Raw genomic sequence first — 57,671 nt, forward strand, 5'->3', positions numbered from 1 at the left:
AAACAAAGACTAAAAACTCTAAAGCAATGTGCCACAAAGGAGCATTCCTATAACTGTCTAGAAAAAAATCAATCATGATTCACATTGTTTTTGGGTTATTTACGATTCAAAAAAATGACTGTCATTTTCAAAAGCAGTTCCAATAACTACTAAATCTGCTCCTGCATTGTATGCTTTTTGAATTGCGTGCAAATCTACAATTCCTCCTCCAACAATTATAGGAATTTCGATATTTTGCGCAATTAACTCTATCATTTTCAACGGAACCGCATTTTTTGCTCCACTACCCGCCTCTAGATATATTAATTTATTCCCCAACATCTCTCCGGCCTGAGCAGTTGCCAATGCCAAATCAAAATTTTCACGATTTAATGGTTTTGTTTTACTGACACGTGCCACTGCAGTTTCATTACCACTTTCAATCAAGATATAACCTGTAGAAATAACCTCTACCTTTGTTTTTTTTAAAATCGGAGCAGCCTGAACCTGGTACTCTATTAAATAATCCGGATTTCGTCCAGACAACAAAGACAAAAACAAAATAGCATCTGCCTGAGGTGAAATTTGAGACGGATCTCCCGGAAATAAAACAACTGGTAAATTTGTACTTTGTTTTAGTTCTGCAATTAAATCTTCTAAAATAGTAGTCTGAACAATACTTCCTCCAACAAAAATGTGAGTTGCAGGAGACTGATTTATTTTAACTAATAAATCACCTAACTTCTCCATCGCAATTTTGTCAGGATCTAAAAGTATGGCCAATAATTTTTGACCTTTACTTTTTGCTTCCAAAATCTGCTGATGTATATTAATTTGTTTTTGCTGCATAGTGGGCGTAAAAGTAAAAAGATTTTTAACGCTGATGAACTATTTGGAATGAATTATATTTGTATCCTCTCTGCTTACAATCAAAGTAAAAATATGATCACTTCTGAATTATTAAAAAAGTATGGTGCTGTACAAAAGTCTTTCGCTAAAAACGAAATTATTTTTGAAGAAGGGAGTCTGCCAATTCATTATCACCAAATTATTTCAGGAGAAATTAAAATGAGTAATTACAATGATGATGGCCGAGAATTTATTCAGGGAATATTTTATAAAAATCAATCCTTTGGTGAACCTCCATTATTCTTAAATCAGAAATATCCAGCAAATGCGATTGCAGTAGAAAACAGCCAGATACTTTTTCTGCCCAAGCTTACTTTCATGAAACTACTGGAAGAAAATCCATCAATTAGCATCAAAATAATCGAAAACCTGGCACAACGTCTGTATTATAAATCTGTTATGGCAGCAGAAATTTCTACACATGAACCGGAACACCGAGTTTTAAAACTAATTGATCACGGAATTGCTTATTTTGATTTCAAAAAAGATTCAAACGGATATCTTATCAATTTCACAAGACAACAAATAGGAGATTTAACAGGTCTTAGGGTTGAAACCGTTATCAGAACCATTAAGGCTCTTGAGAAAAAGGGAGAACTGAAAATAATTAACCGAAAAGTATACCGATAAAATAGATTTCGTTTTATGATTTTAATCATAAAACGCAGCTGTAAAGTGCATGTACCTTTGTTACTATAAAAACAGAATATCATGACACTATATCAAACAACATTCGAAAATTTCAATAAAAGTTACATGGGTTCAGCTGCAATGGCTGTAATTGGCCAAAGCTGTTTAGGCGGCGCAGCAGCAATGTATGTCCTGGCAAACGGAACCTCTATTGGACAAATGATACAACTTGCTATAATTGTACTGGCTTGTGTCTTTGCAAATACATCAATATTAGCACAAATGAAACACAAAGTGGTTTTTAACCTTATTATTTTAAGCACATTTTTAAGTTTGCTTTTTATATTTTTGAATAGCTTTATACTGTGAAAAAACAAATAGAAAATAGAGAAGACATTGGTTTTTTAGTAAATCAATTCTATGATAAAATAAGAGCCGATGAAGAAATCGGCTTTTATTTTAACGAAATAATAACTGACTGGAATTCACATCTTGAAAAACTAACTGATTTTTGGGAAATGAATTTGTTTGGTATAAAGAAATATAACGGTAACCCTATTGCAGTTCATAATGAAGTTGACGCTCATTTTAATGGCAAAATTACTTCAAATGAATTTGGAATCTGGCTAAATCATTGGTTTCAGACTTTAGACGAACATTTTGAAGGCGAAAATGTCGAAATACTAAAAAGACGTGCCCGAAAAATGAGCACTTTTTTATACATGAATATGTTTGAAAATCGGAAAAAAGAAAATAACGATTAAAACCCCTATCAACTTTTTCAAACAACAATGGCTTTTATAACACCAATATATCTAGAAGTCAAAATAAAAGCTGTTACTTTAATTTGCCATTTTATTTCTCAAAAGCATAAACCAAAGTAAAATTCCCTTCAAAATTATCCGACTTTACTTCCTGATAATTTACATCAAAATCTTTTACCAAATTATCAAAATGAAGACTGGCCTGAGTTTTACTTCCGTCTAAAGAGAAATCATTAACATTTATATGATCCTTAAAACTGATGCCTTTCTCATTTCTGATTTTAAAAATAGCTTCTTTAGCTCCCCAGATTACAGTAAGTTTTTTAATGTATTCTTTTGTAGAATTCGGTTCTAAATAACCCATTTCATAATCGGTAAATTTATCGGCAATTCTCTGAATTTTTTCACGTTGCAATTCCATATCGATTCCAACGGTTTCATGGCTAACTATTATAGCCGCAAAATGATATGAATGTGTAATTGAAATGTAATTATGACAATCAAAATAAGGTTTACCAAATTCATCATAATGCAAATCTTTATCTTCAAAACCTAATTCCTGAATCAACATACGAACGCTCAAAAAAGCACGCTGATGCATTTGAGATTTCATTCCGTCAAGTCTCAATTGCGTCTTTTCCTTCAAAATAACCTTACTCGATAGCTCCTCAAAAGATTCGGTTATTTCCCAAATTAAAATTTTTGTGGTTTCGTTAAACTGTATGGTCTGAAATAAAGGCATTTTTAAATTATAAATTATGAGTTGTGAATTATGAGTTTTTAAACCATATAAGTTATTTAAGAAAATATAACTATGGGTTTAGAAAATGTATTAGTAAATATAAGTAATTCGCGACAAAGGTAATAGTTTCAGAATCTTTTTTTAATGAACTTATATCACTTACGGTTGGTAAATTTTAAATATATAAGTGATTTAAGAAAACATAACTGTTGGCTTTAAAAAGCATTACTAAATATTAAGCAATTCACGACAAAGGTAATAGTTTCAGAATCTTTTTAAATGAGCTTATATCACTTATATGGTTTCAAAAAACATAATATAAGAATTCTTTTTTAAATGAACTTATATCACTTATATGGTTTAAAACGATTCTTAAACTAACATTCTAGAGATTAAGAAATTAAAGATTTCACAAATCTTAGAGAAAATAGTAAAAATAAAAACCTATTACGTAAATTTGCAAAAATTTTACAATTATACAAATATACTATAAATGAGTACTACAACTACGCCTTTTGTGGCTTTCAAAGTAAAAGACATTTCTCTTGCGGCTTGGGGAAGAAAAGAAATTGAACTAGCTGAAGCTGAGATGCCAGGTTTAATGGCGCTTCGTGCTGAATATAAAGACGAACAACCTCTTAAAGGTGCTCGTATCGCTGGATGTTTACACATGACGATTCAAACTGCAGTTTTGATCGAAACTTTAATTGCTCTTGGTGCAGAGGTTACTTGGTCTTCTTGTAACATTTTCTCTACTCAGGATCAGGCTGCTGCTGCTATTGCTGCTGCAGGAATTCAGGTTTATGCTTGGAAAGGTCTTGACGAAGAATCATTTGACTGGTGTATTGAGCAAACTTTATTCTTTGGTGAAGATAGAAAACCATTGAACATGATTCTTGATGATGGTGGAGATTTAACTAACATGGTTATTGATCGTTACCCAGAATTAGTTCCTGGAATTAAAGGATTATCTGAAGAAACTACAACTGGAGTTCACAGACTTTACGAAAGAGTAAAAGCCGGAACTTTACCAATGCCAGCAATCAACATTAACGACTCTGTTACTAAATCTAAATTTGATAACAAATACGGATGTAAAGAATCTGCTGTAGATGCTGTACGTCGTGCAACTGACTTAATGTTAGCTGGAAAAAGAGTAATCGTTTGTGGATATGGTGATGTTGGAAAAGGAACTGCAGCTTCTTTCAGAGGTGCTGGATCTATTGTAACTGTTACTGAAATTGACCCAATTTGTGCTTTACAAGCTGCAATGGACGGTTACGAAGTTAAAAAATTAAACACTGTAATTGCTAATGCTGATATCATCATTACAACTACTGGAAACAAAGATATCGTTCTTGGAGAGCACTTCGAGCAAATGAAAGACAAAACTGTTGTTTGTAACATTGGTCACTTCGATAACGAAATTGATATGGCTTGGTTAAACAAAAACCATGGTGCATCTAAAATCGAAATCAAACCACAAGTTGACAAATACAACATTGCTGGAAAAGATATCATTATCTTGGCAGAAGGTCGTTTAGTAAACCTTGGTTGTGCTACAGGTCACCCAAGTTTTGTAATGAGTAACTCATTTACGAACCAAACTTTGGCACAAATCGAATTATGGAATAACAGTGCAGCTTATAAAAATGATGTTTATATGTTACCAAAACATTTAGATGAAAAAGTTGCTGCTTTACACTTAGCTAAATTAGGAGTTGAACTTGAAGTTTTAAGAGAAGATCAGGCTGCTTATATTGGTGTTGAGGTTCAAGGTCCATTTAAACCAGAGTACTACAGATACTAATCTATTTTAGATTTACGATTGTAGATCTTAGATTTTTAATTCATATTCAAACCCGACAGGTTTTAAAAACCTGTCGGGTTTTCTCTTTTTAATAGATTTTTTTATAAATTGAAATTCTTTTTCCGGGGCCAAAAAAACATTTCTCTGAAAAAATTGCACGTTTATAAATATCTACTTACTTTTAATAATCATAATAAGAATCTATTTCTCAAATACTTAAACAGTGTAAAATTGAAAAAAACATCTTATTTACTCGTTTTCTTATTTTTATTGTGTCTCCCACACATTATTCTTTCTCAGGAAAAGAAACCCAAAGTCGTTTTAGTCCTGAGCGGCGGTGGAGCTAAAGGGATTGCGCATATTCCACTTTTACAAAAACTGGATTCTCTACACATCGTTCCCGATCTTATTGTTGGAAACAGTATGGGAAGCATCATTGGCGGTTTATACGCCATGGGATACTCTGGTGATAGTATCGAAAAAATTACCAAAAACATTTATTGGGATAAACTCCTTGGCGGAGGCCAATCGTTGCGATCTGTAAGCGCAGAAGAAAAAAGAGAATTTCAAAGATATTTAGTCGGAATAGGTGTTAAAGACGGGAAACTCAATAGTGTTGGTTCCCTTTTAAACGATCAAAATCTAAGAGAATACCTTTCTGAATTAACTTATCCTGTATATAATGTCAAAGATTTTGACAGTCTCCCAATCCCTTTTAGAGCCATGGCTACCGACTTGGTTGAAGGCAAAGAAGTTATTTTAAGCAAAGGCAATCTGGCTTATGCAATGAGAGCCAGTATGTCGCTGCCCGCTATCTTCAAACCAATGCCTTATGGGAAAAGTGTATTAGTAGACGGTGGTGTATTGAATAATTTCCCTACAGATATTGCCAAACAAATGGGCGCTGATATTATTATTGGTAGTGATGTCGGAGGAGGAATGGAACCAATTGATAAGCTGAACAATATTATGACGGTTTTAATGCAGACCAGTATGTTCCCTAGTAATATTAAAAATCCGGCAAACCGTGATCTTTGTACAATATTAGTCGATCACTTGCCCAACCTGCGTTTCTCTACCGCCGATTTTGCTGATAGTAACGAAATCTACAAAGACGGTAAAATAGCAACAAATCAAAATCTTCCTGCTTTAATTGCTTTATCAGAAAAGCTCAGGGGATTTCCGCAACGAACTCACGGATTACCCGATATGCCCAAAGAATTTGTGCTTGATACTATAATTTACAAAAAAATAAGTCCCGAAAATCTTCCGTTAGTCGTTGGAAGAGCCAATCTTAAAACTCATGTAAAATATACCACCAAAGATTTAATTGCAGGTATTAACAGAGCAATGGGGACTAATCTTTTTGATGAAATTACGTACAACTATTTTATCAAAGACGAAGACAAACTAGGAATTACATTATTTGGATTTGAGCGTGCTAAAAATCAGCTAAACACATCTGTACATTATGACACTTACAGAGGTGTTGGAATCATTTTTAATTATACCGCCAGAAACGTTCTTGCAGATGCATCACGCCTTTTGATAACTGCTGATATTGCAGAACAGCCAAAAGCGAGAATCAATTATCAGAAAAATTTTGGAGGACACAGAGAATGGTGGTGGGCTTCTGAAGCATATGGTGCTTTCTTAAGACAAGAAATTTACATCAATGGTAAGGCCTCTGATAACATCTTGTATAATGCTTTTGAATTCAACAATGAGATAAACAGGAATTTAAATTCTCTTAAAAGCTATTTTGGTTTTGGACTGAGTTATCATTACACCAATTTAAAACCAAAATACGACCGGGAATACAATCCCAACTCCATCAATATTACCAATTACAGCTTTAACAATATCGAAATGAACATGCATTATTCTTATAATGATATGGATAAAGTTTTTTTTGCAACAAACGGCACAATCATAAAAGCAAATGTGTCGCGATCATTTCTTACCGATCTCGACACCTCATTTTCTGACCCCAATTTAATGCCAATTTCTGGCAAAACAAATGGTTACACAAAATTTGGTTTTGGTATTGAGAAAAGATTGCTCTTAAAAAAGAAAATCACAGGAATCATAGGGTTCGATTCTTATTTTATTTTTCAGGATAAACTTAAAGAGGATCAAATTCCGTTTTCAGGATTTGGTTATGCCGCAAAATATTTCTTAGGAGGAATTATTCCGAGCTCCGGCAGTAATCGTTTTTCGTTTGCAGGTTTACATGAAGACGAACTTAATGTTACTCAATATATGGGACTTAAACTGGGTTCTCAAATAAATATTATCGGAAAAATTTATCTGACACCTCATTTTAATATTGCCACCGTTGGTTTTGATACTTTTGACGATTACCTTGATCACGCATTCAATCCAAAAGGAAATTGGGACGAAAATCTCGAACCTAGTCTTGTAATATCAGGCGGAGCTGCAATTTCCTATCAGTCCATTCTAGGTCCAATCCATTTTGACACCTCCTGGATAAACAATATAGACAAAGTAAGATTATTTTTTAGCGTTGGATTATCACTAAACCCCTAAGAGAATTAATCCCCATATTTTAAATCTAAAATCTGATATCAGAAATCTAAAATAAATTAGGACGCACCAATACACGCAGATCAAGAACCCAAAATAGTCCGATATTATTTATGCCCCCTGAAATTTTAAGTTTAAATTTGAAACTCCAGAATTCATCAAAAAATAAAGGAGGAAAAAATTATGATCGAAAAAGTTTTATGTGAAGTACACGGTTCAAAAGAAATGTCTTTTGGCTGTATTCACATTGCGATGGCACTAAATTCAGAAGAAAAAACAGGCTTTTTCTATTCAGAAGCCGAAGAAGATCTTCCTAAAATTGCCTGGTGCGGAGAATGTGAGCAATGGCTTCTTGACAATGGTGAAGAGTGGACCGACGTTTTTCAAGCCCGAGCCGACTTTAAAATGTTATGTTCCGATTGTTTTGAAGAAGCAAAAAACAAGGAATCAGAAATTCATATACGCTAAGTAAGTCTCATGAAAAAGATTATTGTTTTTTCTGTTTTTCTCTTTTTAAATTTAACCGCATTTGCTCAAAAGAATGATATCTGGACTTCATTTCCGGATAAAGATTCCACTCACATTGGATTTAAAGATAAAAATGGGGTAATCAAAATTGAACCCAAATTTATGGGAATGACAATCGCCCATAAATTCGAAAATATTATTGCTGTCAATGAAGAAAAAAATCAAAAATGGGAAAGCTATTATTTGACCAAAACCGGAAAAATTGTTGGTCGCGATAGTTTATATATTTTTGACAATGGACCAGATTGTGAAAATGAAGGTTTTATAAGATTTACTGATCATAAAACTGATAAAATGGGAATGTTTAACCCTGAGGGCAAAATTGCAATCCCAGCGATATACAGCAATTTGACCAAAGTCAGAAACGGAATGATTCTGGTTCTTAAAGATGCTGAAAAAAAACAAGACGGAGAACATTTCTTCTGGACTGGAGGAACAGAACTTCTAATCGACACTAAAAACAACGTTTTAATTGAAGATTTTACATACAATGATAATCTTAATTTTTACTCACTGGAAAAATCAGCAACTGCAAGTAAAGACCCTATAAGAGAAAGTTTCCCTGGTGTTGACGGACAATACTATTCGTTTATAAATTTTGAAAAAGAGTTTAACGAATGGCTTAAAAAAAGCGTCCTTAAAGATTTATCAAAAGCCAATTTAGAAAAACATTCTTTTGACAAAATCACCTATTGGAAAGAACCAAACGGCTGGATAAGTAAATCTAAAAGCAAATTTATTGATCAGAATTACAATCTTCTAAAATTAAAACTACAGCAATTAAATTCTCCGAAAACAGATTATTTTGTTTCTACTGATGGATTAAATCAGTTTATTTTTGAATCTGCTGAATATGCCGTGTATTTCAACAACTGCAATGAATCTAAAGAATGGTTGTATCCAACAATGGATGTTGTAATCAATCCAAAAAACAAAACTGATTTCGGACAAGATCATTTTGAATTTTTACGAACTGAAAATGGATATAAATTAATCAGCATTTCTCTTAAAAAAGATAATCTCAAATAATTCAGCTTCATTCTGTACAAAGCTTAACTTTGCAAAAAACGCGAGCCATGAAGAATTTTTTATTTTTATTCGTTGCCATAATTTTCGAAATCATTGCTACTTCTGCATTAAAAAAATCCGAAGAATTCACCAAATTACTTCCAAGCATAATTACCATTATAGGATATTGTGGCGCTTTTTATTGTTTAAGCTTTGCTATTAGAACCATTCCGGTTGGTTTTGCTTACGCTATCTGGTCTGGAGTTGGAATTGTTTTAATAACGATTATCGGAGCGGTTTTCTTCAAAGAAATTCCGGATTTACCAGCTATTATCGGACTTGCATTAATTATACTTGGCGTTGTTGTAATTAATGTTTTTTCTAAAACTACGGCACATTAGATCAAAAAACATTACTTTTGATAGTATCAAATGATACTATCATGAAGCCTCCGTATGACATTACTCCAACAATATTAATGTTGGTAAGCGCTATATCTGAAAAGATTGGAGCAGTACACGCTATCTATCTTGATAAACAATCTCCTCAATTAAGAAAACTAAATCGAATTAAAACAATTCATTCCTCTTTACAAATTGAAGGCAATACTTTAACCGAAGAACAGATAACTGCTTTAATAGAAAATAAGAGAATTATTGGTCCGCAAAAGGATGTTTTGGAAGTCCTAAATGCTATTAAAGTTTATGAAAAATTAGATCAATATGATTCTACTTCTTCAAAGAGCTTTTTAGAAGCACATGAACTATTAATGAAAGATTTAATAGCTGACCCCGGTAAATACAGAAAACAAGGTGTTGGAATAGTTAAAGGATCAAAAGTTGCTCACATTGCTCCTTCCCACGAAAATGTCCCTTTTTTAATGAATGACTTGTTTAAATATTTAAATGATAAAAACGAATTAACCTTAATTAAGAGTTGTGTTTTTCATTATGAAATGGAATTTATTCATCCTTTTATTGATGGAAATGGAAGAATGGGAAGATTATGGCAAACTGTAATTTTAATGCAAGAATATCCTGTTTTTGAATTTCTACCTTTTGAAAGTTTAATTAGCCAAACGCAAGATAATTATTACAAGTCACTTGCGCTAAGCGATAACACAGGAAAATCCACTCATTTTATTGAATATATGCTCAATGTAATTAATAAGTCTTTAGATGGTTTATTGAATTATAATAATAGAACACTAAGAGACATTGATCGATTAGAATATTTTTGTTCTTTAGGAATTAAAGTTTTTACCCGAAAAGATTACATGAACATATTTAAAGATATTTCTTCAGCGACTGCCAGCAGAGATTTAAAAAAAGGTGTCGAACTGAAAATATTAAATATTACAGGAAATCAAAGTACTACAAAATACAGTATTGCATAATTCAAAAAAAAAAAATGATTTTCAAAAAAGCTACCATTTCAGATTTAAAAGAAATGCAACAACTGTATATCGAAACCATTCAATCCGTTTGTAAAAACGATTATAATCCGGAACAAATCGAAGCCTGGATTTATGGTGTAAAAAATACAGATCGCTGGGTTGAGGTTATCGAAACGCAATTTGTTTTATTAGCTATTATTGAAAACCAAATCGCCGGATTCGGCACTTTGAAAGGCGGGAATTATATTGATTTTTTCTATATTCATAAAGATTTCCAGAGACAAGGAATTGCAGCTAAACTTTTGATCGAATTAGAACTTGAAGCTAAGAATCAGCATTCAAAAATCATAACTTCGGATATCAGCATCACTGCAAAACCATTCTTTGAAAAGAAAGGCTTTATTACAAAAGCTGAACAAAAAAATATTCGTCTCAATGCAACACTTATCAATTACAAGATGGAGAAAGAATTTAAATAATAGTTTCAAGTTATATTAGAATGTGAAACTTGAAACAAAAAAACAAAAATCTATTTCCGCAAGTTTCAGATTTTCTACCTGCAAAAACCAATCGATCTTTGTATTATAAAATAGAATGAAGATGAACACACAGGAAACCATCAATTATAATCGCATAGCTGAAGCTATAGATTATATCAAAGCCAATTTTAAAGATCAGCCCAATCTTGATGAGGTTGCAGAGAAAGTGCATTTGAGTCCATTTCACTTTCAGCGGCTTTTTAGCGATTGGGCAGGAACGAGTCCGAAGAAGTTTTTGCAATATACCAGTCTTGAACATGCTAAAAAACTACTCAAAGAAAATCAGGCAACCATTTCTGAAACTGCATACGAAACCGGGCTTTCAGGCACAAGTCGTCTGCATGATTTATTTGTAAATATAGAAGGAATGACTCCTGCGGAATATAAAAATGGTGGAAAAAATCTGGAAATAAATTACAGCTTTGCCGAGAGTCCTTTTGGAGATATTATTGTAGCTTCAACACAGAAAGGCGTTTGTTTTATGGCTTTCGCCGAAGATGAAACAACTGGTTTTATTGCGTTGAAAGATAAATTCCCTAATGCTCAATTTTCTAAAAAGCTAGATTTAGCACAACAAAATGCACTTTTCATTTTCCAAAATGACTGGAGTAAATTATCTGAAATAAAACTACACTTAAAAGGAACCGATTTTCAGTTAAAAGTTTGGGAAACGCTACTGAAAATCCCTATGGGACAACTTTCTACCTATGGCACAATTGCAAACCAAATTGATAAACCAAACGCATCTCGAGCAGTTGGAACAGCTATTGGAAGTAATCCTGTTGCATTCTTAATTCCTTGTCATCGCGTGATTCAATCTTCAGGAATTTTCGGCGGTTACATGTGGGGAAATACGAGAAAAACAGCTATTATTGGCTGGGAAGGTGCGCAAACAAATCTATAGTTTTCTGCCGAATTCACGAATTTTCTTTTTAAAATCTTTGCGATTATTTATTCGAATTAATTCGAATAATATTAGATAAAGTATTAAAAAAAATAATTCGTGAATTCGTGGCAAAAAAAAATCTCAATCTAAAAATTATTATGCAAAATATACAATCAAAAATTGCTTCTCAAAACTGGGAAAGCATCACCGAATCTATGCACGAAAATGGATTTGAAATCCTTCCAAAAGTGCTAAATAACGAACAATGCGAAGATTTAAAATTCGATTATGACAATCCGAATTTATACCGAAAAACAGTTGTAATGGAACGTTATCGCTTTGGTTTAGGTGAATACAAATATTTCAATTATCCGTTGCCTGATTTAATCCAGGATATTCGATCTGCAGTTTATCCCAGACTGGCTCCAATTGCCAATGCGTGGATGAAAGCTTTAAATATCAATACTTTTTTTCCTCAATCTCATGAAGAATTATTAAAGCAATGTCATGAAAATAATCAGCTGAAAGCAACAGTTTTAATTTTAAAATATGGTAAAAGCGGATTCAATACTTTGCATCAGGATTTATATGGAGACATTTATTTTCCAATTCAGATTGTTCTTTTTCTAAACGAACCTGAAGTAGATTTTACTGGAGGAGAATTTGTCTTAACACAACAAACTCCAAGAGCTCAATCTAAAGCTATTGTTCTGAAACCCAAAAAAGGAGATATTCTCATTTTTACCACCAATTTCAGACCTCTAAAAGGCACAAAAGGATATTATAGAGTAAACATGAAACATGGCGTAAGTGAAGTTCATTCTGGCGAACGTTTTACGCTGGGAATTATTTTTCATGATGCGTTAAATTAAGGTGCATAGTTACAAAGGTTCTGAGGTTTTGAGGTTTCGAACCAACGCATATTTGTAGAGACGCACTGCAGTGCGTCTAACATCATGTTTTCTGCCACAAATTCACAAATCAAATAAATTCTATCCGCATAGATTTTAAAAATAATTCGTGAATTACTTTGTCCATTCGCTATCGCTCGGGTCGTGGCGGAAAAACTGCAAACTTTAGACGCACTGCAGTGCGTCTCTACAGAATAAAAAAATGATAAAACCATGATTAAGCACAATAAAATTTCAGATTCAGATCTTCGAAATAAAATTAAAAAAAGCGAAATTTGTTTCGGTGGAAACCAAAAACTAAAAATATACGGAACACTGAAATGTACTTCAGGCAAAAGGATGAAACGGGAAAATCGGGTTTTCTTTTCTTCTGAAAGCGAAGCGAAACAAAACGGTTACAGGCCCTGTGGACATTGCATGAAATCCGAATACATAAAATGGAAAAATGGACTTATTTAACCCTCCTATAGACGAAAATACCAACTTGCTTCCGAAAGACGGAACAGTAAATTATTACGGAAAATTATTTTCACGAGATGAAGCCGATTTTTATCGGGATGCTTTACTAAATTCGATTGAGTGGAAAAATGATGAAGCAATTATCTTTGGAAAACTCATTTTAACCAAAAGAAAAGTGGCCTGGTATGGTGATAAGGAATTTGAATATACGTATTCTAATACCACAAAAAAGGCACTCCCATGGACCAGCGAACTTTTAGCATTAAAGAAAATCATTGAAGAAAAAACAGGAGAAACTTTCAATTCCTGCTTGCTGAATTTATACCATTCAGGCGAAGAAGGAATGGCGTGGCACAGTGATGCCGAAAAAGATTTAAAGAAAAATGGCGCAATTGGTTCTGTAAGTTTTGGTGCCGAACGTAAATTTGCTTTCAAACATAAAGAATCTAAAGCAATCGTTTCTTTAATTCTGGAACATGGAAGTTTACTGGTCATGAAAAACGAAACACAAACCTATTGGCTTCATCGTCTGCCTCCAACAAAAACAACACAGAAACCCAGAGTTAATTTGACTTTTAGGACTATCATTTAATAGAAATGTTATTTCTTTTTTGTAACAACATTTTCATACGAGCGTATTAAAGCATCTTCAAACATTTCTAATCTTACTTTTGAAAGTTCGGCTATTGTCCAGCCTTGTTTTCCCCATTTGTTTGGAACTGGATAAAAAATCATTTCGCTTGAAGCACAAAAAACAGATTGATCGATTTCATTTAATTTCAAAACGGCTCGATTATTTTTCTCATCATAAGTGGCAAAAATCTTTTTATTGATGCGGAAGGATGTTTTCTCAAAATGCGGTTCTTCTGTTGCATTTGGAAATGATAAAGCTAATTTTCTAAATGTTTCAATTGAGACCATAATCGCAAATTTTTAATTATTATCCTCTTACCAGCCTTGATTTAATCCATTTTTCAAGACTTCATCATATTTTTCTTTATCAAAAGAATATAAGTTTGGTGCTTTATGTGCAACATTACTTTTCTTCTCGTCGAGTTTAATCAGAATTCCAATATTGGTTATTTTTCTAAGAAAATTTCTGCGATCCAGTTTTTTATCCAAAATTGTTTCATACAGTTTTTGCAATTCCGGAATTGTAAATTTCTCCGGAAGCAAATTATATCCTACTGGCATTAAATTTAGTTCAATTCTTAAAGTATCAAGTGCTTTATCCAGAATTTCCCGATGGTCTAAAATAAGATCCGGCACTTCTTTATGATCAATCCACTCCACAATATCGTGCTGATTTACAGAATTTGGAATTATTTTTAGAAAATCGACCAGTGCATAATAGCCTATGGTAACAAAACGCTGGGTAAACCATTTGCCTTTTTCCTGATCTATATTTAAATGATCCAAAACATCTTTCCCAAAATGATTATCATTTCGTTTAATCTTTCCAAATGTTGCAAACTGCCTTAAAAAAACACCCTCAACTCCTGTTCTTTGGTTTAAAATTGTTACCGCTGCAGTATCAATATCCTCTTCAATAGGAACAAATCCACCAGGTAAAGACCATTTTTCATTATGGTTTACCTTAATCAACAAAACTTTTAACTGATTATCATGAAAACCAAAAATTACACAATCTATGGAAAGTCCAGGTTGATAATTGTGGCTGTTTTCTATAATATCTTTCAACATCTACTCTTTATTAGGGTAACAATTCTTACTGTTACAATAAGGCAATTTACTCCATTTTTACTTAACTATCACATTTTAAGAAACACAGATTGGTAATTTTGTTAAATAAATAATCTGAACGTTATTTAGAGTTTGTTTTTTTAACTAAAATTTAAAATCAAATCTAAAAAAAATAATTACATTGCGTCACAATAACACAATAAAAAACGTGCTTATTTACACTCTGAAAAAGAAAGAAAAATCCTGATGTTTGTTCTGTATTTGCATCTCTTCTTTTTTAGAAAATCAGAACATCAATGCAAGAGATATGAATGCCAATCCATTAAAAAACATAAACAGTAAAATTAGAAACAAAATCTGGACTTCGTTCGGGTTTGTTTCAAAAACGTATCTTCTTGAAGCTTCATTAAAATATAGTGAAGAGCAGGAAAAGATTTTTAATCAAATGATTACAGAAACGGAAGCAAAAGATAAAAAAGCAAAACGCGAAGCTTTTGACAAAGCTTTATTTGCTTCTTACAAAGGAATTGGTGTTATGGATTTTATAAACACTGTTCTTAAATAGTTCCTTTTTAAAGATCAGAATATATACACAACCTCACTTTTCGTGAGGTTTTTTTATTATTTCGTTAATTTATAAAATAACGAAACAAATTATGCCATTAATATTACATATTTTTGTTCTAAGTAAGATTATACACCAATAAAAATTGTAAAGTTATAAGCATGGAAAACACTGTAGAATTAGAAAGTTATAAAATCCAAAAACCAGAAAATTGGGCTTCTACTATTGATGATACCCAACTTGTTCAATATATAAAAGAATCTGATTTCTCCAACAAGCAAGTTGAAGAAGGACGGGATTTCTGTTATTTTTTAGATAAAATTTATTATACCAGCGACAATGAAAACGGCGAATATGCCTGTGTTGCTTATACGCTCAATGAACCTGGAAATCTGGAAAGTGCTTCTGCAAAAGATGTTGTGGTAGAAGAAAATGAAACTTACATTATACACCGAATAAGTGTTCTGAGAGAAGGTGTTTTAATTGACAAAATTCCTGACACAAAAATAAAAGTACTGGATAGCGAGAATCAAAGCGAAGGTGGTGTTTTGAGCAGTAATAAAAAAGTAAACATTACAATCAAAGATTTACGCCTTTATGATGTCTTGATACTTGAAGATTCACGAATTAAAGTATTTTCTGAACGTGATTTTATGCGTAAGGAATTTTTAAAATATGTTTATGTGAGTCCAAGTACTTACTGGGCTTATGGAAATTATAAATTCACTTTTATAAATGACCGCAAAGAACCAATTGCCTACAAAAAAACATTTTTTAGAGATGAGGAAGGAAATGTACTGGAACCTGAAATTAATCGTTTAAAAAAAGGAGAACGTTTCATATTTGAAAAAGAAAACTACATCAATTTTTTTGATACAAACAGAGAAATTGCTTCGTATATTGATTTTGCGACGGAGAGCAACTGGATAAATTTGTCTAATTATATTTATCCTTTATATGATGAGATTTACAATAAATCTTCGTTAAAGGAATTTGCTCCAAATCTTGTTGAAAAATTAGATGCTATTACCGACAAAGACGAACAACTGCAATTTGCAATAGATTATGTGCAGAATCACGTTTATTATACCTATAATGCTGATGAAATGAATGGTCACAAACCGCAGGAGCCAGCTGTTACGTATGAAAACAAACAAGGTGATTGTAAAGCAAAATCGGTTCTATTGAAGGTTGTTTTAGATTATATCAATGTTGATTCAAATGTTATTCTGGTTAATTTTAGTACAGATCATTACATTAAATACTACTTACCTTCATTGCTTAGTTTTAATCATGTTGTTGTAAAAATCAATTACAAAGGAGAAACTTATTTTGTTGATGCGACTTCAAGAGACGAGTTCGGTTTAATCGAAAATCGTGGCTATATTTATTTTATGCATTATCTTGAGGTGAAACCCAATCAGGAATTACAGATTAAGCAACCTCAAAAATTCTCTTATTATGGTATAAATGAAAAAGTAGATTTTAGCGCTCAAAATAATATTGGTCAATTAAAACTGGTATCGACATATAAAGGAAATCGTGCCAATTACATGCGTAAATATTTTAAAAATACCAATAAAAGAGAAATCGTTGACAGCTGGAATAATTTCTTGTTTTATACTTTAAATTATTCAAATGACAGAAATGGAACAGACATCAGAACCATTTTTAAAGATGCTGTTATCGAAATTGTTAGTGATGATAAAAAGCTCAACGAGTTTACCATTCAGTACACCACTACAATCGAAGAACCTTATTATACAGATCCGGAGAAAAATCGTTTCTTAATGTATTTTGATCGTAATGTAGTTAAAAATGGTGCAAGAGATTTTCTGCATAACGATATTAATTTCTGGCATAATTTTGATAATGAAAAATATGAAATCAACTTAACGACAGATCAGAAAATAGACACTCAGGAAAAATATACTATTCAGGAAAGTACCATCAATAATCCGTATTTTGATTATACAAGCCGTAAAAAAGTGACTAAAAACGGGGCTTCAATATATGTTGATTTTAAACCGTTGGTGAATTTAGAAATTCCCAACGCAGATTTTGAAGAATTCAGAAATGATCACCACACTATTGCAGACAGTAATTACGGAGTGGGAATTGATATTATAGAACAAGGATTATTAAACAGACTGAAATATAGTTTCAAGAAAAGTCTTAAATAATTGAGCTAAAAAAACGGGGCTTTTATGCCCCGTTTTTTGTTAGTTTACCAATTCAAAATCAGATTTTAATTTAATATCTGCTGATGAAGCTCCGATCATCACTTCAAAATCTCCTGGCTCAGTTGTCCATTCTAATTTATTATTGTAGAAAGACAGCTTTTCTTTATCAATCGTAAATTCGATTGTTTTAGATTCTCCCGCATTTAATTTTACTTTTTGGAAATCTTTTAATTCCAGAACTGGTCTTACAACAGATCCAAATTTATCTTTTAGATATAATTGCACTACTTCTTCTCCAGCTACTTTTCCGACATTTGATAATTGAAAAGAAACCTTAATTGTTTCATTACTTTTTATTTTGGCTGAAGATAATTTTAGGCCTGAATAATCAAACTTTGTATAACTCAATCCGTAGCCAAAAGGAAATTTAGGAGAGTTTTTTAAATCGATATACGCTGAAACGTAATTTGCATCATTCTCATTTTTAGCTGGTCTTCCTGTACTAAAATGATTGTAGTAAATTGGCACCTGTCCTACTTCTCTAGGGAAAGTCATTGGTAATTTTCCAGAAGGATTATAGTCTCCAAATAAAACATTTGCAATCGCATTTCCGGCTTCAGTTCCTAACCACCAGGTATAAACAATTGCAGGAACATTATCGGCTGTCCAGTTAAAAACTAACGGTCTACCTGCATTTATTAAAACTACAACCGGTTTTCCTGTTGCCTGAATCGCTTTTACTAAATCTTCCTGAACACCTGGTAAATGCAAATCGCTTCTGCTTTTTGCTTCACCACTCATATCGCGACGCTCACCAATACTTAAAATCACAACATCGGCTTCTTTGGCTGTTGCTACAGCTTCGGCAAAACCATCTTTATTATCGCCATCAACTTCGCAGCCTTTTGCATACAATAATTTAGTGTCTTTACCCACTTTATTTTGTAAACCATCCCACTGCGAAACAATCCATTTGTCATAATTTACCTCCGGAAGCTCCACAGACCAAAAGCCCATATTGGCTTTATACTCTTTTACCATTGGTCCTATAAAGGCTATTGTTTTTACATTTTTTGAAATTGGTAAAGTTTGATTTTCATTTTTCAGCAAAACAATACTTTTTTCTGCCATTTCAAGAGCTGCTTTTCTATTTTCAGGATTGTTTAACGCTTTCTCTGCTCTTTTTTCATCTGAATATTTATAAGGATCATCAAATAAACCCAATTCGAATTTTTTACGTAAAATACGTCTTACTGCATCATCAACTAAATCAACAGAAACACGGCCTTCTTTTACTAACTCGACCAAATGATGTGAGTAAGCAGTGCTTTCCATATCCATGTCACTGCCCGCAGTTATTGCTGAATAGGCTGCTTCTTTAAGATCTTTTGAGTAACCATGTGCTACCATTTCTCCTATTGAGCCCCAGTCAGAAACTACAAAGCCCTGAAAGTTCCATTTTCCTTTTAAGATATCTCGCTGCAAATGTGCATTTCCTGTTGCCGGAATTCCGTTTATATCATTAAATGAATTCATAAAAGTTGCGGCACCGGCATCTAAAGCCGCTTTAAAAGGCGGTAAATAAGTTTCAAGCAACATTCTTTCGCTTATATCAACAGAGTTGTAATCTCTTCCTCCAACCGCTGCACCATAAGCAGCAAAGTGTTTTACACAGGCCATAACAGAGTTTAAATCTCCTAATTTATTTCCCTGAAAGCCTTTTACTCTTGCGTAAGCAATTTTAGAACCCAAGTACGTATCTTCTCCTGCGCCTTCCATAACTCTTCCCCATCTTGGATCACGACCAATATCTACCATTGGTGCAAATGTCCAGTGAATACCGCTTGCTGCAGCTTCTGTAGCTGCCACTCTTGCTGCCAATTCTATCGCTGCTAAATCCCAGCTTGCGGCTTCTGCCAACGGAATTGGAAAGGTTGTTTTATAACCATGAATAACATCCTGACCAAATAACATTGGTATTTTAAGACGGGATTGCATCGCTAATTTTTGATAATTCCTTGTTGATTCGGCTCCTGTAACATTCAGCATTGACCCTACTAAACCATTCTTAATTTCGGTTTGTTTATTTGGATTTACCGTGATTGGCCCCGTTATCGAATTGTCATTACTATATTGATTAAGCTGACCGATTTTTTCTTCGATAGTCATTTTTTTCAATAAACTTTTTACTTTCTGGTCGATACTTTCTTGTTGTGCCGCCGCAAAAAGTGACACCATCAACAGGGTAACTGTGGTTATTTTTTTCATTCTGATTTAATTAATTTCTATTAAGACAGGTAAATGATCTGAAGGATATCGCAAATCTTTTGAATCACTTAAAACTGCATGTTTCTGAATTTTTAATTCGCTATTTTTTGAGATAAAAATGTAGTCTATTAATAAATTTACCGGCTCATTATGTTTAAAATTATTAAAAGTTCCAGATGGTCCAAAAGGCTTTTCAATTGAAACATCTTTAGTATCATTCATCACTTCTTTTATCGCTTTAATTTGTTTTGTCTCCGGTTCTGAATTAAAATCACCCATTAAAAAAACCGGATAATTTTGGGTGTTTACTTCCTTAATTTTCGACAAAACCAACTCTACACCTTTTACTCTCGCCACTTCTCCAATGTGATCGAGATGCAGGTTAAAAACCCAAAATGTTTTTTTAGTTTTTAAATCTTTAAAAAGAGCATACGTACAAACTCTGTTACAAGCTGCATCCCAACCTCTTGACACCTCATTTGGTGTTTCTGACAACCAGAATGTATTGGATTGTTTTACCTGAAAACGATCTTTTTTGTAATAAATCGTGCAGGCTTCTCCAGTTCCCTTTTCTTCTCTGCCAATTCCAAACCTGTTATAATCAGGAAAAGCCGAGGCAATATCAAGCACCTGATTTGGTGTTGCTTCCTGAACTCCAAAAATATCCGGACTATAAAATCTTATTTGAGAAGTAAAATAATCTTTCCGTTTTGGCCATGCATTCTCTCCATCTGATGCTACATCAAGACGAATGTTGTAGGTCATCATTTTTAAATTCTGACCATAAAATGACATGCTTACAAAAAGTAAGAATACTACTAAAATAATTTTGTTTGGCTTTTTCATGTTTAAAAATTTTAATCCGTAAAACTAGTGTTTCCGCAGTCTTAAAGAGAAAAACTTATTTAAAAATTATGTTAATTAACTTTATCCGTATTCCTTCTTTCTTCTTTTTCTCTTAACCTATTTTTTAGAAGTTCCTTTTTTACCTTCAGAAAAATCTAAATAATTCAAATTGAATCCTCCTTTTTCAAAAACTACTTTAATTTTATTTACTCCTGCATTTAATGCTACGTTAGATAAAATAACTGTTTTCCATTTATCATTTCCACCAGTAACCGGAAGGACAACTAGTTCTGATTTCTTGCTGTTTTCAGTTTCCAGATAAATCTTTCCTTCTGTTTTCTCGCTCGAATAGCGAATCACAACTTTATATGTATCTTGTTTTGCTACATTGGCTGTAAATTGCAGCCATTCTCCATCTTCAATAAAAGAAACCTGATAGCCATTTGAACCAGAATCTTTGCATGGCAAAATATCTACCCCATCATTACGCATGGTGTTTCCTTTATTCCAGTCTTCAAATTTTCCGGTTTCGACTCTGTAATTTACAAAATCAGTATCCTGATAAGCATAACCATTGGTTCCTAAATCATATTCGGTAGCAGCAATTTTACCCGGAATTAAATGTTTTTTATAAGGTTTTGTATCATTGGTTTGTACCTGTCTGAACATAGCATCAATAACATCTGGTTTTACCGTTAGGTTTTCCATTTTGTAATTGTTGGCCATTTTCATCAGTGTTTTTTTCGCCAATTCCTGACTTGGTTTTTGTCCTCCGTCTTTCCAGTATTTCAATACAATATCATATTCCGGAATTTTAGTTACCGATGTTACTCCTGCAATATTCTCGATCTTTTTCATTGGCCAGAATGCCCATCCAATATTATTGCTTTCTACTAAAGTCAATACATCTTTAAACCAGACATTTGAGTTTTCTCCACTTTCTCCCAACCAAATCGGCACATTATATTGTGTTCTGTAATCCATCATTTTCTGAATAGATTCTTTGGTATTATAGTTCCAGTATTTATGAAAACTCAAAACCATATTTTCATCCCACAAAGGAAAAATTCCATTGTAATTATTTCCCCAGCAATTTCCTTCGATAACCACAATATGATTAGGATCTACTTCTCTAATTGCTTTTGTAACGGCAACCATTAAGTCTCTTAAAGGTCCGTTTGAGTTTTCATCACAACCATTTTTATTGGTTCCGGTAAAATTCCAGTTGGGTTCGTTGATAATATCATAAGCACCAATCCAGGGATTATCTCTGTATCGGGAAGCCAGTTTTTTCCACAATGCAATCATTTTTTTCTGATTGGCGCCACTTTCCCAAAGAGATGGTTTTGTTGTATCATAATCAGAAATTGCAGCATCATTTCCTTGTCCGCCAGGCGCAGCATGCAAATCTAAAATCAGATACATTTTGTTTTCGGCACACCATTTCAATAAATTATCAGTCATTGTAAAACCTTCTTCAATCCAGGTGATTTCACCATTTTTTTCTTCCTGAATTGCTGGTGTATAAAGGTTGTAATGCATTGGAAGACGAACTGAATTAAATCCCCATGCGGCTAACGAATCAATATCGCGTTTTGTAATACCATTTGCTTTATAAGCGGCATAAAATTCTTTTGTTCCCTGTTCGCCAATAACATCCTGAATTTTTTGTTTAATCTGATATTGCGAGCTTGCAAAGGGCTGGGTTTGCAACATATATCCTTCCTGCACCATCCATCCGCCAAGACCTAAACCTCTCAAAACAATATTATTTCCGTTTCCGTCAACAATCTTTTGTCCGTCTCTATGTAAAAAACCCTGCCCAAAAGCGGTAATTGAAAGCAATAGTTGTAATGTGATAATGATTTTTTTCATGTCAATTTTTTTAAAACTTAATCAACTTTCTAAACTAAAATACCCACAAGATTTTTAGAAAACTTGTGGGAGTATTTAAGATTTTACTTTAATAGAAAATCCTTTTTTTGATTTCCGATTTGAATTGTAAATGTTCCTTTTTCAGAAATCCATTTCAAATCTTCATTTACAAACTGAAGGTCTTTTTGATTTAAGGTGAATTTTACTGTTTTAGTTTCGCCGGGAGCTAAACTAATTTTGTCAAATCTTTTTAAAGCTTTTACTTCTGGTGTAATACTTGCCACATTGTCTGACAAATACAATAAAACGGATTCTTTTCCTGCTTTTGCCCCTGAATTTGTTACATCAACTGATACGTTTATTTCATCTGAAGCAGTGATTTCAGATTTGTCCGTTTTTAGGTTTGAATATGCAAATGTTGTATACGATAACCCTGTCCCGAACTCAAATTGAGGAGAATAACTTTTCTCGTATTTTGCGTCGTTATTTTGCTCTCCTTCAGAAATACTTTCAGTATATTTTCTATTGTATTTTTCTAATGAATTTGGATATTTTGGATAATTATACGGCAATCTTCCACTTGGGTTTACATCTCCGTATAAAATATCAACTAAAGCTCTTCCGCCTTCATTTCCCGGAAGGTAACATTGAACAACAGCTGCCATTTTATCTTCAAAGTCACTAATTAATCTTGGTCTTCCTTCGTTTAGAACTAAAACTATTGGTTTGTTTAATTTTGATAATGCTAAGGCTAATTTTATCTGAGAACGGCTTATGTAAAGGTCACTGATGTCACCCGGTGTTTCTGTATAATTTTTTTCTCCTAAACACAAAACAATTTTAGTGGCAGTTTTGGCCAATTCTACTGCTTTCTGAATTTCAGCGTCATCTTCTTTTTCAAGATCTGCACCTGGGGTATACAATACGTTTTCTTTTCCTAATTTATTCTGAAATGCTTCTAAGATAGTTGATTTATCTGCCGCGTAAGTATCTGAATTTTCACCCTGCCAGGTATAAGACCAACCTCCGTTTAAGTATTTCATACTATTTGCAGTTGCTCCTGTTACCAGTATTTTTTCGTTTTTATTTAATGGTAAAGCTGAAGCATTATTTTTCAATAAAGTAATAGATTCTGCCGCGGTATTGTAAGCTTCCTGAATGTGTTCTTGTGATCCGAATTTTGGATAATCTTTTAGGTTTGCTACTGAATTTTGAAATAAATTCAATTCAAATTTCATCTTAAGAATTCGGGTAACTGCATCATCAATTCTTGACATTGGCACTTCTCCTTTTTTTACCAAATCAACCAGATCAGTGTAAAAAGAGAATTCTTCCGGTACCATACTCATGTCTATTCCCGCCATAATTGCAATACGAACTGCATCGCGTTTAGATTCGGCAACTTTATGTCTGGTATACAAGTAAATAATATCTTTCCAGTCCGTTACTACAACTCCTTGAAAATTAAGCTCTTTCTTAAGGATATCGGTAATTAAATGTTTGCTGGAGTGCACAGGAGTCCCATTGATTTCGCCAGAACTTACCATTACACTTTTTGCACCGGCTTTTATTGCGGCCTGATAGATAGTTAAATCGTATTGTCTTAAAAGTCTTTCCGGAATAATACTTGGTGTTCTGTCTTTTCCTGTATAGGTACTTCCGTATCCAATGTAATGTTTCATACAAGAAGCAACACTATATTTAGAACCTACATCATTTCCTTCAAAACCATCAACTAAAGCAACTGCCATTTTTGAAGATAAATAGGCATCTTCACCAAATGACTCCCACATTCTGGACCAGGCTGGATTTCTTGGAAAATCTAAATCGGGAGAGAAAACCCAAGGAATCGAGGATGCTCTGGTTTCATAAGCTGAAATTTCGGCTCCGCGTTTTACTAAAGCTGTATTGAAAGTTGCAGCTAAACCAATTTGCTGCGGAAACAATGTTGCTCCGGCTGTATAACTTGCCCCATGAATGGCATCTATACCGTATAAAACCGGAATTTTAAGCCTTGTTTTATTTGCTTCGTTTGAAATTGCTGTTAAAGTTTCCTGCCATCTCTGTATAGTTGGAGCGCCTGGATTTGGCACATTCAAAATAGATCCAATATGATAATCCTGAATTCCTTGTTTTAGTTTTGCAGGATCAAAATATCCCGGTTTTGCAGGATCTTCAAATATCGTTACGGTTATTTGAGTCATTTGACCTACTTTTTCTTCAAGAGTCATTTTCGACAATAATTCGGCAACTTTTGCGTCAATAGCTCCTTTATTGTTTTTTACTTCCTGACTCCATGCTGCTCCACAAACTAAGAGAGCGAGCACCAGCAACTTGGTTCTTTTCATTTTAAATTTTTAAATTAATATTTCATAATTAAAACTCTAGTATTCAAGAGTTTGCATGGCATGCGCCGGTATGGTAATAGTTGTTTTGGTTGTATTATTTGAAAGGGTATAAACCACTTCATTATCTGATGAATTCATTACAACGGTAATGAATTTTCCATCTGTATTTTTAAATGATGTACTCAACAAGCTTTTGTCACTGCTGTTAGCTTCGATTCGTTTAGCATTTGGTCTGATGAATTTGGACAAATGTCCTATGTAATAATACATGGGTGTATAAATCAATTCGTCTTTTGCAGTATCGGCATGAATGGGTGAAAAACAAAAATTCCCCACATGATTTGGACCTCCATTTTGATCCAGAAGAATATTCCAATCCGTCCAGGCCACTGTTCCGTTGTTAAAATCATTGATCATGTTGAGTCCGTATCGCTCTGCATTTCCCCAAAACTGAAACTTTGCAGCGTCAAATCTTTCGATGCATCCTTCGGTAAATATTAGGTTTTTGTTTAGAAATGCTTTGTGAACTTCTGCAACCGATTCGAATTTTGGTGCTCCGCCATTCCAGGTTTCATACCAATGAAAACCAATTCCCCAAGCATATTTTGAAACTTCAGGATCTGAAAAAACCAGATTAGCTCTTTTTTCCAGCATATCTCCGCGATTGTGATCCCAAATAATGATATTTTTAGAACCCAGATTTTCTTTTACTAAAGTTGGACCAAGAAAATTTTTAAGAAAATCTCTTTCAGCTTCGGGGGTATAGATACATGATTCCCAACTTTGACTCGCCATTGGTTCATTTTGAATGGTTAATCCCCAAATCGGAATTCCCTCTTTTTCATATGCTTTTATAAATTTTGCATAGTAATTTGCCCACGACTGAGCAAATTCAGGCAATAAAACGCCGCCGTGCAAAATATCATTATTGTCTTTCATAAAAGCTGGGGGACTCCATGGACTAACAAATAAGGTTAATTTTCCGCCGGCTGTTTCGATTGCTTTTTTGATCAGTGGAATTCTGTATTTTCTATCATGATCAATACTGAAGGTTTTTAAATCTTTGTCTCCCTCAGCAATGTAGGTATAACTTTGGCTGCTAAAATCGCAGCTATGAATGTTGGTTCTGGCTAAAGTATAACCTATTCCTTTGGTTTTATCGTAATAAGCGTTTAGAAGCTCCTTCTGTCTTTCTGAAGATAATTTAGCAAAGACTTCAGCACTTGCATCGGTTATAGCGCCGCCAATTCCAAGAAAGGTCTGATGTATTTTTTTCGGATCTACAGTAATAGAAACCGTTGATTTTTTTTGTGTTGATGTAGGGATTAAATCATTTGATAATGATAATCTCATGTTCGTTTTTTCGGCAGTAGTATAAACTTTTATTTTTGAGTTTGGTTTAGATGCTGAATCAGCCACAACCTTTGACGAAGAACAACTTAATTGCAGAATTAATAGGGGTATTATTAAAATTTTATAGGTTGATTTCATGTCTTTAAATGCTATTAAAAAAACTAAGGGCTAAATAAATAGCCCTTAACTACTAATAAAATAAATTAATAAACTAAGGTTTGGATTGCGTGCGCCGGTATTTTCACGACTGTCTTTTCTGTTGCAATGATCAGGTTATAGGTAATTTCATTATTTGTATGATTCATTACTATGGTTGTCATTTTCCCGTCTGTATTTAAAAATGAAGTACTTAGCAAATAGCTTCTGCTTACTGAAGTACTTACACGAACTGCATTTGGACGAATGAATTTTGAGAAATGACCAATGTAATAATAAGATGGTGTATAAATTAATTCACCAGTTGTAGTATCTGCATGGATTGGAGCAAAGCAAAAATTACCAACGTGATTTGGTCCTCCAAATTGGTCCAAAAGGATATTCCAATCTGTCCAGGCCACGGTTCCGTTGTTAAAATCGTTGATCATTGAAGTTCCGTATCTTTCGGCATTTGCCCAAAATTGATATTTGGCTGCATCAAATTTTTCGACACATCCTTCAGTAAACATTAGTTTTTTATCCGGATATGCTTCATGAACTCTTGCAACATTTTCAAACATTGGCTGTGCACCAGTCCAGGTTTCGTACCAGTGAAAACCCATTCCCCAAACATACTTTGATGCTTCAGGATCTGAGAAAATTACGTTTGCTCTTTGCACCATTAAATCACGATTATGATCCCAGGCAATAATTTTAATTCTTTCTAAACCTTCTTTTTTAAGAGTTGGCCCTAAGTAATTTTTCAAAAAATCTCTTTCCTCTTCGGCAGTATACAAACAAGATTCCCATGTTTGTGTTGCCATTGGCTCATTTTGTACTGAAGTTCCCCAAATTGGAATTCCTTCTTTTTCATATGCTTTTATAAATTTCGCATAAAAATTGGCCCATGGCTGAAAGAATTCAGGAAGTAATTTTCCACCTTTCAGGACGCTTTTATTGCTTTTCATAAAAGCATTTGGTGACCATGGAGTTGCATAAGTTGGCAGTTTACCTCCGGCCGTTTTGATTGCCTGTTTTATTAACGGAATGCGATATTGTCTGTCATGTTCAATTGAAAATGTTTTTAAATCCTTATCGCCTTCTTCTATATAAGAATAGCTTGCACTACTAAAATCTGAACTCTGAATTGTAGTTCTTAGTAATGAATAACCTATTCCTTTTTGAGTGTCGTAATAAGCATTTAAAAATTCAGTTTGTTTTTCTTTTGAAAGTTTAGCAAAAATCTCGGCACTTGCGTCAGTAATAGCTCCTCCAATTCCCATAAAAGTCTGGAATTTTTTTAGTGGCTCAACAAAAACGGATATTTCGGTCTCAACTGGCTGTTGTGATGCTGTAAATGATAAATTATCTGTAGGGGTTAACCTTAATTTTGTATTATCTGCAGTGGTATACACTGTGATTTTTTTGTTATTTGTTGTAAATCCCTGTTGTTGTTTTTGACTTTTCTGCTGCGAAAATGCAACTAAGGAAAAACATAGACAAGTAATAATAAAGCCATTTTTTTTCATTGTATATGTTTTATAATTAAAACTTATTTGCAAAATCTGATTTTAAAAATAGCCCATAATCAAAGAGAATATGGGCTATTCTGGCAACCAAACTTAACTTAAACTTAAACATACATTTAGTATCTTTTTTTAAGGCTGAGATTTTTATCTCAGCCTTTTACACAAGTACTATATCTGTTTTTGGAGAATATTAATATCCTGTATTTTGAATCATTTTTGTATTGTTGAATTCGCTGTAAGGAATTGGGAAAGCTTCATTTTTATTTGCTGTAAATCCTTTGAATGCAAGTTTTGCAGCAGCCTCACCTGTTCTGATTAAGTCAAACCAACGGTGTCCTTCTCCCGCAAGTTCTAATCTTCTTTCTTGCTGAATTGCTGCAAGAGAAACTGGTACAGGATCTAATCCAACTCTTTTTCTAACAGCATCAAGAAGTGCCTGGGCTCTTGCTCCTGTTCCTCCCAAAGCTTCTGCTTCTAATAAATAAGTATCAGCTAAACGAATTACATAAGTATTGATACCAAAGTTCAGAAAAGGGTTTGATGCTTTAATATCAGCATTAACCGGTGCATATTTAATAAAGTGAAATCCTGTCTCTTGGTAACTGTCTGTATACTTAATAAATGCATTTGGATCATCTTTATCTCCGCTTGCTCTTTCAACAGCAGCATCAAAAATAGTAGATGCGTAACGCGGATCTCCTTGCATAGCAACTTGTAAATCTTTAGTAACGACCATGAACCCCCAACCATTAATATAATCCGGCAAAAGTTTATCTACGCCACGAGGATATCTTGAATAATCTCTCATACCCATTAACTGTGCTGCTACGTTACCTTCGTCATCACCTCTTTCAAAATTACCCCAATCAGCATTTGATTTGTCTGAATAACTGATTTCAAGAATGGATTCTGAATTAAATTCATGCAAATGATCCCATAGTTGAGAAAAATTATCCATTAGCTTATATCCAAAACTACTAGCTTGTCCCGGAGTTGCACCGTTTACTTTAGCCAATTCTGCAGCAGCTTCTGCTTTTTTATTATCAGATAAATAGGCTTTTCCTAAAAGTGCAGTTGCAGCTCCTTTTGTCAATCTTCCTAATTCGCTAGGAATTAATGTCATTGGCAGATTCGGAATTGCTTCTGTTAAATCTTTTTCAATTTGTGCATAAACTTCTTCTGGTTTAGCCTGTACAATTGTCGAAATTTCGCTCTGAACTACCGGAGCTAATATTAGCGGAACATTTTTAAACATTCTTACAAGGTCTAAATAGTAATAAGCGCGTAACGCTTTAACTTCTGCCGTGAATCTTGCTTTTTTAGCTTCATCCATAGTAACTCCGGGAAGTTTTGCAATCATGATATTACATCTTGCAACTCCTTTAAAATAATCTGCCCAAATGTTTGGCGGAATATTGGTTGGAGTGATAGAATAGTTTGATGCGACCTGAAGTCCTGGCTGGTCACCTGCTCCTCCACCTCCTGCATAGAAATCATCTGATGCAGAGTTTAAGAATAATAGTGGCGCATTTTCCATTGCTCCGGCATGTTTCCCTAATTTATCATAAGCTGCTACTAATCCAGAATAAGCTTCTGTTTCGTTTCTGTAAAAATTATTTTCAAGTACAACTCCATCTCCTTTTACTTCCAGCTTTTCATCGGTATCGCACGATCCAAGTGCCAATAACACTCCAAATGCGACAAATGATTGTTTAAAACTTATAAGTTTCATAATATTTTATTTTTTAATTAAAATTGCAAATTAACTCCTAACATGTACGATTTTGCCTGAGGATAAAAACCTCTGTCAACACCTTGTACATTGTTCATTCCAGCAGCAGTTTGTCCTCCAATTTCAGGATCAAAACCAGTATACTTAGTAATTGTAAATAAGTTTTCTCCAGTTAAATAAAGTCTCACTTTTGTTAATGAGATGCTGCTTATCCATTCTTGTGGGAATGAATATCCAAGCTGAATTGTTTTAAATCTGAAGAAGTCACCTTTCTCTAAATTGAAATCTGATGGGTTAGTGAAGTTTTTGTTCTTATCTTCTGTTGTAACTCTAGGATAACTGTTTGTTGATCCTGGTCCTGTCCAACGACCTAAAACTTCTGTCTGATAGTTTGCATTTGTAATATCAAGTCTTCTTAAACCTTGGTAAATCATGTTTCCTCCAGCTCCCTGACCAAAAACTAATAAGTCAAATCCTTTGTAATCCATGTTTAAAGTAAATCCATAAGTAAATTTAGGCAATGATGTTCCTAAGAAGTCTCTATCGTTACCATCAATTTTACCATTTCCGTCAAGATCCTGCCAACGGAAATCTCCAGGTTTAGCATCTGGCTGAATAATTTGTCCTGAAGCACTTTTATAAGCAGCAACATCTTCAACTGTCTGAAAAATTCCGTTTGTCTTAAATCCGTAGAATGAATTGTAAGCCTCACCTACCTGAGTTCTGTTGATCTCATAAGAAGTTGACTGTACTGTTTCGTCACCTGCTAAGAAATTAACTCCTTTGTCAATATAAGTAACTTCATTTTTGATATAAGAGAAGTTTCCGTTTACAGAAAGGTTCAATGCTCCAAATCTTTTTTTGTAGCCTAACTCGATATCAACCCCTTTATTTTGCATATCTGCTAAGTTGGCATAAGTATCACCACTTGCTCCTACAAATCCAGGAATTGGCACTTTCATTAAGATACCGCTTGTTTTTTTGTTGAATAAATCAATACTAAAGTTGAAATCATGGAAAAGCATACTTTCAAAACCAATATTTACTTGTTTCGTTTCTTCCCATTTCAAATCAGGGTTTGCAATTCCGTTTGGACTTTGTCCAGGAGCTGGTGTTCCGCCAATTGTATAGTTTCTTTTGTTACCAATTGTAGAAAGATATAAGAAATCCGGAGATGAGTCATTTCCTGTTACACCATAACCTCCTCTAATTTTTAAGGTGTTTACCACATCATTTTCTTTCCAGAATCCTTCTTTAGAAGGTACCCATCCAAGAGACATAGAAGGGAAAGTTCCGTATTTGTTGTTTGGTCCAAATCTTGTAGAACCATCACGACGAATAATCCCTGTGAAAATATATTTTTCTTTGTAATCGTAATTTAATCTTCCAAATAAAGACTCTACTCTGTGTTCTACAGCTTGTGAATTATAAGCATTAACAAATTTATCCGCTAACGGAATATCAACGTTGAAAGAAGCTTCTGAGTGATTTGTTGCAGGGATCCCCTGGTAAGTTGCATCATTTCCAGATGTAATATTGTCTACATAAGTTCCTTTTCCTATTAAGGCACTGAAATTATGATCTCCAAACTTTTTAGTATAGTTTAAAGTATTCTCCCAGTTCCAGCTAAATGACTTTTTGTATGATCTGAACAACTCATTCTTGTCTCTTTTTGTAGCTCCGTTCAAGAAATAAACCGAGTAAAGTTGTCAGAACCATAATAAGCCAATTTTGCACCAGCTGTAGATCTAAATTTTAAACCTGGCAATAATTCTGCTTCGATGAAAATGTTACCCACAAAATTATCAGCAAAATCATTATTTCCTAATCTGGTTTGAGTATAAGCTAATGGGTTAGTATTTTCCTGAGTTACAATTGTAGAAATACCATAGTAATTTCCATTTGCATCTTTTAGTGTATTTGGATTAGCATAGATTGAACCAGGTCCAGTTTTAGAAGGATCAGTTTCGATCATTGGAGTTAATGGATCTAAGTTAATTGCAGATGCCAATGGACCTCCAAACTCATCATTTACGTTACCAATACCAATTGTTTTTTCGTTAGAATATCCTAAAGTCTGACCAATCTTAATGTATTTACCAATTTTATGATTAGAGTTCAAACGGATATTTTTTCTTGTATAATTAGAAATATCAGTTGTTATAATACCTTCCTGATCTGTTATACCAAAAGACATATAAAATGTAGATACATCATTACCACCGCTGAAGCTTAATTCATGGGAATAACGTTGTGCGTGATTGTTAAAAATAGCATCCTGCCAATTTGTTCCTGCACCATAGTTTATAGGATTTCCTGTAGCATCTTTAGTTGGGAATTTTTCACCTGCATTACCACCATTTTTAAACGCTTCGTTTAATATTGTAACATAATCTGAAGCACCTAGCAGATCCAATTTCTTTGCTGCTTGCGATGTACCTGCATATCCTGTATAGTTTACAGAAATTTTACCTGCTTTACCTTTTTTAGTTGTCACTAAAACAACTCCGGCAGCTGCACGAGAACCGTAGATTGCACCTGAAGCACCATCTTTAAGTACCTCGATAGATTCAATATCAGATTGATTCAAATATCCAATTCCTCCATTGTCTACCACAACACCATCAACAACCCATAAAGGATCATTATTATTTAAAGTAGTAAAACCACGAATACGGATTGTAGATGCAGATCCTGGCTGACCTGCATTTGCAGCGATCGAAACCCCTGAAACTCTACCTTGTAAAGCCTGTTCAACTCTCGTAATTGGCAAACTCTCTAAATCTTTTGCTTTTACACTTGAGATTGCACCTGTTACAACACTTTTCTTTTGGGTACCATATCCTACAACAACAACTTCATTTAAAGTTTGAGACTCCGGACGCAATTTAACATCCAGTTTAGTTTTACCGTTGACTGCAATCTGTGTCGTTTCATAGCCAACAAAACTTACTGTTAAAGTTCCATTAGAAGGAACAGCAATCTGAAACTTTCCGTCAAAGTCTGAAGCAGTAGCTTTATTAGTGCCTTTAACAGAAATTGTTGCTCCCGGGACGGGCATTCCACTTTCATCATTTATGGTTCCAGTAACAGTAGCATCCTGCGCCATTGCAACAACTGAAAACAGAAGAGACGAAATACAAAAAATAAGTAATTTTGTTAATTTCATTTTTCTAAAAATTTTGGTTAATTAATTAGTAATTTGATGCAATAATAAAGTTTAATTTAACTATCAACAATAAAAATTCCTTACAAAAACACATCAAAGCTTAATTTATTACGCTACAAAAACACATCAAAATATTTTTAATTATTTAAAAACCAATCATTTATAAAAAATATTTTATTGTTATAAAAATGTTAAGTAAAAAAATAAACACTACATTTATAAAATAATTACTATTTCGATGTATTTTCAAAATAACTCCACGAAATCAGAACATTGTAAATAATAAATCAAAAAACAAATCGCTTTTTAAAACATTTCTAATAAAAATACATTCTAATTTTTATGAAATTCATAAATACAATCCTAACTATAATAGCAATTATTTTCTTACAAAACAACATTTCCGGTCAGGTGAAAAATATTGGATTGCCTGCCATTAAGAACTATAAAAGATCAGAATACAAAGGAGGCACTCAAAACTGGAGCATAGATCAGGATAAAAAGGGTAATATGTATTTTGCCAACAATAGTGGTTTAATACAATTTGACGGTTCAAGCTGGTATAAATATTCACTTCCTACCAAAACAGAAATCAGGAGTTTAAAAATTGATTCTGCAGGAAAAATATTTGTTGGTGGTAATAATGAATTTGGATACTTTAAGAGCAGCGACAATGGAACCTTAAAATACTATTCATTGTCTAAATTAATAAGTAAAAAAGACAAACAGAATATTAACTTAATCTGGAGAATACACATATTTAATGGAGAAATCATTTTTCAGTCTTTCACAAAGGCATTTATTTTCAAAAACAATAAACTTACTTTAATAAATGCACCTAAAAAATTTCAGTTTTCCTTTTTGGTAAACAATCGCCTATACTTTCAGGACAAATCATTAGGGATTCTGGAATATAAGAATGGTCGTTTAGCTCCAATAAAAGGAACAACTGTATTCAATGACAAAGAGATTTGGTCCGTATTTCCGCTTCCAAATAACAAAATGCTCTTAGCAACTTTAGAAAAAGGGCTTTTTATTTATGATAATCAAACGGTCAAACCATGGGAAACGGAAGCGAATACTTTTATAAAGAAAAACACCTCATTGGGAGGCTCCTTAATAAAAGGAAGATTTATTGTCCTAAACTCTGTTCTGGACGGATTTATTATCTGTGATTTAAACGGAAAAATAATTCAGCATCTTAATCGTCAAAAAGGGCTTCAAAACAATACGATTCTAACCTCTTTTGTCGACAATAAAAACAACGTCTGGTTAGGCCTTGATAACGGTATTACTTTTATAAATGAAAACGCTCCTTTTTCTTATTTTGACTATAGCTATAATATAGGTACAGTATATGCCTCAACAACTTACAAAGGTAATCTGTATGTAGCAACCAATCAGGGGTTGTTTTACCATTCCTGGACCGAACCTTTTAGAGACAGTCCGTTTATCCGGGTTGAGGGGACCATTTCTCAAGCCTGGAATATTCAGGTCTTAAATGATGTACTTATCTGCGCCAGTAATAGTGGTGCATTAGTTATTAATCAAAATAAAGTATCCAAAATACTAGACAAAAAAGGTTATTTCGGATTCAAAAGCATTCCAAATCACGAAAATTACATTATAGGAGAAAGTTATAACGGCTTTACGGTTTTTAAAAAATCAGCTGATGGCTATGAATATTCCAATCAAGTTCAGGGATTTGATGAAACAACAAATACTTTCTCTATAGAACTGGATGAAAATTATTTGTGGCTGAAGAAAGATTTAAGCCTGTATCAAATGAAATTATCTGATGATTTAAAGAAATTTGATATGATCCAGAAACACCAATCGATTTCATCCTTATATCGTGGAATAGGAAGTCTGCAAAGCATACAAAATAAAGTCTACTTTCAGACTCACAATCATTTTTTCAGATTTTCAAAAGAACAGGAAACCTTTTTTGAAGACAAAAAAATAAGCAATTTATTTACCAGTATTCCAATCATAAACACATTAATTGAAGATTCAGAAGGGAATTTATGGTATGCTTTTAATGAGTCTCTGGGCGTTTTAACAAAAAACAAAAATGGCTCTTATACCAAAAAACAAGCACCATTTTCTAACCTTACCGGAAATCTGGTAAACAATTACATTTCTGTAAATACCATAGATCCTAAAAATATTTTTATAGGATTAACTGATGGTCTTACGCATTATGACTCTAAAATACCTAGTACGTTTATTACTAAGCCTAAGGTTTTTATTGCCAGTTTCTCATTTCCGGGAGACACCATTCTGACTGGAAATCTGTCTGAAAATCAAAAAGCATATAGAATTCCTTATAGCTCAAACCATGTAAAATTTACCTTTTCGTCTCCGACTTATGAAAATCAGGAAAACGTAATGTACTCCTACAAACTGGAACCTTTTGATGATAATTGGAGAAATTGGTCTACTGTATCTATAAAGGAGTACACAAACCTGAGAGAAGGAACTTATGTTATGAATTTAAAATCGCGAAACAGTTATGGAATCGAATCCAGTATTAATCGCATTCAATTTACAATTTCACCTCCATGGTACAGACATTTTCTCGCTTATTTACTTTATTTTATTTTAGTCATTACCGGAATTTATGTGATATCAAACAGAATTAAATTAAAAATCAGAAAAAACAAATACTACGAAACCATCGAGCAGCGTAGATTATATCTTGAAAAAGAGTCAAAAATCAGACATGAACAGCATGAACTGGAAAAAGAGATCGAGAAACTAAAAAATGACAAACTTCAAATAAAAATCTTATCAAAAGATAAAGAACTAGTAAATAACTCTTTACAGGTTGTAAAGAAAAACAAAGTTCTTAACGGAATCATCACTAAACTTAAAGATATTGACACAAACATTCTGGATGATTCAACAAAATTTGAATTCAATAAATTACATAAAAGCATAGTAAAAGAAGTCAATACAGATAAAAGCTGGAAAGATTTGGAAAAACACATTAAAAATGTGCATTTCGAGTTCCTAAAACGATTAAAAGAAAAATACCCCACAATTTCGCCTCGTGAACTTGATTTATCGACTTATTTATTAATGAATATGTCAACAAAAGAAATTGCAGAGATCATGAATATTTCAACCGGAGGAGTTGAGCTGGCCAGATACCGATTAAGAAAGAAACTGGGGTTAAATAAAAAAGAAAACCTGATTGGTTTCTTAATGAGTATTTAAAAAAGATGCCATTCGATAAACCGAATGGCATTTTTTTATGAAATAAATTCTAACGTTCGCTCGAGAGCCATTCCTCTGGAGCCTTTTATTAAAATTGTATTGTTATTAAAATGAATTGTTTTAAGATAGTCTGAAAAAGCTTCAAAAGTTTCAAAAAACTGAATATTACTTTTTGCAATTTTATTAGTATAGAAATCTTTTCCAATTAAATAACAAACAGATACTTCCTGATTCGATAAAGAATCCACTATAGCTTTATGTTCTTGTTGACTTTCTTCTCCCAATTCAAACATATCACCTAAAATCATTACTTTATTCTCACTGTCTAATTGAAGAAAATTAGTAATTGCTACAGCCATACTGCTTGGATTAGCATTATAAGCATCTAGTATAATTTGATTTGATCCTTTATTTAATAACTGAGATCTGTTATTAGCAGGAATATAGTTTTCTATGGCCTCTTTTATGGCTTCGTCATTAACTTTAAAATAGGTACCTATAGAAACTGCAGCATTTATATTATTTGCATTATAAAGTCCTATTAAATGAGATTTAATAACAAAATCACTATAGTCAATAACAACAAAAGGATTGGCGTTAATGCTTTTAATGCTAAGATCTGCCGTAGCATTATTTACTCCAAAAGTAAACTTTTCAATTCCATTTGATTTATCTATCTGAATAGGATCTTCTAAATTAACAAAGACAACTTTGTCATTTTTTGCAAGATACTGGTACATTTCACTTTTCCCTTCAATCACGCCCTGAACACCTCCAAAACCTTCAAGATGCGCTTTTCCAAAGTTGGTGATATAACCAAAATCCGGCTGGGCAATTTCACATAAAAATTCAATTTCTTTTTTATGATTTGCTCCCATTTCTACAATTCCAATTTCAGTTTCTTTTGTAAAAGAAAGCAACGTAAGCGGAACTCCGATATGATTGTTTAAATTACCAACTGTGGCTTTGGTTTTGTACTTTTTAGACAAAACAACATTTATAAGTTCTTTGGTTGTAGTTTTTCCATTGCTGCCCGTTAAAGCGATTATCGGTAACTTTAAATAGCTTCGGTGAAATTTTGCAAGCTCCTGCAATGTTTCTAAGCTGTTTTTTACCAAAATTGTTCTTTCGTCTATCAAATACGATTCGTTGTCAATAACAACAAACAAAGCACCTAATTTCAAGGCTTCTTCAGCAAAAGTATTAGCGTCAAAATTCTCCCCTTTAATAGCAAAAAACATTGATCCTTTTTCAATCTTTCTGGTATCAATTGAAAGCGAATTACATTGCAAAAATAAACTATGAATGTCCTGAATACTCATTTATATAATTTTTTATAGGTGATAAAAGTAGAAAAAAAAGAATAAAAAAATTCCAAATTCCATACTGAATATTCAGCTTTTGGAATTTGGAATTTTTTATTAAAATTTCTAAATCTTAGTTCCTTGGTGATTTTCTTTTTTCAGCTTTAGAACCTACTCTAGACATTGCACATCTGAAACCAATGTAATCAGTTGCCATATCCTGAGGGAAATATCTTCTTTGAGCCGGATCTAACCAATATGCTCTGTCTCTCCAAGAACCTCCTTTGTAAACTCTTACTTTATCATCGATTAAAGTTGTACGTTTACTAGAGTTATCATATTTTCTGATCATTTTTCCTAAACTGTCAGTTGTAACATTATGTTTAGGAGAATTGTACATTGCCTGATCTGCTTTTGGACCTGACTCTGAATCTCCGAAGTCAAAATATCTAGAAGATTGTTTATCACCATCTCTGTAGTTGATATTATCACTTTGACTAAAGTTTTGTCTTAAATATGTTTCTTGTTCATCAACAGGTATCTGAGCAATTTCACCTGGAAGGTTTCTTGCAATCACTTTACCGTTGCTTAAAGTATCGTATTTAATGTTAGCTGTAGAAACGATTTCAATTTTACCGTCTTTACCAATTTTATTTTTAGCATATTGATTTCCTCTATAGTAGTTAAAATCATTTGCTTCGTTATCAATAATAGGTCTGTAAACATCGGCAACCCATTCTGCAACGTTACCAGCCATATCGTATAATCCGAAATCGTTTGGTGCGTAGCTTTTTACAGAGTTTGTGATATCTGCTCCATCATCAGACCAGCCCGCAATTCCACCGTAATCACCGTTTCCTTGTTTAAAGTTAGCCAATTGATCTCCTTTGTTTTTACGTTTTGACGAACGAGTATAATCTCCGGACCAAGGATATTTCTTTTGTCCTTTGTAGATGTTATATTCTCTTTGTCCAACATCAGCAGCGGCAGCATACTCCCACTCAGCTTCAGTTGGAAGTCTGTATTCCGGTAAGATAACTCCTGAAGAACGTTGTGCATACACATTTTTCTCTTCTGGAACTACACCGTCTTTTCCTGCTTTAGGTCTTCTTCCGTTAGGGTTTTTCTTTAATACTAACTCTTCATTTCCTCCATAAGTTGTAGATGGAGACGCAACGTAAGCTTCAGTATTAAATAAACTTTCAGCACTTACATCATTTGTTTTAGCACCTTTTTTAAGATAACCGTTTTTTTCTAAAACTGCCTCGTTCACACGGTCAGTTCTCCATTTACTAAATTCAACAGCCTGAATCCAGTTTACACCAACTACAGGATAGTTTGCATAAGAAGGATGTCTCAAATAGTTGTTAGTCATCGTTTCATTATATCCTAAACGATTTCTCCAAACTAATGTATCTGGTGATGCTCCTTCGTAAATGTTTTTGTAATTTTCTTCTGTTGGAGGGAAAACTTTTTTCAACCACTCCAGGTATTCTAAGTACATACCATTGGTAACTTCGGTTTCATCCATATAGAATGACTGAACGTGTTGTTGGGTTGGTGTGTTATTCCAATCGTGCATAACATCATCCTGTACTTTACCCATTGTAAATGTACCTCCTTCAACAAAAACTAAACCAGGACCAGCCTGTTGTTTTTTTCCTGCATTTCTAGCAGCCGTTCCATTTTGACTATCTACATCCCAGCCAGTCGCTCGAGAAGCGTGAGTGGAACTCGATTTTTTGCTACAACTAGCCGTGCCCAACATCAATACCATTGACATCATTAATTGCAAGGCTACAATTTTGTTTACTTTCATACTCATTCTTAGGTGATAAATTTAGGTGCTGCAATATAATAATTAACATTTAATTAGCAACATCTGTTCTAATAATTTTATTTAGCTGTTTTTTACCAGAAAATAACCTATAGTTACGAACGCAAAAATATACTTTTTATTATTTACTATAACATGAAATACTATATTTTTACTTACTAAAATATTTCTTAAATAATTTCATTTTCATTACCAATGAAACAAGCCTTAATATTAAGTTTTTTTTTAATTCCATTTCTTTCGTTTTCTCAGTTAAACGGCAGCTTCACGGTAGATTGGCAGAGCAAAAAAGAAATGACTTATGGTGATTTAAAAACAACCATTCCTTACTTTTCGGGCAATAGTTTTCGATATGATACTACTAAAAAAAGCATAACATTACTCTTAAACGTTAGCGAATCGGGCAACTCAACCAACTCTTCGGTTCAGATTTCCAACGTAAATTATGAAGCAATTTCTATTAATGATCTTGGCGATTTAACAACCGAAAATATTCCCGAAAAACCAAATGAAACGTTAAAAATCGCCTCGTCAAGAGATAAAAAACAAATTTTTCTATCGCTTTCACCTATTATTAAAGACGGAAATGGTTTCAAAAGAATTCGTTCTTTTTCTTATTCCTCAAGCAATACTACATCAAAAAACAGCAACACTTTTTCCACACAAAAATCAAATGCCATAGTCAACTCTGTATTAGCCTCAGGAGATTGGTATCGCTTCTACGTAGAAAAATCAGGTGTATATAAAATCTCCAGATCTTTTCTGCAAAGTTTAGGGTTTGATCCCGGAAAAACAGACCCAAAAAGGATTAAAATATACGGAAACGGCGGAAGAATGCTTCCTTTAGCAAATAGCACATACTACCCGGAAGACCTGACAGAAAATGCAATCCAGGTTATTGGAGAAAATGACGGCGTTTTCAACAATGAAGATTACATTCTTTTCTATGCCGAAGGAGTTGAAAACTGGAACACAGAAAGCCAGACCAATCTTAACCTATTTGACACAAAATCCTACTACTATATTACTGATGCCGGCAACGAAGGAAAAAGAATCTCTACTATAATTCAACCATCCGGCAATAGCACTCTCGAGCTAAACACGTTTGATGACTATCAATACCACGAAATCGACCAAACCAACATTGCACATTTGGGACGTCAGTGGTTTGGAGAATCATTTGACATAAATCAGGATCAGGATTTTGCCTTTACATTTCCAAATCTGGATACTTCTGTACCTGTAAAAATAGCCGTTACTGCGGCTTCAGCTGCATTTACCCCTACTTCATTTGCAGTAAGCGCAAACGGACAAAATATTGGAACTATTTCTTTCAATGCTTTAGTTTCAAGTTCCGACGTTAAGTTTTACACCGGAAAACTACCAGCAAATGCCACATTTACCGGCTCCGAAAGTGTAAAAATAAAACTAACCTATAATAACAATGGTGTTCCGGGATCAAAAGGATACCTGGACTATATCAATTTAATTGCGAAAAGAAAACTACTTGGTATTGGGAAACAATTTAAATTCCAGTATGATTTAGCGGGATCAACTGCTGGAATTGTAAATTACACAATTGGCAATGCAACAGCAATTTCTCAGATCTGGGATATTACGGATATATATAATGTATCAAAAATCGAAAACAACAATCAGGCTACTTTCAGCTTTAAGGCAGCATTAGGAGAAGTTAGAAAATATATTGCTCTCGATGGTTCAGATTATTTTACTCCTTTAAAAGAAAGTCTGCCAAAAGTTACTAATCAAAACTTAAAAGGAACACTTTTCAAAAACGCTCAAAATACTTTTCAGGATATCGATTATGTAATTATTACACCCAAATCTTTAATCTCACAAGCCGAAAAATTAGCTGCTTTTCATCGCAGCCATTCCAATTTAAATGTAAAAGTAATCACATCAGAAAGCATCTATCAGGAATTTTCTTCAGGAAAACAAGACATTTCAGCCATTAGAAACTGTATTAAATACATCTATCAAAATGCTTCCTCGACCGATAAACGAATTAAGTATGTAAATTTATTTGGAGATGCCTCGTTTGATTACAAAGACAGAATCTCAAACAACACCAATATTGTACCTATATATCATTCCCTAATTAGTAATACAATTGGCGAATCTTCATTTGCTTCTGATGATTTTTACGGGCTTATGGATCCAGATGAAGGAAATATAATTTCTTTTTTTGGAGGAATTGACATTGCCGTTGGAAGAATGCTGGTTTCCAGCAGTGCACAAGCTGCAGAAATGGTAAATAAAGTTCTGGAATATCACGACATTAAATCTTACGGAAACTGGAGAAACAACTTTGTCCTGGTTAGTGATGATTCTGATCAAAGTTCTGATGCCTCTTTGCAATCAAGACAAAATGCACTTGCAGATGTTATTGCGACACAAAAACCTTTTTTCAATATTGACAAAATAATTTTAGATTCCTATACACAAGAAGCATCAGCCGGTGGCTCGAGATACCCAAAAGCCAGAAGCGACTTTTTTGATGCTTTTGAAAAAGGAGCTCTTGTCTTTAACTATCTGGGACACGGAGGAGAAGATGGTTTAGCAAGCGAACGAATTTGGGAAAAATCGGATGGACAAAATTTAAACAATCAATTTAAATACCCATTATTCATTACAATTACCTGTGAGTTTTCCCGTTTTGATGACCCAACAAGACCAACTGCCGGCGAATATACTTTTTGGAATCCAAAAGGAGGTGCTATATCAATGCTCACAACAATTCGTGCCATTGGTCAGTTTAATGCCGAAAACTTCAACGATAATCTAAGCAAAAACCTTCTTTCTTACGGATCAAATCAATACACAACTATTGCTGAAGCTCTTCGAATTTCAAAAAACGAAAACCCAAGCTCATCCAGTAATGTTATTTTTTACATTGGAGATCCTGCATTAATGCTTGCCATTCCAAAACCGAGAATTAATTTAACAAAAGTAAATGATGTTGTTATATCACAACCAATCCCGGATTTAAAATCCCTTTCAAAGATTAAAATCTCAGGTGAAATTACCGATGAAAACAACACGCTTTTAAGCAATTACAACGGTGAATTGGCAACTGCAATCTTTGATAAATTAATCACAGCTACTACATTAAATAATGATGGATATAGCCCTGCAATGTCATTTAAAACTTTAGGCGAAACGATCTTTAGAGGAAATGCCTCTGTAACCAACGGTCTTTTTGAATTTAGCTTTGTTGTACCCAGAGATATTCGTATTCCCGTTGATTACGGACGAATTAGTTTTTATTCGAAGAAAAATCAGGCTTTAGAAAATCAATCCGGCTTTAATACCACTATAAAAATAGGAGGTATAAATGAAAATGCACCACAGGACAATATAAGTCCAAAAGTTAAGTTATATATGAACGATGAAACATTTGTTTCGGGTGGTATTACAAATGATTCTCCTTTCCTTTTAGCCTTTCTTGAGGACGAAAACGGAATTAATACAGCAAGCGGAATTGGGCATGATATCGTTGCTACATTAGACGGAGACGTAAGTAATCAGTACGTTTTAAACGATTATTATCAGACAAAATTAGACGATTATACAAATGGTAATTTGCGTTTTCCGCTTAGAAATTTAAAAGCAGGATTACATACCATTAGCTTTACAGCATGGGATGTTTATAACAATCCTGTAACAAGTGAAATACAATTTATTGTTGTTGGAGACGAATCATTATCTTTAACCCACGTTCTTAACTATCCAAATCCGTTTTCAACTTACACACAATTTTGGTTTTCGCACAACAGACCTTATGAACCCTTAGAAGTTCAGGTACAGGTTATGACTATTACCGGAAAAGTAGTCTGGACCAAAAATCAGATTATCACCACCGAAGGGTTTCTTTCCAGAGAAATAACATGGGACGGAAGAGATGATTTTGGGACCGGATAGGCAAAGGAGTTTACATTTATAAACTCACCGTTAAATCAAATTTAACAAATAAAAAAGCAGAAAAATACGAAAAGCTTGTCATCTTATAATAATATATATATTTGCAACATAAATACCATTAGTCCCAAAAATGAAAAAATTATCACTTTTATTAATTTGTTTACTAGTTATTTCTTTCGCAAAAGCCCAAGACATTGAGCGCCCAATCACAACCGGAGTTCCATTTTTATTAGTAGCAGCTGATGCGAGAGCTGCAGGTTTAGCAGATCAGGGTGTCGCAACTTCTGCAGACGTTTTCTCCCAGCAATGGAATCCTGCCAAATATGCATTCTCAATAGACAAGCAAGGTCTTTCAATCAGCTATACTCCGTATTTAACAGATTTGGCAAATGATATTTCTCTTGGTCAATTAACGTATTATAACAAAATAAACGAACGAAGTGCTTTCGCAGGAAGTTTTCGTTATTTTGGTTTTGGAGACATTGAGTTAAGAAGAACCGGAGATCCAAATGAAGTTCCTAATATTGTATCTCCAAACGAGTTTGCTCTGGACGGATCTTATTCATTAAAATTAAGCGAAACATTTTCTATGGCGGTTGCAGCGAGATATATTCGTTCTAACTTAAAAGTAGCCTCAGAAGATGTAGACGCTACCGCTGCTAAATCATTTGCAGTTGACGTTGCCGGTTTTTATCAATCTGAAGAAATCGCTTACAATGACTTCAACGGAAGATGGAGAGGTGGTTTTAATATTCAGAATTTAGGACCAAAAATCAGCTACGACAATGACGATTTAAGCTCCAATTTTTTACCTGCTAATTTACGAGTAGGTGGAGGCTTTGACTTTATCTTAGACGACTACAATAAAATTGGTGTTAGCCTTGAATTCACAAAATTATTAGTTCCAACACCTCCGGGAATAGGAACACCTGTTGACACAAACGGAGACGGAGATTTTACAGATCCGGAAGATATTACACAAGAAGAAGCCACTACAATTAGCTACAACAAATACAATGATATCGGCTGGGTAGAAGGAGTTTTTAAATCTTTTACAGATGCACCAGGCGGATTTAGCGAAGAATTAAAAGAAGTAACCTATAGTTTAGCCGGAGAATACACCTATCAGGATGCATTCTCAGTAAGAGCAGGATATTTCCACGAGAGCCCTCAAAAAGGAGCCAGACAATTCTTTTCTTTAGGGGCTGGTTTCAAGTACAATATCGTAAAAGTTGACGTTTCCTATTTATTCTCAACTTCAAAAGTTAAAAATCCGTTAGAAAACACCCTTCGTTTTTCTTTAACGTTTAACTTTGGCGACAAATACGAAGAATATTAAAAAGACCAAATAAAAAAACATATAACAATCCAAATTTCTAATTTTTTAGGAATTTGGATTTTTTTTCCCTTAAAAACAATGAAAGAAATCAGCATTACATCATCCTTTAATGTATATAACAGCATAGAAGAACTCTCAGAAGAAATTCAAAATTTAATGCAGCAGGCTATTGAAATTCGTAAAAAAGCATATGCACCTTATTCTCAATTTAGAGTTGGAGCCGCTTTATTACTGGATAATGGCAAAATAATTTTAGGTTCAAATCAGGAAAATGCAGCATATCCATCGGGATTATGTGCAGAACGCGTAGCAATTTTTCATGCCGGAAGTATTTATCCGGAAGCCAAAATACTAAAAATAGCGATTACTGCAGCTTCAGACACGAATCAGACTACAGCGCCAATTCCACCTTGTGGCTCTTGCCGTCAGTCAATTGCAGAATACGAAATTAAACAAGACACCCCTATCGAAATTTATTTTATGGGAGAAATTGGTGAAGTTTATAAATCGGCATCCCTAAAAAATTTGCTTCCTTTTATGTTTGACAAAAAGTTCTTGTAAAAAAAAGCCAAAAAGTATCGTTTAAATTTTAGTTCTTAAATGTAATGTCTTATTTTTGCATCCCGACCTTTCGGGCGCAAATTTGTGGGAGGAAACTATTTTGCGTTATAGGCAACAATTGATAACACAAACAAACTTTAGCAAAAGAAAGAATTCAGATGAAAGAAGTTACAAAAGAAGTATATTTAAAGTGGTACGAAGACATGCTACTTTGGAGAAAGTTTGAAGACAAACTTGCAGCATTATACATTCAACAAAAAGTTAGAGGTTTTTTACACCTATATAATGGTCAGGAAGCTGTATTAGCGGGCGCTTTGCACGCTATGGATCTGACTAAAGATAAAATGATTACTGCTTACAGAAATCACGTTCAGCCAATTGGTATGGGAGTTGACCCTAGAAATGTAATGGCAGAACTTTTAGGAAAAGTTACAGGAACTTCTAAAGGTATGGGAGGTTCTATGCACATTTTCTCTAAAGAACACCGTTTTTACGGAGGTCACGGTATTGTTGGTGGACAAATTCCAGTTGGAGCTGGTTTAGCTTTTGCTGATAAATATTTCAACACTGGCGGTGTTACTATGACTTACTTTGGTGATGGTGCTGCTAGACAAGGTTCTCTTCACGAAGCTTTCAATATGGCCATGTTATGGAAACTTCCAGTTGTATTTATCGTTGAAAACAACGGTTATGCAATGGGAACTTCTGTAGAAAGAACCGCAAACCACACTGACATCTGGAAATTAGGTTTAGGTTATGAAATGCCTTGCGGACCTGTTGACGGAATGAACCCTGTAAAAGTTGCTGAAGCAATGCACGAAGCGATCGAAAGAGCGCGTCGTGGAGACGGACCAACTTTCCTTGAAATGAAAACGTACCGATACAGAGGACATTCTATGTCTGATGCACAATTATACCGTTCAAAAGAAGAGGTTGAAGAGTACAAAAAAATCGACCCTATTACTCAGGTTCTTGATGTAATCCTGGATCAAAAATATGCTACAGAAGAAGAAATTGAAGTAATTGACCAAAGAGTTAAAGACTTGGTTGAAGAATGTCAAAAATTCGCTGAAGAATCTCCATATCCAGACTTACAGCAATTATACGATGTAGTATACGCACAAGAAGACTATCCATTTACACCTCATAAACTATAACATCATGGCGATTAAAGTAACAATGCCTCGTTTGAGCGATACTATGACGGAAGGAACGGTAGCGACTTGGTTAAAAAAAGTAGGCGACAAAATCAGCGAAGGAGATATCCTTGCTGAAATTGAAACAGACAAAGCAACGATGGAGTTCGAATCTTTTAACGAAGGAACTCTTTTACATATCGGAATTCAGGCTGGAGAAACTGCTCCTGTTGATTCATTATTGGCCATCATTGGTAAAGAAGGAGAAGATATTTCTGCTCTTTTAGCTGGTGGTGACGCTCCTGCCGAAGCACCAAAGCGGATGCTCCTGCTGCAGAAGCAAAAACAGAAACTGCTGCTCCAAAAGCTGCAGCTGAATTACCAAAAGGTGTTATTGTTGTAACCATGCCTCGTTTGAGTGATACAATGACAGAAGGTACAGTAGCAAGCTGGCTAAAAAAAGTTGGCGATACTGTAGCTGAGGGTGATATTTTAGCCGAAATTGAAACAGACAAAGCTACTATGGAGTTTGAGTCTTTCAATGCCGGAACATTATTATACATCGGAATTCAGGAAGGAAGCACTGCTCCTGTTGATAGCTTATTAGCTATTATTGGACCTGCAGGAACTGACATTTCAGGAATTGCCGATAACTTTACTGCCGGAGGTGCTGCAACTGCAAGCGCCCCTGCACAAGAAACCAAAGCTGCTCCTGCTGCTGAAAAAGCAACAGAAACTGTAGCTGATAATTCAAACGGAAGAGTTTTAGCTTCTCCATTAGCTAAGAAAATTGCATCTGACAAAGGAATCCAATTATCACAAGTTAAAGGATCTGGAGAAAACGGACGTATCGTAAAAAGCGATATCGAAAACTTTACTCCATCTGCACAAGCACAACAACCAGCTGCAACTACAACTGCTGCTGCGCCAAAAACTGAAACTGCCGCTCCTGCTGCACCAAAAGTTTTTGTTCCTGCCGGAGAAGTGTTTACAGAAGAGATCAAAAACTCTCAAATGCGTAAAATCATTGCTAAGCGTCTTGCAGAGTCTTTATTTACAGCTCCTCATTACAACTTAGTAATCGAAGTAAGCATGGATGAAGCAATGCAGGCAAGAGCTGCCATCAATAGCGTTCCGGATACAAAAGTATCTTTCAACGATATGGTAATCAAAGCTTGTGCTTTAGCATTGAAAAAACATCCAAAAATTAACTCTACCTGGAAAGAAGACGCTATCATCATCAACCACCACGTAAATATTGGTGTTGCTGTAGCTGTTGAAGACGGATTAGTAGTTCCTGTATTGAAATTTACAGATGCTATGAGTTTATCTCAAATTGGCGGAAGCGTAAGAGACCTTGCCGGAAGAGCTAAAAACAAAAAATTAGGACCACAAGAAATGGAAGGAAGCACATTTACAGTTTCTAACCTTGGAATGTTTGGTATCACTGAATTTAATTCAATTATCAACCAGCCAAACTCTGCAATCCTTTCTGTAGGTGCAATTGTTGAGAAACCAGTAGTTAAAAACGGTCAAATTGTAGTTGGAAACACAATGATGTTATCATTAGCTTGTGACCACAGAACAATTGATGGTGCAACTGGCGCTCAATTCTTACAAACTTTAAAACAATACATCGAAAGCCCAGTTACAATGTTGGCATAATTTCAAATTGTCAGCCTGAGCGAAGTCGAAGGTTATTATTCATAATTAAATCCCGTTTTGTTTATTCAAAACGGGATTTTTTGTTTAATTTTCATCCTCAAATTCAAAACCACACAAAATGAAGAAATTAATTCTTGTTACTTTATTTCTGACTGCTATTGCCTGCCAGAAAAAAGAGCAAACAGAAAAACCAACCAGCATTGTAGATGAACACAGCTATTCTAAACCAGAACTTGCTGTAGTTAAACACCTTGATCTTGATATTAAAGTTGATTTTGATACACAGACAATTTCAGGAAAAGCATCGTGGACAATTGACAATGTTAGCAAAGGAAATGAAATTATTTTCGACGAAAACACACTAAACATTACAAAAGTAACTTTAGGCGACGACGAAAAAGAAACAAAATTTGAACTTGGAAAAGATGTTGAATTTCATGGAAAACCACTTCACGTTACCATTGAACCAACTACAACTAAAGTAAACATTTACTACAGTACAACAAAAGATGCTATTGCATTACAATGGCTCACACCAGCTCAAACTGCAGATAAAAAGAAACCTTTTGTTTTTTCTCAGGGAGAAAGTATCTGGTCACGTACCTGGATTCCTTGTCAGGATTCACCGGGAATTCGTTTTACTTATAACGCAAAAGTTACCGTTCCTAAAGATTTATTGGCAGTAATGAGCGCAGTAAATCCACAGAAAAAAAATGATACCGGAGTTTATACTTTTAAACAAGACAAAGCAATTCCGTCTTATTTAATGGCAATTGCAGTTGGAGATATTGAATTTCAATCTATCGATAACAGAACCGGAGTTTATGCAGAACCTTCAATGCTAAAAAAATCGGCTTGGGAATTTGCAGAACTTGGAAAAATGGTTGTGGCAGCCGAAAAATTATACGGCCCATACCGTTGGGGACGTTACGATGTATTAGTTCTTCCACCGAGTTTCCCTTATGGCGGAATGGAAAATCCAAACCTAACTTTTTTAACTCCTGGTGTAATTGCAGGAGATCGCTCTTTAACAAGTTTACTGGCACATGAATTAGGACATAGCTGGAGCGGAAACTTAGTTACCAATGCAACCTGGGATGATATTTGGTTAAACGAAGGCTTTACAACTTACGTTGAACACAGAATTGGCGAAGAAATCTTCGGCGAAAAAGAATTCGAAATGCAAAATGTTATCACTCGTAAAGAATTACTTGATAACGTAGCCGAATATGGAGATACAAATCCGGACACCAGACTAAAAGTAAGTCTTACCGGAAGAAATCCTGACGACGGAATCAGTATGATACCTTATGTAAAAGGATATGCCTTTTTAAGAGTTATCGAAAATGCCGTAGGACGCGAGAAATTTGATTCGTTTATCAAAAACTATTTCGATTCGCACGCCTTCAAATCAATTACAACAGAAGACTTTGTTAAATACATCAATGAAAACCTTATTAAAGACGACAAAGTTTTAGCTGATAAAATCAAATTAGAAGACTGGATTTACAAACCGGGAATCCCATCAAATATAACTCGGTAAGTTCCGCAGATTTTGATGCCATTGATAAAATCCAAAAAAGCTGGAGAGAAACTGGCGTACAAGGATAACAAAAATCACAACACTACAGAAAAACAACATTTTATAGATCATCTTCCAGCAAGATATTACAGTAAAAGAAATGGAAGCTCTTGATAAAGTAATTTAAATGCTGTTTTTCATACTTCACAAAATCCAGAAAAATATCCGTAAATAAGGATTGTCCATTATCAATGGAGGCTTCGACTTTGCTTAGCCTGACAAAAATGTGCGCTTTTTGTGTTCTGTTTGTCATTTCGAGAAACGAGAAATCTTCACAAGAAACTCCGCAATTTTAAATCGATAATCTTTGTCGAGCTACTTACGAAGATTTCTCGTTTCTCGAAATGACATGACAAACTAGATGGAAAATCTAATGAAAAAATACACCATCTCTCTTAGCCTGATCGAAACGGTATCCTTTTATGCCGGGGTTCGGCATAAAAGATATAGTGAAGAGCAGGACAAATGTTCTTGAAAAACCGAAATTTTCTTGCTCCTTAAAAAATTATTCCAATTAAAACTTCAATAAAATAAAGGCTTCGCAAAACATTTTTAAAGCGCTTATTGTACGATAGAAAATATTATGGCAAAAATATTTTATAATTCGAAAAAACGCCATACATTTGCCTAACAGTGTTAAACAATTTAATACTCGAATAAAATGGCTAGTAAAGATCGAATTTTAAGACAAAAAGAAGAGACAAGAAATAATATTCTGGCGCTGCTTATGATATCGTAAAGAAGACGGCTGGAATGGTTTGAGTATGCGTAAAATTGCCGACAGAATCGAATATACTGCCCCTATTATTTATGAATATTTCTCTAATAAAGATGCCATTCTACAGGAATTAACCGGAAAGGGTTTCATTAAACTGACAAAAGAATTAGAGAAAGCAAGAGCCAAATTTGAAAAACCGGAAGATCAATTAGAAGCCATGTGGATGGCGTATTGGGATTTTGCTTTTACCGATACCGAAATGTATCAGGTAATGTTTGGTGTTCAAATGAGCTGTTGTTCTCAGCGATGTTCTGCTTCGGAAGCGCCTTACAGATTATTCGTTGCTGTTATTGCAGAAATCATGAAAAACAGTAATCCAACTGAAGAAGTCGTCAAGCAGAAATATTTTACGTTCTTTTCTGTAATTCACGGTTTAATCGCTATTAATATCATTAACAAAAGTGATATATTAGAAACAATTAACAATCAAATTTTGAAAGATGCCATTGGCGGTATCATCAAATCAATACAATAGTTTTTTTTCAAATTTTACTTAACAGTGTAAAACAATTTAATGGGTAATATAAAATCCTTTTTTTATAACCTTAACTTAACACTGTTAGAAAATTTAATCAAGTAATATCGAGTTTTTTACTCTCTTACTTAACAGTGATAAATAATTTAATACCGATTTTGAGATAAAATCTTAAAGGGCTTATTAAATGGAAAATTACGCACTTTGACTTAACAATGTTAGATAATTTAATTTAATTAAATATGAATCCCGAGAATTCCAGAATACCACAAAATTTAACCCGAGAGAATGTTCAACCAATTAAAACCATAATGAAAATGAAAAATGTAATTATAACCAGTTTTATTCTGGCATTAGTATTAAGCAGCTGTGCCGATAAAAATCAGGCGCCTGCTGCTCCTGCTCCACCGGTTTTACCAGTGTTGGCAATAACAAGTGCAAACACCACCACAGACGCTGAATATCCTGCTGCAATACAAGGAACTGTAGACGTAGAATTCGTCCGCAAGTAAGCGGAAATCTTGAAAGAGTTTATGTAGACGAAGGTGCTTATGTAAGCAAAGGACAAACATTGTTTAAAATAAACGAACGTCCGTTTCGCGAGCAGTTAAATAATGCTTTGGCTAATCTTCATGCTGCCGAAGCTGCTTTAATCAACGCACAGTTAGAAGTTGATAAATTAACTCCTTTAGTTCAAAACAAAGTAGTTTCTGATTATCAGTTAAAAACAGCTAAAGCTTCTCAAAAAATTGCTGCTGCCAATATTGAGCAAGCAAAAGCAATGGTAGGTTCTGCCAAAATTAATTTAGGATATACAAATGTTACAGCTCCTGTAAGCGGGTACATAGGAAGATTGCCTAAAAAACAAGGAAGTCTGGTTTCTGCTTCTGATGTTGAGGCTTTAACAACTTTATCAGATGTTCATGAAGTATTTGCTTATTTCTCTTTGGGCGAAACTGATTTCATCAACTTTAAAGCGCAATACGCCGGAAGTTCTCTTGGCGATAAAATCAAAAAATTACCTCCAGTAACTTTAATTCTTGCTGATAACAATGCTTATCCGCAAACCGGAAAAATCGATATGGTAGACGGACAGTTTGATAAAACAACCGGAGCTATCACGATTAGAGCCACTTTTCCTAACGCAAACGGGACATTGCGTTCTGGAAACACAGGAAAAATTCGTTTAGGATTACAACACGATGATGCCATTTTAGTTCCGCAGGCTGCTACAGTCGAAATGCAGGATAAAGTATTTGTTTTCACGGTAGGTAAAGACAACAAAGTAACCAAAATGCCTATTACAGTTGTGGGTAAAAGCGGTACCAATTATTTAATAAAAGAAGGTGTAAAAACAGGTGACCAAATCGTATTAAGCGGTATTGATAAACTTCAGGACGGACAAGCAATCCAGCCTCAAAAATCAGCCAGCGTTGCCGAAGTAACTAATAAAAAATAATTCTACAAAAATGTTCAAAATTATTTATACAAAGACCAGTACTGGCAACTGTAATCTCCATTTTATTGGTGATCCTGGGTGTACTTGGTTTAACTAAACTGCCTTTACAACAGTTTCCTGATATTGCGCCACCATCGGTTTTGTAACGGCAGTATATCCGGGGGCAAATGCAGAAACGGTTTTACGTTCTGTTGCACCTTCTATCGAAGAATCTATAAATGGTGTAGAAAACATGACTTACATGAGTTCTACAGCAAGTAACGATGGTAGTTTGGCTATTACTGTTTTCTTTAAATTAGGAACAAATGCTGATCAGGCTGCAGTAAACGTACAAAACAGGGTTGCTCAGGCTACAAGCCAGCTTCCGGCAGAGGTTGTGCAACAAGGTATTATTACAGCTAAACAACAAAATAGTTTCATCATGGCTATTGGTATGTATACTGATGATGAATCAAAATACGATCAGACTTTTGTTGCCAATTATGCTCAAATAATATTATTCCCGAGCTTAAACGTATTCCGGGTGTGGGTTCTGCCAGTATTTTTGGTGGTGTAAAAGATTACTCTATGCGTGTTTGGTTAAATCCAACACAAATGTCTACTTACAAGGTAACTCCAAATGAAGTTATGGCGGCCATTCAGGACAAAAGCCTGGAAGCTGCTCCAGGTAAATTTGGAGAAAGAAGTAAAGAGGTTTTTGAGTACGTAATTAAATACAAAGGTAAACTTACCAAACCAGAAGATTATCAAAATATTGCTATACGTTCTATCCTGATGGTTCTGTCCTTCGTCTTAAAGATGTTGCGAGAGTGGAGCTTGGTGCCTATTCTTATAACAGTTTAACCCGTTTAAATGGTAAAAAAGGAGTTGTAATTGGGGTTATTCAGTTAGCAGGTTCAAATTCTAATGATATTCAGATTGCCATCAATAAAATGATGGAAAAGGCTTCTAAAGATTTCCCTAAAGGAATAAAACACAATATTTTCTATAGTACAAAAGTTTCTCTGGATCAATCGATCGAACAAGTTGAGCATACTTTACTAGAAGCTTTTATATTGGTATTTATTGTGGTATTTATCTTCCTGCAAGATTTTAGATCAACATTAATCCCGGCTATTGCTGTACCTGTAGCAATTTTAGGAACGTTCTTCTTCATGCAGTTATTCGGATTTTCGATCAACCTTTTAACGCTTTTCGCATTAATTCTGGCGATTGGTATTGTGGTCGATGATGCCATTGTGGTAGTCGAAGCGGTGCATGCGAAAATGGAACACAAACGCTTGTCTCCAAAAATCGCCACACATGAAGCAATGCACGAAATCACGGGTGCTATTATCTCGATTACGCTGGTAATGGCTGCTGTATTCCTGCCGGTTGGTTTTATGGAAGGCTCAACAGGAGTTTTCTATCGTCAGTTTGCCTTTACGATGGCCATTGCAATTGTAATTTCGGCCGTTAATGCCTTAACATTGAGTCCGGCACTTGCAGCATTATTCTTAAAAGATAATCACGGAGCACACGGCACAAATGGATCGCATGAGAAAAAAGGATTTAAAGAAAAATTCTTTACCGCTTTTAACAGCAGTTTTGAATCGCTAACCAATCGTTATGTTGGCGGATTGAAATTCTTAATCAGAAGAAAATGGTTGAGTTTAGGAGGGTTAGCATTAATTACAGTTGCAACTATTGTAATGGTTAAAACAACTCCTGCAGGATTTATTCCAACAGAAGATCAGGGATTTATTGCTATCGCAGTTAACACCCCATCCGGAACATCATTAGACGGAACTCAAAAAGTAATGACTGAAGCAGAGAATACTTTAAAAGCATTAGATGCTTCACGATTTGTAACCGCTATTTCAGGTTTTAACTTATTGACCAATTCTACTAGTCCATCATCTGCAGTTGTTTTCGTATTGCTTAAACCAAACGAAGAACGCGGCGATATTAAAAATATTGACGAAATCATGAATCAGGTTCGTGGTAAACTGGGAACTATTTCGGGCGGAAGTTTCTTCGTCTTCAGTTTCCCAACTGTACCCGGATTTAGTAATGTTGAGGCTTTAGATTTAGTTTTACAAGATAAAACTGGAGGAAAACTGGATAAGTTTAGTGGTATATCTCAAAATTTCATTGGCGAATTAATGAAACGTCCGGAAATTGCGGTTGCCTTTACAAGTTTCAAAGCCGATTATCCTCAATTACAATTGGATATCAATGACGAAAAAGCCAATCAGTTAGGCGTAAATGTAAAAGACATTTTACAAACCATGCAGGCGTATTTTGGTAGTGCACAGGCATCAGACTTTAACCGATTTGGTAAATATTACCGTGTGGTTGTTCAGGCTGATATTGCCGACAGAGCAGATCCAACAGCAATTGATCGTGTATTTGTAAAAAAAAAACTGGCGAAATGGTGCCCATAAATACTTTAGTTAAGCTAACTCGTATTTATGGTTCTGAAACCGCTTCACGATATAATTTATTTAACTCAATTTCTATTAATGCAATTCCGAAACCAGGATTTAGTTCCGGAGATGCCATTAAAGCAATTGAAGAAGTAGCAGCACAACAATTACCTGCAGGTTACGGGTTTGAATTCTCGGGCCAAACCCGTGAGGAGATTTCTTCCGGAGGGCAATCGGCTACAATTTTCTTACTGTGTTTGATATTCGTTTATTTCCTACTTGCTGCACAGTATGAGAGTTATATCCTTCCTTTGGCGGTGATCTTATCAATCCCTGCAGGTATTTTTGGAGTATTCGTAGCTATTGGTTTAACTGGTATTGAAAACAATATTTATGTGCAAGTTGCCCTGGTCATGCTGATTGGACTTCTTGCCAAAAATGCCATCCTGATCGTCGAATTTGCCGTGCAGAAAAGAAAATCGGGACAAGCGTTAATCAGAGCTTCAATCGATGCTGCAAAATTACGTTTACGACCAATTATCATGACGTCACTTGCCTTTATTGTTGGTTTAGTACCCATGATGAGTGCCAAAGGACCATCTGCTCAAGGTAACCACTCTATAAGTATTGGTGCCGCCGGAGGTATGATTTCAGGAGTAATTCTAGGATTGTTTATCATTCCTGTTTTATTCATCATCTTCCAGCATTTACAAGAACGAGTTTCTGGAAAACCAGTTGCCGTAATTCATAACGAAGAAAAATAAAAATGGAAAACTATATAACGACAGTTTTGGTAGCCGTAATATTCGGTATCGCCTATATATCATACAGAATCTCGAAAGATCTTGAAAACAGAAAAGATACTTGTACAGAAATCTAATAAAAAGACAATGAAAAATTATATAACCAAAATCGTGATGATCGCCATTTTGATCACGACCTTAATATCCTGTAAGGTATCAAAGGATATTGAAACACCAAAAGATGCATTTCCTGAAAATTTCAGGAATGCAGCTGTTTCAAAAGACACAACCAGTATTGGCGATCTGGAATGGAAAAATTATTACTACCGAAAAAGATGTTGTACAGTTAATAGACAGTGCCATTGCCCGCAATAATGATTTACAGATTGCTGCCAAAATATCGAAATTGCACAGTACAGATTTACTCAGTCTAAATGGGGAAATGTACCACAGGTTAATCTATTTGTTAATGCAAGCAGCAGTAATCCGTCAGACAATAGTTTTACGGGAATGAATCTAAATCAGGCTTGGGTCAAAACACATTGATGATTATTCAGCCGGAGCAACACTTTCATGGGAAGCTGATATTTGGGGGAAAATCAAAAATCAGAAAAAAGGCGCTTACGCAGAATATCTTCAGTCTGCCGAAGTTAAAAAGGCTTTACAAACCAATATCGTAGCCAACGTTTCAAGAGGATACTACAATCTTTTGATGCTGGATGCCCAATTGGATATCGCCAAACAAAACCTTCAGCTAAATGATAGTACAACAAATATTATCAAACTGAAATATGACGCCGGACAAGCAACTTCATTGGCAATTCAGCAATCTGAAGCGCAGAAATTAAACTCTGCGCAATTGATTCCGTTGTTGGAACAAAACATTGCCATTCAGGAAAATGCATTAAGCGTTTTGACTGGTTCTTTCCCGACTGCAAAACAAAGAACAACACTTTTAAACGCAATCGCAATTAGAAACGATAATACAATAGGAATTCCGTCTTCATTAGTAAGCCGAAGACCCGATGTTAAAAGTGCCGAACTTGAATTAAAGATTGCCAATGCAAATGTCGGAATCACAAAAGCGATTTGTATCCGGCATTGAGAATTACGGCACAAGGTGGCGTGAACTCTTTTGAAACCAGTACGTGGTTTAATATTCCTGCTTCTCTTTTTGGTACCGTAGCAGGAGGCTTAACACAACCTTTACTGAACAATAAAAAAGTAAGAACACAATATAATATCGCTGTTGCCGAAAGAGAAAAAGCAGTTTTAAATTTCAGACAGTCAGTTTTAATTGCTGTAAGCGAGGTTTCTGATGCTTTGGTAGTGACTGAGAAATTACAACAACAGGAATATTTTCTACAGGAAAAAGTAAAAACACTGCAACAAGCAATTAAAAATGCCAATTTGCTTTTCAAAAATGGAATGGCAGAATATCTTGAAGTTTTAACCGCACAGGCAAATTTATTGCAAAGTGAACTTGAACTTGCAGATATCAAAAGACAACAATTAACAGCCAACACCGAGTTGTATCGCGCTCTTGGCGGTGGCTGGAGATAATACCCGTACCCGTTAATTATTTATTTTTTGAGATGAAAACGCTGTGAGACCTTTGGGTTTCATGGCGTTTTTTAGTTTGATTTGCCACAAAGGCACTAAGTCGAACTATTTTGTTTCATGCAGATTTTAGAAGATTTAATTTTAAAAAAGGGACAAAAAATTATCTGCGCATATCTGCTTAAATCTTTTTATCCCGATAGCTATCGGGAGCGTGAAAAAACTTTTAAATATGTTTTTCGCCTTACACTTATCATCGTACGCGGATGATACTGATTTGATTTGCTAAAACATGGATTTATGCGATTTTTTTTATTCTGCATTCTATATCGTGCTGAGCAAAACCGAAGATTATCATTATACAAATGGTCCATAACTTCAATTTCAAAGATAAAAGTTCTGCTTTAGATTGTTGCAGGCTACCAGCCACAACATTTCCTTATTTTGAGATTTTTTTAACTTTTATAGTATATGTAAATAAACAAAAAGTGGTAAATTCGTTTTAAATTACGGAACGATCGTTCCGTTATAAATATATTATTATGCAAAATTCAAATCATTCCCTTGTCAGAATTACTTATTTACTCAAACATCGACAAGAGAAAAATCTCAATCAAATTAAAACAATACTAGAAGAAAATCAGTTCTGGGGACATTTTCCTTCTCAGGGAAACAAGATAATTAATTGGCAAGTGCTTGTTGGCAAAGGCCATTTTATTACACTCGAATGCGAAACAGATAAACTTCGCGATCTAAATCTTGTTATTGAAACAAGAGCATGGGGAGCTTTTGAAACGGAAACTTATCTGTCTTATGATTATTTACCCATTTTCGGGCTTAACAAT

The 57,671-nt window shown here is 34.4% G+C and carries 42 protein-coding genes and 4 pseudogenes (2 of these 46 only partly in view); 30 read left to right on the forward strand and 16 right to left on the reverse strand.

The annotated features are described in order from the left end of the window. Both pnuC and OLM51_RS20165 read right to left on the reverse strand, forming a co-directional pair. A protein-coding gene (gene pnuC / locus OLM51_RS20160; RefSeq protein ID WP_264552357.1) for a nicotinamide riboside transporter PnuC crosses the window boundary here: on the reverse strand, window positions 1-76 show its start. 548 nt of this gene lie to the left of the window's left edge; 76 of the gene's 624 nt are visible here — the first part of the coding sequence; it begins with the start codon at window positions 74-76; its stop codon lies beyond the left edge, outside the window. A 23-nt stretch (window positions 77-99) separates the two neighbouring features. Beyond that, the gene (locus tag OLM51_RS20165) at window positions 100-828 is read right to left on the reverse strand and encodes a geranylgeranylglyceryl/heptaprenylglyceryl phosphate synthase (RefSeq protein ID WP_264552358.1); all 729 of its coding nucleotides are present in this window, start codon (window positions 826-828) and stop codon (window positions 100-102) included. A 93-nt stretch (window positions 829-921) separates the two neighbouring features. On the opposite strand from OLM51_RS20165, the gene OLM51_RS20170 reads away from it, so the two are divergent. The 3 genes from OLM51_RS20170 (at window position 922) to OLM51_RS20180 (ending at window position 2,282) form a co-directional block, all read left to right on the forward strand. Next, window positions 922-1,518, forward strand: a complete 597-nt coding sequence (locus OLM51_RS20170; protein WP_264554307.1) for a Crp/Fnr family transcriptional regulator — start codon at window positions 922-924, stop codon at window positions 1,516-1,518. Window positions 1,519-1,599: 81 nt separating this feature from the next. Next, window positions 1,600-1,887: a hypothetical protein gene (locus OLM51_RS20175; protein ID WP_264552359.1), complete on the forward strand. Its 288-nt coding sequence runs from the start codon at window positions 1,600-1,602 to the stop codon at window positions 1,885-1,887. Next, window positions 1,884-2,282, forward strand: coding sequence for a group III truncated hemoglobin (locus tag OLM51_RS20180; protein ID WP_264552360.1), 399 nt, complete (start codon window positions 1,884-1,886; stop codon window positions 2,280-2,282). Before OLM51_RS20175 ends, OLM51_RS20180 begins: the two co-directional genes overlap by 4 nt. A 91-nt stretch (window positions 2,283-2,373) precedes the next feature. Here OLM51_RS20180 and OLM51_RS20185 read toward each other — a convergent pair whose 3' ends face one another. Further along, window positions 2,374-3,024 (reverse strand): 4'-phosphopantetheinyl transferase family protein, encoded by a 651-nt coding sequence (locus OLM51_RS20185; RefSeq protein ID WP_264552361.1) that lies wholly within the window; start codon window positions 3,022-3,024, stop codon window positions 2,374-2,376. Between the two features lie 493 nt (window positions 3,025-3,517). On the opposite strand from OLM51_RS20185, the gene ahcY reads away from it, so the two are divergent. The 11 genes from ahcY to OLM51_RS20240 all read left to right on the forward strand — a co-directional run bounded on the left by ahcY (window position 3,518) and on the right by OLM51_RS20240 (window position 13,700). Continuing rightward, on the forward strand, window positions 3,518-4,834 hold the full coding sequence (ahcY, locus tag OLM51_RS20190; protein ID WP_264552362.1) for an adenosylhomocysteinase: 1,317 nt from the start codon (window positions 3,518-3,520) through the stop codon (window positions 4,832-4,834). Window positions 4,835-5,065: 231 nt separating this feature from the next. Further along, window positions 5,066-7,384, forward strand: a complete 2,319-nt coding sequence (locus tag OLM51_RS20195; RefSeq protein ID WP_264552363.1) for a patatin-like phospholipase family protein — start codon at window positions 5,066-5,068, stop codon at window positions 7,382-7,384. 180 nt (window positions 7,385-7,564) lie between these two features. After that, on the forward strand, window positions 7,565-7,849 hold the full coding sequence (locus OLM51_RS20200) for a hypothetical protein (protein ID WP_264552364.1): 285 nt from the start codon (window positions 7,565-7,567) through the stop codon (window positions 7,847-7,849). Between the two features lie 9 nt (window positions 7,850-7,858). Then, entirely contained in the window at window positions 7,859-8,938 is a 1,080-nt protein-coding gene (locus tag OLM51_RS20205; protein ID WP_264552365.1) for a WG repeat-containing protein, read from the forward strand. Between the two features lie 47 nt (window positions 8,939-8,985). Continuing rightward, the gene (locus tag OLM51_RS20210) at window positions 8,986-9,318 is read left to right on the forward strand and encodes a DMT family transporter (RefSeq protein ID WP_264552366.1); all 333 of its coding nucleotides are present in this window, start codon (window positions 8,986-8,988) and stop codon (window positions 9,316-9,318) included. Window positions 9,319-9,359: 41 nt separating this feature from the next. After that, entirely contained in the window at window positions 9,360-10,313 is a 954-nt protein-coding gene (locus OLM51_RS20215) for a Fic family protein (protein WP_264554308.1), read from the forward strand. Between the two features lie 14 nt (window positions 10,314-10,327). Then, a complete protein-coding gene (locus OLM51_RS20220; RefSeq protein WP_264552367.1) occupies window positions 10,328-10,792 on the forward strand; it encodes a GNAT family N-acetyltransferase in 465 nt (154 codons plus the stop codon). A gap of 121 nt (window positions 10,793-10,913) precedes the next feature. Next, entirely contained in the window at window positions 10,914-11,756 is an 843-nt protein-coding gene (locus OLM51_RS20225) for a bifunctional helix-turn-helix domain-containing protein/methylated-DNA--[protein]-cysteine S-methyltransferase (RefSeq protein WP_264552368.1), read from the forward strand. Between the two features lie 140 nt (window positions 11,757-11,896). Further along, entirely contained in the window at window positions 11,897-12,610 is a 714-nt protein-coding gene (locus tag OLM51_RS20230; RefSeq protein ID WP_264552369.1) for a 2OG-Fe(II) oxygenase, read from the forward strand. A gap of 252 nt (window positions 12,611-12,862) precedes the next feature. Then, window positions 12,863-13,108: an Ada metal-binding domain-containing protein gene (locus OLM51_RS20235; RefSeq protein WP_264552370.1), complete on the forward strand. Its 246-nt coding sequence runs from the start codon at window positions 12,863-12,865 to the stop codon at window positions 13,106-13,108. Beyond that, on the forward strand, window positions 13,095-13,700 hold the full coding sequence (locus OLM51_RS20240) for an alpha-ketoglutarate-dependent dioxygenase AlkB family protein (protein ID WP_264552371.1): 606 nt from the start codon (window positions 13,095-13,097) through the stop codon (window positions 13,698-13,700). Before OLM51_RS20235 ends, OLM51_RS20240 begins: the two co-directional genes overlap by 14 nt. Before the next feature lie 8 nt (window positions 13,701-13,708). On the opposite strand, the gene OLM51_RS20245 is transcribed toward OLM51_RS20240, so the two are convergent. Together OLM51_RS20245 and OLM51_RS20250 are read right to left on the reverse strand one after the other, a co-directional pair. Next, complete coding sequence (locus tag OLM51_RS20245; protein WP_264552372.1) at window positions 13,709-14,029, reverse strand: MmcQ/YjbR family DNA-binding protein; 321 nt, start codon at window positions 14,027-14,029, stop codon at window positions 13,709-13,711. Between the two features lie 27 nt (window positions 14,030-14,056). Beyond that, window positions 14,057-14,812, reverse strand: a complete 756-nt coding sequence (locus OLM51_RS20250) for an NUDIX hydrolase (RefSeq protein ID WP_264552373.1) — start codon at window positions 14,810-14,812, stop codon at window positions 14,057-14,059. A gap of 250 nt (window positions 14,813-15,062) precedes the next feature. Here OLM51_RS20250 and OLM51_RS20255 point away from each other — a divergent pair, with 250 nt between their 5' ends. Together OLM51_RS20255 and OLM51_RS20260 are read left to right on the forward strand one after the other, a co-directional pair. Then, entirely contained in the window at window positions 15,063-15,377 is a 315-nt protein-coding gene (locus OLM51_RS20255; RefSeq protein ID WP_264552374.1) for a hypothetical protein, read from the forward strand. 161 nt (window positions 15,378-15,538) lie between these two features. Further along, entirely contained in the window at window positions 15,539-17,560 is a 2,022-nt protein-coding gene (locus OLM51_RS20260; RefSeq protein WP_264552375.1) for a hypothetical protein, read from the forward strand. A gap of 39 nt (window positions 17,561-17,599) precedes the next feature. Here OLM51_RS20260 and OLM51_RS20265 read toward each other — a convergent pair whose 3' ends face one another. The 9 genes from OLM51_RS20265 to OLM51_RS20305 all read right to left on the reverse strand — a co-directional run bounded on the left by OLM51_RS20265 (window position 17,600) and on the right by OLM51_RS20305 (window position 32,815). Then, window positions 17,600-19,828 carry a glycoside hydrolase family 3 N-terminal domain-containing protein gene (locus tag OLM51_RS20265; RefSeq protein WP_264552376.1) on the reverse strand — a complete coding sequence of 743 codons (2,229 nt, stop codon included), beginning with the start codon at window positions 19,826-19,828 and terminating at the stop codon, window positions 17,600-17,602. Window positions 19,829-19,834: 6 nt separating this feature from the next. Next, complete coding sequence (locus tag OLM51_RS20270; RefSeq protein WP_264552377.1) at window positions 19,835-20,674, reverse strand: endonuclease/exonuclease/phosphatase family protein; 840 nt, start codon at window positions 20,672-20,674, stop codon at window positions 19,835-19,837. Between the two features lie 117 nt (window positions 20,675-20,791). After that, window positions 20,792-22,549, reverse strand: coding sequence for a cellulase family glycosylhydrolase (locus tag OLM51_RS20275; RefSeq protein ID WP_264552378.1), 1,758 nt, complete (start codon window positions 22,547-22,549; stop codon window positions 20,792-20,794). A gap of 83 nt (window positions 22,550-22,632) precedes the next feature. Then, window positions 22,633-24,897 carry a glycoside hydrolase family 3 N-terminal domain-containing protein gene (locus tag OLM51_RS20280; protein WP_264552379.1) on the reverse strand — a complete coding sequence of 755 codons (2,265 nt, stop codon included), beginning with the start codon at window positions 24,895-24,897 and terminating at the stop codon, window positions 22,633-22,635. 36 nt (window positions 24,898-24,933) lie between these two features. Next, window positions 24,934-26,388 carry a glycoside hydrolase family 30 protein gene (locus OLM51_RS20285; RefSeq protein WP_264552380.1) on the reverse strand — a complete coding sequence of 485 codons (1,455 nt, stop codon included), beginning with the start codon at window positions 26,386-26,388 and terminating at the stop codon, window positions 24,934-24,936. Window positions 26,389-26,453: 65 nt separating this feature from the next. Beyond that, window positions 26,454-27,914: a glycoside hydrolase family 30 protein gene (locus OLM51_RS20290; protein WP_264552381.1), complete on the reverse strand. Its 1,461-nt coding sequence runs from the start codon at window positions 27,912-27,914 to the stop codon at window positions 26,454-26,456. A gap of 190 nt (window positions 27,915-28,104) precedes the next feature. Next, window positions 28,105-29,646, reverse strand: a complete 1,542-nt coding sequence (locus OLM51_RS20295) for a RagB/SusD family nutrient uptake outer membrane protein (RefSeq protein WP_264552382.1) — start codon at window positions 29,644-29,646, stop codon at window positions 28,105-28,107. A 17-nt stretch (window positions 29,647-29,663) separates the two neighbouring features. Beyond that, window positions 29,664-31,334, reverse strand: coding sequence for a SusC/RagA family TonB-linked outer membrane protein (locus OLM51_RS20300; protein WP_264552383.1), 1,671 nt, complete (start codon window positions 31,332-31,334; stop codon window positions 29,664-29,666). Continuing rightward, window positions 31,331-32,815, reverse strand: coding sequence for a SusC/RagA family TonB-linked outer membrane protein (locus OLM51_RS20305; protein WP_264552384.1), 1,485 nt, complete (start codon window positions 32,813-32,815; stop codon window positions 31,331-31,333). The genes OLM51_RS20300 and OLM51_RS20305 overlap by 4 nt, the downstream gene beginning before the upstream one ends. 342 nt (window positions 32,816-33,157) lie before the next feature. Here OLM51_RS20305 and OLM51_RS20310 point away from each other — a divergent pair, with 342 nt between their 5' ends. Beyond that, window positions 33,158-36,037 (forward strand): triple tyrosine motif-containing protein, encoded by a 2,880-nt coding sequence (locus OLM51_RS20310; RefSeq protein WP_264552385.1) that lies wholly within the window; start codon window positions 33,158-33,160, stop codon window positions 36,035-36,037. A gap of 35 nt (window positions 36,038-36,072) precedes the next feature. Here the strand turns inward: OLM51_RS20310 and OLM51_RS20315 are convergent, their stop codons facing one another. Both OLM51_RS20315 and gldJ read right to left on the reverse strand, forming a co-directional pair. Further along, complete coding sequence (locus OLM51_RS20315; RefSeq protein ID WP_264552386.1) at window positions 36,073-37,359, reverse strand: UDP-N-acetylmuramoyl-tripeptide--D-alanyl-D-alanine ligase; 1,287 nt, start codon at window positions 37,357-37,359, stop codon at window positions 36,073-36,075. 115 nt (window positions 37,360-37,474) lie between these two features. Then, a complete protein-coding gene (gldJ, locus tag OLM51_RS20320) occupies window positions 37,475-39,160 on the reverse strand; it encodes a gliding motility lipoprotein GldJ (RefSeq protein ID WP_264552387.1) in 1,686 nt (561 codons plus the stop codon). A gap of 213 nt (window positions 39,161-39,373) precedes the next feature. Between gldJ and porU the strand changes: the two are divergent. From porU to OLM51_RS20390, 13 genes and pseudogenes are all read left to right on the forward strand, one after another. Continuing rightward, window positions 39,374-43,209, forward strand: a pseudogene (porU, locus tag OLM51_RS20325) (type IX secretion system sortase PorU). Between the two features lie 41 nt (window positions 43,210-43,250). Further along, window positions 43,251-44,459 carry a type IX secretion system outer membrane channel protein PorV gene (gene porV, locus OLM51_RS20330; RefSeq protein ID WP_264552388.1) on the forward strand — a complete coding sequence of 403 codons (1,209 nt, stop codon included), beginning with the start codon at window positions 43,251-43,253 and terminating at the stop codon, window positions 44,457-44,459. Window positions 44,460-44,537: 78 nt separating this feature from the next. Beyond that, window positions 44,538-45,020 (forward strand): cytidine deaminase, encoded by a 483-nt coding sequence (gene cdd, locus OLM51_RS20335; protein ID WP_264552389.1) that lies wholly within the window; start codon window positions 44,538-44,540, stop codon window positions 45,018-45,020. A 158-nt stretch (window positions 45,021-45,178) separates the two neighbouring features. After that, window positions 45,179-46,177, forward strand: a complete 999-nt coding sequence (gene pdhA, locus OLM51_RS20340; RefSeq protein ID WP_053472631.1) for a pyruvate dehydrogenase (acetyl-transferring) E1 component subunit alpha — start codon at window positions 45,179-45,181, stop codon at window positions 46,175-46,177. A 4-nt stretch (window positions 46,178-46,181) separates the two neighbouring features. Further along, window positions 46,182-47,821 (forward strand): annotated as a pseudogene (locus tag OLM51_RS20345) (2-oxo acid dehydrogenase subunit E2). 118 nt (window positions 47,822-47,939) lie between these two features. Next, entirely contained in the window at window positions 47,940-49,364 is a 1,425-nt protein-coding gene (locus OLM51_RS20350) for a M1 family aminopeptidase/hydrolase (RefSeq protein WP_264552390.1), read from the forward strand. Between the two features lie 803 nt (window positions 49,365-50,167). Then, window positions 50,168-50,656 carry a TetR/AcrR family transcriptional regulator gene (locus OLM51_RS20355; protein ID WP_264552391.1) on the forward strand — a complete coding sequence of 163 codons (489 nt, stop codon included), beginning with the start codon at window positions 50,168-50,170 and terminating at the stop codon, window positions 50,654-50,656. Window positions 50,657-50,898: 242 nt separating this feature from the next. Beyond that, window positions 50,899-52,115: pseudogene (locus OLM51_RS20365) on the forward strand (efflux RND transporter periplasmic adaptor subunit). Continuing rightward, window positions 52,115-55,287: pseudogene (locus OLM51_RS20370) on the forward strand (efflux RND transporter permease subunit). Before OLM51_RS20365 ends, OLM51_RS20370 begins: the two co-directional pseudogenes overlap by 1 nt. Window positions 55,288-55,507: 220 nt before the next feature. Next, a complete protein-coding gene (locus OLM51_RS20375) occupies window positions 55,508-55,780 on the forward strand; it encodes a hypothetical protein (RefSeq protein WP_264552393.1) in 273 nt (90 codons plus the stop codon). Window positions 55,781-55,864: 84 nt separating this feature from the next. Then, window positions 55,865-56,371: a TolC family protein gene (locus tag OLM51_RS20380; RefSeq protein ID WP_264554310.1), complete on the forward strand. Its 507-nt coding sequence runs from the start codon at window positions 55,865-55,867 to the stop codon at window positions 56,369-56,371. Further along, entirely contained in the window at window positions 56,356-56,829 is a 474-nt protein-coding gene (locus OLM51_RS20385) for a TolC family protein (protein WP_264552394.1), read from the forward strand. Before OLM51_RS20380 ends, OLM51_RS20385 begins: the two co-directional genes overlap by 16 nt. 539 nt (window positions 56,830-57,368) lie before the next feature. After that, window positions 57,369-57,671, forward strand: partial view of a hypothetical protein gene (locus OLM51_RS20390; RefSeq protein WP_264552395.1) — the 5' portion only. Its footprint extends 6 nt past the window's final position; only the first 303 of its 309 coding nucleotides appear in the window; the start codon lies at window positions 57,369-57,371; the stop codon falls past the right edge of the window.

It is taken from the genome of Flavobacterium sp. N2038 (genome assembly GCF_025947185.1).
Taxonomy (GTDB): Bacteria; Bacteroidota; Bacteroidia; order Flavobacteriales; family Flavobacteriaceae; genus Flavobacterium.

What these genes read in the sequence shown, in the direction of transcription:
- OLM51_RS20260 (WP_264552375.1), top strand. Translation starts at nt 15,539, where the DNA reads ATGGAAAACACTGTAGAATTAGAAAGTTATAAAATCCAAAAACCAGAA.
- OLM51_RS20290 (WP_264552381.1), bottom strand. Translation starts at nt 27,914, where the DNA reads ATGAAAAAAAATGGCTTTATTATTACTTGTCTATGTTTTTCCTTAGTT.
- OLM51_RS20250 (WP_264552373.1), bottom strand. Translation starts at nt 14,812, where the DNA reads ATGTTGAAAGATATTATAGAAAACAGCCACAATTATCAACCTGGACTT.
- OLM51_RS20280 (WP_264552379.1), bottom strand. Translation starts at nt 24,897, where the DNA reads ATGAAAAGAACCAAGTTGCTGGTGCTCGCTCTCTTAGTTTGTGGAGCA.
- OLM51_RS20210 (WP_264552366.1), top strand. Translation starts at nt 8,986, where the DNA reads ATGAAGAATTTTTTATTTTTATTCGTTGCCATAATTTTCGAAATCATT.
- OLM51_RS20245 (WP_264552372.1), bottom strand. Translation starts at nt 14,029, where the DNA reads ATGGTCTCAATTGAAACATTTAGAAAATTAGCTTTATCATTTCCAAAT.
- pdhA (WP_053472631.1), top strand. Translation starts at nt 45,179, where the DNA reads ATGAAAGAAGTTACAAAAGAAGTATATTTAAAGTGGTACGAAGACATG.
- OLM51_RS20230 (WP_264552369.1), top strand. Translation starts at nt 11,897, where the DNA reads ATGCAAAATATACAATCAAAAATTGCTTCTCAAAACTGGGAAAGCATC.
- porV (WP_264552388.1), top strand. Translation starts at nt 43,251, where the DNA reads ATGAAAAAATTATCACTTTTATTAATTTGTTTACTAGTTATTTCTTTC.
- OLM51_RS20165 (WP_264552358.1), bottom strand. Translation starts at nt 828, where the DNA reads ATGCAGCAAAAACAAATTAATATACATCAGCAGATTTTGGAAGCAAAA.
- OLM51_RS20215 (WP_264554308.1), top strand. Translation starts at nt 9,360, where the DNA reads ATGAAGCCTCCGTATGACATTACTCCAACAATATTAATGTTGGTAAGC.
- OLM51_RS20305 (WP_264552384.1), bottom strand. Translation starts at nt 32,815, where the DNA reads ATGAAATTAACAAAATTACTTATTTTTTGTATTTCGTCTCTTCTGTTT.
- OLM51_RS20235 (WP_264552370.1), top strand. Translation starts at nt 12,863, where the DNA reads ATGATTAAGCACAATAAAATTTCAGATTCAGATCTTCGAAATAAAATT.
- OLM51_RS20200 (WP_264552364.1), top strand. Translation starts at nt 7,565, where the DNA reads ATGATCGAAAAAGTTTTATGTGAAGTACACGGTTCAAAAGAAATGTCT.
- ahcY (WP_264552362.1), top strand. Translation starts at nt 3,518, where the DNA reads ATGAGTACTACAACTACGCCTTTTGTGGCTTTCAAAGTAAAAGACATT.
- OLM51_RS20175 (WP_264552359.1), top strand. Translation starts at nt 1,600, where the DNA reads ATGACACTATATCAAACAACATTCGAAAATTTCAATAAAAGTTACATG.
- OLM51_RS20310 (WP_264552385.1), top strand. Translation starts at nt 33,158, where the DNA reads ATGAAATTCATAAATACAATCCTAACTATAATAGCAATTATTTTCTTA.
- OLM51_RS20170 (WP_264554307.1), top strand. Translation starts at nt 922, where the DNA reads ATGATCACTTCTGAATTATTAAAAAAGTATGGTGCTGTACAAAAGTCT.
- OLM51_RS20240 (WP_264552371.1), top strand. Translation starts at nt 13,095, where the DNA reads ATGGACTTATTTAACCCTCCTATAGACGAAAATACCAACTTGCTTCCG.
- OLM51_RS20315 (WP_264552386.1), bottom strand. Translation starts at nt 37,359, where the DNA reads ATGAGTATTCAGGACATTCATAGTTTATTTTTGCAATGTAATTCGCTT.
- OLM51_RS20285 (WP_264552380.1), bottom strand. Translation starts at nt 26,388, where the DNA reads ATGAAATCAACCTATAAAATTTTAATAATACCCCTATTAATTCTGCAA.
- OLM51_RS20220 (WP_264552367.1), top strand. Translation starts at nt 10,328, where the DNA reads ATGATTTTCAAAAAAGCTACCATTTCAGATTTAAAAGAAATGCAACAA.
- OLM51_RS20355 (WP_264552391.1), top strand. Translation starts at nt 50,168, where the DNA reads ATGCGTAAAATTGCCGACAGAATCGAATATACTGCCCCTATTATTTAT.
- cdd (WP_264552389.1), top strand. Translation starts at nt 44,538, where the DNA reads ATGAAAGAAATCAGCATTACATCATCCTTTAATGTATATAACAGCATA.
- OLM51_RS20225 (WP_264552368.1), top strand. Translation starts at nt 10,914, where the DNA reads ATGAACACACAGGAAACCATCAATTATAATCGCATAGCTGAAGCTATA.
- OLM51_RS20265 (WP_264552376.1), bottom strand. Translation starts at nt 19,828, where the DNA reads ATGAAAAAAATAACCACAGTTACCCTGTTGATGGTGTCACTTTTTGCG.
- OLM51_RS20375 (WP_264552393.1), top strand. Translation starts at nt 55,508, where the DNA reads ATGCATTTCCTGAAAATTTCAGGAATGCAGCTGTTTCAAAAGACACAA.
- OLM51_RS20185 (WP_264552361.1), bottom strand. Translation starts at nt 3,024, where the DNA reads ATGCCTTTATTTCAGACCATACAGTTTAACGAAACCACAAAAATTTTA.
- OLM51_RS20270 (WP_264552377.1), bottom strand. Translation starts at nt 20,674, where the DNA reads ATGAAAAAGCCAAACAAAATTATTTTAGTAGTATTCTTACTTTTTGTA.
- OLM51_RS20350 (WP_264552390.1), top strand. Translation starts at nt 47,940, where the DNA reads ATGAAGAAATTAATTCTTGTTACTTTATTTCTGACTGCTATTGCCTGC.
- gldJ (WP_264552387.1), bottom strand. Translation starts at nt 39,160, where the DNA reads ATGAAAGTAAACAAAATTGTAGCCTTGCAATTAATGATGTCAATGGTA.
- OLM51_RS20205 (WP_264552365.1), top strand. Translation starts at nt 7,859, where the DNA reads ATGAAAAAGATTATTGTTTTTTCTGTTTTTCTCTTTTTAAATTTAACC.
- OLM51_RS20295 (WP_264552382.1), bottom strand. Translation starts at nt 29,646, where the DNA reads ATGAAACTTATAAGTTTTAAACAATCATTTGTCGCATTTGGAGTGTTA.
- OLM51_RS20275 (WP_264552378.1), bottom strand. Translation starts at nt 22,549, where the DNA reads ATGAAAAAAATCATTATCACATTACAACTATTGCTTTCAATTACCGCT.